54 protein-coding genes, 1 pseudogene and 1 CRISPR repeat array (2 of these 56 only partly in view) are annotated in these 57671 nt (G+C 35.0%); of the genes and pseudogenes, 9 read left to right on the top strand and 46 right to left on the bottom strand.

All coding sequences use genetic code 11. The features are described from left to right. The 12 genes from DKL58_RS01665 to DKL58_RS01610 all read right to left on the bottom strand — a co-directional run. On the bottom strand, positions 1-473 hold the 5' portion of the coding sequence (locus DKL58_RS01665; RefSeq protein ID WP_109585870.1) for a magnesium transporter CorA family protein. It extends 445 nt beyond the left edge of the window; the window shows 473 of its 918 coding nt (coding positions 1-473); it begins with the start codon at positions 471-473; its stop codon lies beyond the left edge, outside the window. 136 nt (positions 474-609) lie between these two features. Further along, positions 610-1911: an extracellular solute-binding protein gene (locus DKL58_RS01660; RefSeq protein WP_109585869.1), complete on the bottom strand. Its 1302-nt coding sequence runs from the start codon at positions 1909-1911 to the stop codon at positions 610-612. Between the two features lie 267 nt (positions 1912-2178). Then, positions 2179-3489, bottom strand: coding sequence for an extracellular solute-binding protein (locus DKL58_RS01655; RefSeq protein WP_109585868.1), 1311 nt, complete (start codon positions 3487-3489; stop codon positions 2179-2181). Positions 3490-3538: 49 nt separating this feature from the next. Further along, on the bottom strand, positions 3539-4834 hold the full coding sequence (locus tag DKL58_RS01650; RefSeq protein WP_109585867.1) for an MBL fold metallo-hydrolase: 1296 nt from the start codon (positions 4832-4834) through the stop codon (positions 3539-3541). Then, positions 4818-5642: a carbohydrate ABC transporter permease gene (locus tag DKL58_RS01645; RefSeq protein ID WP_109585866.1), complete on the bottom strand. Its 825-nt coding sequence runs from the start codon at positions 5640-5642 to the stop codon at positions 4818-4820. The genes DKL58_RS01650 and DKL58_RS01645 overlap by 17 nt, the downstream gene beginning before the upstream one ends. Beyond that, positions 5643-6509, bottom strand: coding sequence for a carbohydrate ABC transporter permease (locus DKL58_RS01640; protein ID WP_109585865.1), 867 nt, complete (start codon positions 6507-6509; stop codon positions 5643-5645). It abuts the gene before it with no gap. Beyond that, complete coding sequence (locus DKL58_RS01635) at positions 6509-7594, bottom strand: ABC transporter ATP-binding protein (RefSeq protein WP_109585864.1); 1086 nt, start codon at positions 7592-7594, stop codon at positions 6509-6511. The genes DKL58_RS01640 and DKL58_RS01635 overlap by 1 nt, the downstream gene beginning before the upstream one ends. A 327-nt stretch (positions 7595-7921) precedes the next feature. Continuing rightward, on the bottom strand, positions 7922-8794 hold the full coding sequence (locus tag DKL58_RS01630; protein WP_109585863.1) for a DNA/RNA non-specific endonuclease: 873 nt from the start codon (positions 8792-8794) through the stop codon (positions 7922-7924). A 102-nt stretch (positions 8795-8896) separates the two neighbouring features. Further along, positions 8897-9850: an exonuclease domain-containing protein gene (locus DKL58_RS01625; RefSeq protein ID WP_109585862.1), complete on the bottom strand. Its 954-nt coding sequence runs from the start codon at positions 9848-9850 to the stop codon at positions 8897-8899. Positions 9851-9859: 9 nt separating this feature from the next. After that, positions 9860-10681: an SIR2 family NAD-dependent protein deacylase gene (locus DKL58_RS01620; RefSeq protein ID WP_109585861.1), complete on the bottom strand. Its 822-nt coding sequence runs from the start codon at positions 10679-10681 to the stop codon at positions 9860-9862. A gap of 13 nt (positions 10682-10694) precedes the next feature. Next, on the bottom strand, positions 10695-11330 hold the full coding sequence (locus tag DKL58_RS01615) for a DUF421 domain-containing protein (protein WP_187160932.1): 636 nt from the start codon (positions 11328-11330) through the stop codon (positions 10695-10697). Positions 11331-11343: 13 nt separating this feature from the next. Then, positions 11344-11793, bottom strand: a complete 450-nt coding sequence (locus DKL58_RS01610; RefSeq protein ID WP_109585859.1) for a DUF3290 domain-containing protein — start codon at positions 11791-11793, stop codon at positions 11344-11346. A 496-nt stretch (positions 11794-12289) separates the two neighbouring features. Between DKL58_RS01610 and DKL58_RS01600 the strand changes: the two genes are divergently transcribed. Both DKL58_RS01600 and DKL58_RS01595 read left to right on the top strand, forming a co-directional pair. Beyond that, positions 12290-13204, top strand: coding sequence for a proline-specific peptidase family protein (locus tag DKL58_RS01600; RefSeq protein WP_109585858.1), 915 nt, complete (start codon positions 12290-12292; stop codon positions 13202-13204). Positions 13205-13638: 434 nt separating this feature from the next. Continuing rightward, positions 13639-14886, top strand: coding sequence for a glycosyltransferase family 2 protein (locus tag DKL58_RS01595; RefSeq protein WP_109585857.1), 1248 nt, complete (start codon positions 13639-13641; stop codon positions 14884-14886). A gap of 136 nt (positions 14887-15022) precedes the next feature. Here DKL58_RS01595 and DKL58_RS01590 read toward each other — a convergent pair whose 3' ends face one another. The 7 genes from DKL58_RS01590 to DKL58_RS01560 all read right to left on the bottom strand — a co-directional run bounded on the left by DKL58_RS01590 (position 15023) and on the right by DKL58_RS01560 (position 26965). Next, a complete protein-coding gene (locus DKL58_RS01590) occupies positions 15023-16180 on the bottom strand; it encodes an FAD-dependent thymidylate synthase (protein WP_162542314.1) in 1158 nt (385 codons plus the stop codon). Positions 16181-16344: 164 nt separating this feature from the next. Next, entirely contained in the window at positions 16345-17586 is a 1242-nt protein-coding gene (locus DKL58_RS01585; RefSeq protein ID WP_109585856.1) for an MFS transporter, read from the bottom strand. A gap of 93 nt (positions 17587-17679) precedes the next feature. Beyond that, a CRISPR array of direct repeats spans positions 17680-19629; the repeat unit is 36 nt; unit sequence GTTCTAATCATCATTGATCTAACAATCATCTAAAAC. A 32-nt stretch (positions 19630-19661) separates the two neighbouring features. Next, entirely contained in the window at positions 19662-20330 is a 669-nt protein-coding gene (gene csn2 / locus DKL58_RS01580) for a type II-A CRISPR-associated protein Csn2 (RefSeq protein WP_109585855.1), read from the bottom strand. Beyond that, entirely contained in the window at positions 20327-20632 is a 306-nt protein-coding gene (gene cas2 / locus DKL58_RS01575; RefSeq protein ID WP_109585854.1) for a CRISPR-associated endonuclease Cas2, read from the bottom strand. The genes csn2 and cas2 overlap by 4 nt, the downstream gene beginning before the upstream one ends. Then, positions 20610-21521: a type II CRISPR-associated endonuclease Cas1 gene (cas1, locus tag DKL58_RS01570; protein ID WP_109585853.1), complete on the bottom strand. Its 912-nt coding sequence runs from the start codon at positions 21519-21521 to the stop codon at positions 20610-20612. The genes cas2 and cas1 overlap by 23 nt, the downstream gene beginning before the upstream one ends. Positions 21522-21744: 223 nt before the next feature. Further along, positions 21745-25926 carry a type II CRISPR RNA-guided endonuclease Cas9 gene (gene cas9, locus DKL58_RS01565; RefSeq protein ID WP_109585852.1) on the bottom strand — a complete coding sequence of 1394 codons (4182 nt, stop codon included), beginning with the start codon at positions 25924-25926 and terminating at the stop codon, positions 21745-21747. A gap of 130 nt (positions 25927-26056) precedes the next feature. Beyond that, positions 26057-26965, bottom strand: a complete 909-nt coding sequence (locus DKL58_RS01560) for an L-lactate dehydrogenase (protein WP_109585851.1) — start codon at positions 26963-26965, stop codon at positions 26057-26059. 185 nt (positions 26966-27150) lie between these two features. Between DKL58_RS01560 and DKL58_RS01555 the strand changes: the two genes are divergently transcribed. Further along, a complete protein-coding gene (locus DKL58_RS01555; protein WP_109585850.1) occupies positions 27151-28092 on the top strand; it encodes an aldo/keto reductase in 942 nt (313 codons plus the stop codon). A gap of 114 nt (positions 28093-28206) precedes the next feature. Here DKL58_RS01555 and rpoN read toward each other — a convergent pair whose 3' ends face one another. From rpoN to DKL58_RS01520, 7 genes are all read right to left on the bottom strand, one after another. After that, positions 28207-29478: an RNA polymerase factor sigma-54 gene (gene rpoN / locus DKL58_RS01550; RefSeq protein WP_109585849.1), complete on the bottom strand. Its 1272-nt coding sequence runs from the start codon at positions 29476-29478 to the stop codon at positions 28207-28209. A 278-nt stretch (positions 29479-29756) separates the two neighbouring features. Continuing rightward, complete coding sequence (locus tag DKL58_RS01545) at positions 29757-30527, bottom strand: class II aldolase/adducin family protein (protein WP_109585848.1); 771 nt, start codon at positions 30525-30527, stop codon at positions 29757-29759. 31 nt (positions 30528-30558) lie between these two features. Next, positions 30559-31392, bottom strand: coding sequence for a PTS system mannose/fructose/sorbose family transporter subunit IID (locus DKL58_RS01540; RefSeq protein ID WP_109585847.1), 834 nt, complete (start codon positions 31390-31392; stop codon positions 30559-30561). After that, positions 31389-32186: a PTS mannose/fructose/sorbose/N-acetylgalactosamine transporter subunit IIC gene (locus tag DKL58_RS01535; RefSeq protein ID WP_109585846.1), complete on the bottom strand. Its 798-nt coding sequence runs from the start codon at positions 32184-32186 to the stop codon at positions 31389-31391. The genes DKL58_RS01540 and DKL58_RS01535 overlap by 4 nt, the downstream gene beginning before the upstream one ends. Next, positions 32183-32659: a PTS sugar transporter subunit IIB gene (locus tag DKL58_RS01530; protein WP_109585845.1), complete on the bottom strand. Its 477-nt coding sequence runs from the start codon at positions 32657-32659 to the stop codon at positions 32183-32185. The genes DKL58_RS01535 and DKL58_RS01530 overlap by 4 nt, the downstream gene beginning before the upstream one ends. Continuing rightward, positions 32640-33089, bottom strand: a complete 450-nt coding sequence (locus DKL58_RS01525; protein WP_162542312.1) for a PTS sugar transporter subunit IIA — start codon at positions 33087-33089, stop codon at positions 32640-32642. Before DKL58_RS01525 ends, DKL58_RS01530 begins: the two co-directional genes overlap by 20 nt. Then, a complete protein-coding gene (locus DKL58_RS01520) occupies positions 33089-34162 on the bottom strand; it encodes a tyrosine-protein phosphatase (protein ID WP_109585843.1) in 1074 nt (357 codons plus the stop codon). Before DKL58_RS01520 ends, DKL58_RS01525 begins: the two co-directional genes overlap by 1 nt. A 198-nt stretch (positions 34163-34360) precedes the next feature. Between DKL58_RS01520 and DKL58_RS01515 the strand changes: the two genes are divergently transcribed. The 6 genes from DKL58_RS01515 to DKL58_RS01490 all read left to right on the top strand — a co-directional run bounded on the left by DKL58_RS01515 (position 34361) and on the right by DKL58_RS01490 (position 40579). Then, positions 34361-35104 carry a DeoR/GlpR family DNA-binding transcription regulator gene (locus DKL58_RS01515; protein ID WP_239386405.1) on the top strand — a complete coding sequence of 248 codons (744 nt, stop codon included), beginning with the start codon at positions 34361-34363 and terminating at the stop codon, positions 35102-35104. 20 nt (positions 35105-35124) lie between these two features. After that, positions 35125-36078, top strand: coding sequence for a 1-phosphofructokinase family hexose kinase (locus DKL58_RS01510; RefSeq protein WP_109585841.1), 954 nt, complete (start codon positions 35125-35127; stop codon positions 36076-36078). 403 nt (positions 36079-36481) lie between these two features. After that, positions 36482-37405, top strand: coding sequence for an ABC transporter substrate binding protein (locus tag DKL58_RS01505; RefSeq protein ID WP_373307169.1), 924 nt, complete (start codon positions 36482-36484; stop codon positions 37403-37405). A gap of 476 nt (positions 37406-37881) precedes the next feature. Further along, on the top strand, positions 37882-38850 hold the full coding sequence (locus DKL58_RS01500; protein ID WP_046331591.1) for an ABC transporter substrate-binding protein: 969 nt from the start codon (positions 37882-37884) through the stop codon (positions 38848-38850). Between the two features lie 33 nt (positions 38851-38883). Beyond that, on the top strand, positions 38884-39798 hold the full coding sequence (locus DKL58_RS01495) for an ABC transporter permease (protein WP_420812275.1): 915 nt from the start codon (positions 38884-38886) through the stop codon (positions 39796-39798). Then, positions 39776-40579, top strand: coding sequence for an ABC transporter ATP-binding protein (locus DKL58_RS01490; protein WP_109585838.1), 804 nt, complete (start codon positions 39776-39778; stop codon positions 40577-40579). Before DKL58_RS01495 ends, DKL58_RS01490 begins: the two co-directional genes overlap by 23 nt. Positions 40580-40600: 21 nt before the next feature. Here the strand turns inward: DKL58_RS01490 and DKL58_RS01485 are convergent, their stop codons facing one another. The 20 genes and pseudogenes from DKL58_RS01485 to DKL58_RS01390 all read right to left on the bottom strand — a co-directional run. Continuing rightward, a complete protein-coding gene (locus tag DKL58_RS01485) occupies positions 40601-41098 on the bottom strand; it encodes a TetR/AcrR family transcriptional regulator (RefSeq protein ID WP_109585837.1) in 498 nt (165 codons plus the stop codon). A 32-nt stretch (positions 41099-41130) separates the two neighbouring features. Then, positions 41131-42489, bottom strand: coding sequence for a DHA2 family efflux MFS transporter permease subunit (locus DKL58_RS01480; RefSeq protein WP_109585836.1), 1359 nt, complete (start codon positions 42487-42489; stop codon positions 41131-41133). Positions 42490-42750: 261 nt separating this feature from the next. After that, positions 42751-43020, bottom strand: a complete 270-nt coding sequence (locus DKL58_RS01475; RefSeq protein WP_045927526.1) for a hypothetical protein — start codon at positions 43018-43020, stop codon at positions 42751-42753. A 25-nt stretch (positions 43021-43045) separates the two neighbouring features. Further along, positions 43046-44341, bottom strand: coding sequence for a PTS sugar transporter subunit IIC (locus DKL58_RS01470; protein WP_109585835.1), 1296 nt, complete (start codon positions 44339-44341; stop codon positions 43046-43048). 39 nt (positions 44342-44380) lie between these two features. Continuing rightward, positions 44381-45465: pseudogene (locus DKL58_RS01465) on the bottom strand (DUF871 domain-containing protein). A 14-nt stretch (positions 45466-45479) separates the two neighbouring features. Further along, positions 45480-46220, bottom strand: coding sequence for a 2-dehydro-3-deoxy-phosphogluconate aldolase (gene dagF / locus DKL58_RS01460; protein ID WP_109585834.1), 741 nt, complete (start codon positions 46218-46220; stop codon positions 45480-45482). After that, positions 46221-47321, bottom strand: coding sequence for a DgaE family pyridoxal phosphate-dependent ammonia lyase (locus DKL58_RS01455; RefSeq protein WP_109585833.1), 1101 nt, complete (start codon positions 47319-47321; stop codon positions 46221-46223). A gap of 1 nt (position 47322) precedes the next feature. Beyond that, positions 47323-48441 carry an amidohydrolase/deacetylase family metallohydrolase gene (locus DKL58_RS01450; protein ID WP_109585832.1) on the bottom strand — a complete coding sequence of 373 codons (1119 nt, stop codon included), beginning with the start codon at positions 48439-48441 and terminating at the stop codon, positions 47323-47325. A gap of 12 nt (positions 48442-48453) precedes the next feature. Beyond that, on the bottom strand, positions 48454-49137 hold the full coding sequence (locus DKL58_RS01445) for a DUF4310 family protein (protein WP_045927520.1): 684 nt from the start codon (positions 49135-49137) through the stop codon (positions 48454-48456). A 25-nt stretch (positions 49138-49162) separates the two neighbouring features. Then, positions 49163-49936 (bottom strand): DUF4311 domain-containing protein, encoded by a 774-nt coding sequence (locus tag DKL58_RS01440; RefSeq protein WP_109585831.1) that lies wholly within the window; start codon positions 49934-49936, stop codon positions 49163-49165. A 2-nt stretch (positions 49937-49938) separates the two neighbouring features. Beyond that, positions 49939-50289 carry a DUF4312 family protein gene (locus DKL58_RS01435; RefSeq protein WP_109585830.1) on the bottom strand — a complete coding sequence of 117 codons (351 nt, stop codon included), beginning with the start codon at positions 50287-50289 and terminating at the stop codon, positions 49939-49941. Between the two features lie 8 nt (positions 50290-50297). Next, entirely contained in the window at positions 50298-50660 is a 363-nt protein-coding gene (locus DKL58_RS01430; protein WP_045927517.1) for an SFCGS family glycine-rich protein, read from the bottom strand. A gap of 13 nt (positions 50661-50673) precedes the next feature. Further along, positions 50674-51024 (bottom strand): PRD domain-containing protein, encoded by a 351-nt coding sequence (locus tag DKL58_RS01425; RefSeq protein ID WP_045927516.1) that lies wholly within the window; start codon positions 51022-51024, stop codon positions 50674-50676. Between the two features lie 16 nt (positions 51025-51040). Further along, complete coding sequence (locus tag DKL58_RS01420) at positions 51041-52900, bottom strand: BglG family transcription antiterminator (RefSeq protein WP_109585829.1); 1860 nt, start codon at positions 52898-52900, stop codon at positions 51041-51043. A gap of 374 nt (positions 52901-53274) precedes the next feature. Next, positions 53275-54033 carry a sugar phosphate isomerase/epimerase family protein gene (locus DKL58_RS01415; protein ID WP_109585828.1) on the bottom strand — a complete coding sequence of 253 codons (759 nt, stop codon included), beginning with the start codon at positions 54031-54033 and terminating at the stop codon, positions 53275-53277. Continuing rightward, complete coding sequence (locus DKL58_RS01410; protein ID WP_109585827.1) at positions 54030-54692, bottom strand: bifunctional 2-keto-4-hydroxyglutarate aldolase/2-keto-3-deoxy-6-phosphogluconate aldolase; 663 nt, start codon at positions 54690-54692, stop codon at positions 54030-54032. The genes DKL58_RS01415 and DKL58_RS01410 overlap by 4 nt, the downstream gene beginning before the upstream one ends. Before the next feature lie 13 nt (positions 54693-54705). Further along, on the bottom strand, positions 54706-55260 hold the full coding sequence (hxlB, locus tag DKL58_RS01405) for a 6-phospho-3-hexuloisomerase (RefSeq protein ID WP_109585826.1): 555 nt from the start codon (positions 55258-55260) through the stop codon (positions 54706-54708). After that, entirely contained in the window at positions 55254-55883 is a 630-nt protein-coding gene (locus DKL58_RS01400) for an orotidine 5'-phosphate decarboxylase / HUMPS family protein (protein ID WP_109585825.1), read from the bottom strand. The genes hxlB and DKL58_RS01400 overlap by 7 nt, the downstream gene beginning before the upstream one ends. Beyond that, positions 55861-56841: a sugar kinase gene (locus tag DKL58_RS01395; protein WP_045927510.1), complete on the bottom strand. Its 981-nt coding sequence runs from the start codon at positions 56839-56841 to the stop codon at positions 55861-55863. Before DKL58_RS01395 ends, DKL58_RS01400 begins: the two co-directional genes overlap by 23 nt. Before the next feature lie 27 nt (positions 56842-56868). Then, positions 56869-57671 carry the 3' portion of a gluconate:proton symporter gene (locus DKL58_RS01390; RefSeq protein WP_109585824.1) on the bottom strand. It continues 487 nt past the right edge of the window, so only the last 803 of its 1290 coding nucleotides appear in the window; its start codon lies beyond the right edge, outside the window — the gene reads right to left on this strand; its stop codon occupies positions 56869-56871.

Below are 57671 nucleotides of genomic sequence, written 5' to 3'. Positions count from 1 at the left end.
TCACCAGAAAGTTTTTGATCTAAACTATTGCGTTCCGCATCAAGCTGAGTAACAGCTCGCTGGAAGTACTGCGATGAATATAGTAAAAACTTCATTAAAAGTTCAGTAACATCCTGTGCCATTGATAGCTCTCTTCTCGTAGCTGCATCATTAAATTCATCAAACACATAACTGGTTGACTGGGTATGAAAAGTAAAGATGTTTTCCCCTGATATTAAAAAAGTTACCGGGTGAGCCGTAAAATGCTTGATAGTTTTAGTTGGCCAAATAGGTACATCATAAACCAGCAAATTGATATGCGTATGCGTATCATAATCATAGTGGGGTCGTTCATGTCTGTCTGAAATATAGGTAATCATGTCAGGAGTAAAATGAAAATCTATTTGCAGCTTATTACTGTCTTCTTCACTCAAATTGCTGATATCATACCATTTATAATTAGTTTCTACTGGAAACTTTTGTTCTTTGATCACGTTTTCACCCCTGGCCACTGTATTTAGCTGGCGTAGCTACCAGCTTTTATATGCCAATATTATCTTACCATTGAAGAGAAAAACGACAAATAAAAAAACAGGTCAAGACCTGTTTTTTAAATTTTTTATCACTTTTCTATTGTTTCCAAGCTGCATCAAATTTATTTTTACCTGTTGTAATGGTTTTTTCAACATTACGGTTCTTTTGTGCAGCCGATAAGATTGATTGCATAATTGGGGTTAATTGACTAAATGTAGCACTAGAGTCCTTGATGACGGGAACACTGTAAAGTGAGTTGGCATTAAGAATGTCTTCTAATTTGGCCGGCAGTTTAAAGTCTTTATTCGACTTATATTCGTCAGATTTTGTGGCACTTTCATTAACCGGAATATAGCCGGTTTCTTTAGCCCACTTAATTTGACTATCTTTAGAAGAAAGATATTTCATAAATTTGAAAGCAGCAGCTTTCTGCATCGCACTGGCGTGGCTGAACATATAAATGTCGGTACCCTGTGACATTGTATATTTGCTTGGCCGAGCTGTAACTTCATAATTGAAGCCTTTCTTAGCTGCCTGTTTGATCCATGTTTCAGTTGATGAAGATGTAACAAACATTGCCAATTTTTTGTTAGTAAACGGAATGTACAAGTATTTATCAGAACCTGGCATTCTAAAGTAACCTGCTTTTTCCCCGTCGATAAAGTAATTGAGCAACTTTCTGGATTTAGCACCAGTAAAGTCAATTTTACTGGAGAAATTTTCACCCTGGTTCTTCATACCCAAAACGTAGTAGTTATCAAGATCATCAAAGCCTGCACCAACTACTTGATGGTTACTCTTTTGATAAATAGTCTGTGCAGCCTTCTTAACCTCAGCCATTGTTGCAGGAACTTTGGTAATGCCATATTCCTTAAACATCTTTGGGTTATAAATTAAAACTTCAATTGACTTGTTAAAAGGAATACCGTATTGGGTGCCCTTAATTTGCGCACCATTTAGCATGTCTTCCTTAATACCAGATGCTGAGGCACTGCCCCAACCTACATTTTTATCATTAATGTATGGTTTAAGGTCAACCAACATCTTATTCTTAGAGGCACTTTCAAGCCAACCTGGATAAGCCTGAGTGATTGTTGGTAAATTTTTAGGTGATTGCAGAGTCGAAGTTATTTTTGACTGCAAGTTATCGTAATCACCTTGTTGTTCAAGCTTGATTTTTATTTTAGGATTTTTATTTTCAAAATCCTGAGCTAAACTTTTCAGTGTTTTTTCCTGAGAACCCTGCATCCCATGCCAAAAAACAACTGTAGTTTTTTGAGTTACTTTTGGTATTTTAGAACTTGAGGATGATGAACTGCCACTTTTTGAACAAGCTGCAGTTCCAATTAATGCCAAGCCGGCTGCCGCAACAGCTGCCAACTTTTTACCGAAATTCATGATATCTTTTTTCCTCCAAAATTTTTTAAGTGCTCAATAGTGATAGTTTGAGCATTAATACTCATTTATTGTATAGCAAATAATGCAAGATTACAATAAATTTAGGCACAAAAATTCGGCTTTATTTGTATATTTTACTTTATTTATCATTATAGTTAGCTACATTCCGAACATTTTCCAGATGACCTTTATTTTGTTCCATTTTGGGCATAAAAAAGAACTTGCCTATTATTGACAAGCTCTTTAATAAAAATTGCTATTTAGTTTTTATTGCTTCCAAGCAGCATCAAATTTTGTTTTGCCCGATTTAATAGCGTCATCAACATTTTGCTTCTTTTGAGCAGCAGCTAAAATATTTTGCATAACTGGATTCAAATTGCCGTATGCAGCACCAGCATTTTTGATAATTGGCACACTGTATAAGTTTGCCATTGCATCTTCAAGTTTAGCTGGCAATTTAAGCTTTTTAGTATCCTTGTATTCAGCTGAATCAGCAGCACTCTGGTTAACAGGAATGTAACCAGTAGCATTTGCCCATTCAAGTTGACTTGCTTTTGAGGTCAAGAACTTAATGTAAGTAAATGCTGCAGACTTTTGGTCAGCTGAAGCATGCTTGAACATGTAAATATCAGTACCTTGTGACATAGTGTATTTACCTGGACGAGGTGCAACATCGTAAGTGAACTTGTTGCCTACACCTTGTTTAACAAAGCCTTCACCAGCAGAAGTACCAATGTACATTGCTACCTTTTGGTTAGCAAATGGTCCAGACAGATAGTGTTCTGAACCAGCTACTCTGAAGTAGCCATCTTTGATTCCATCTGCATAAAAATTAATAACCTTCTTTGAAGTATCGCCGGCAAAGTCAATTTTACTTGAGAAGTCAACGCCTTCGTTCTTCATGCCTAAAGTGTAGTAGTTTGATAATGAGTCAAAACCGGCTCCAACAACTTTATGATTACTCTTTTTGTAGATGATTTGTGAATCTTTCTTCAATTCATCCATTGTTGCAGGAGCTTTTTTAATACCATATTTCTTTAACAAGTCTGCGTTATAAGTCAAAACTTCAATTGATTTGTTAAAAGGAATACCGTATTGTTTGCCATTAATCTTAGCACCATCGAGAAGTGCACTCTTGATATTAGAAGCTTCACTGCTGCCCCAACCAACTTCTTTACTATTAATGTATGGCTTTAAATCAACCAGCATGTTTTTGCTAGCAGCATTAAAGAGCCAGTCAGGATATGCCTGAGTAATAGTTGGCAAGTTATTAGGCGATTGCAAAGTTGAATTAATTTTGGCTTGTAAGTCATTATAAGCACCTTGATTCTCCAACTTGACCTTGATTTTAGGATTTTTGCTTTCAAATTCCTGTGTCAATTTTTTCAAAGTCGATTGTTGCACACCTGTCATACCATGCCAAAAAACAATATTGGTTGTCTTTTTGACTTTGGCAATTTTTTCTGAACTTGAAGATGAGGAAGAATTAGAATTGCTTCCGCCATTTGAACAAGCTGCAGTACCAACAAGAGTTAAACCAACAGCAAACGCAGCGGCTAACTTTTTACTAAACTTCATTTGGTTAAACCTCCCAAATATAAAAACTAAACAACATTTTTTTGATTAATCAAAACGCAATTGTTTGGTTACGTTTTGGTAAAATCCTGTTACCATAAGGGTTTTCCACCAGCTCCGGATGCAATGTGTGCACAGGAATAAGTGTTGGTGGTTGAACCCAAGCAATAATTTGTTTTAGTTCTTGCTCGTCAGCGTGACCAGAACAACGCAACGTCTGAACTTCAATATTTTGCTCAGCGAGATTTTGCATAAAAGGCTTGTATGCTGGGTCAAAATCTCCTAATGGCTCTGCATTAGAGTGAATATACAAACCACCTTTTTGCAAGTGGTCGAAATCAGCAACTGCTTGCCAGAGGAATTCGTGATCATCATTTAGCAGATCATCGTAATGAACAGCTAGTTCCGGTTTCAGATCAACGAATTTCTGCTCCCCTGGCAAGTAATAATAAGGAAAGTCCTTATCTAAACTTTCCTTGAGCAGATGAGCTCTTGCGGCATGCAAAACAACTTTACGCGGTGAATCAGAAATAATGCGCAATAGCCGCTCAACGTTGGTGGGATATGTATTGAAAGTAATTTGCCGTTTGGCATTGTCATTTTGCAACTGTACAAATTTGGCAGTCAATTCATCCTCATTTTTAGGACCAGTAAATTCTTCGCTATTTTCTTCATGCTTTTCTTCTGGCCAAGAAAATCCGGTTGCTTCAGTAATTAAAACATCACAGTCTTTGGCTGCTGCTAAAAATTTTTTAACCCAATCAGGATGATACCCATGCAGTCGAATATCACCAGTATAGGCAATTGCCAAATCCGGTGTTCTAACTATCAGACCAGTAGCGCCATACGCATCATGATCACTGGGCCACACCGTCATCGTTATATCGCCCACTTCTATTGGTTTTTGATAGTCTGCTGCGATAATTGGGCGTGTATAACTTGCTTCATGATCTGCAGCCGGCAGCAGAAAGTCTCCTTTTTCATTTAAAGCAGGCAGCATCTTAGCTGTTATCGGCCCTGCATACAAAGGTATTTCTGGAGCCAAGAAATTCATGGCTTTGCTGTGATCAAGGTGCAGGTGAGACATGTAAGCTGCAGCATGCTCCCACCGGTCATGATCAAGTGGCTGGCCAGTTAATTCGGGATCATAAAAGTTCGGTACATCACCAATCAGTTCATTTTGCACTAAAGTCTGATATTTCTCGTCAGGCAAATTGAGCTCAGGTCGGTAAACTTCACCTAAATCAAATAAAATGTGCGATTTGTGACATGCCACCTCAATCATTGGTCCACCAATAGTATTCAAACCATTGTAAAACGTGATGGTAGTTCTATCCTTTAAGGTCATTGCGAACCACCCCCTTGATAATCTGTTTTCTAAAGATTAAGTACAAGATTAAAATTGGTAAAACAGTCAGGGTAGCAGCAGCTAGTTGCAATTGCGTTTCACTACCGGCATCAGACGCAAAGGCCGATAAACCATTATTCAGCAAGCGCATGGTATCTTCATTTGTAACCAGTAATGGCCAGAGAAATGAATTCCAGCCAGAGATGAAACTTAAAAGACCAACTGTAAACAAGCCACCTTTTGACATCGGTACTAGAATTTTCCAAATATAGTCCCAATCGCTGGCGCCATCAATCATAGCTGCTTTATAAATCGTATCTGAGATTGAACCAAAATAGCTTTGTAAATAATACATGTAGAAAATCGAAGTCAAGAATGGCAAAACCAGTCCTACATAAGTGTTAAGTAAACCCATATGAGCAATTGTGTTGTAGTTAGTAAAAATAATTGCTTCACCAGGTACCATTAATAATGACAAAAGCACCATTTGAATTAAGCCCTTGCCCTTAAAGCGCAAGTTAACCATGGCAAAAGCGCCGAGTAATGAGTTAAACAGACTGACAATCGTGGTGACGCTAGCTGTTAAAACCGTATTGAAGAAGTAGCGGCCAAAAGGCGCACGAGCGAATACTTTGGCGTAGTTAGACCACTCAAAATGGTGGGGAACTAGTGTCGGCGGAATAGAAGTTGTTTCCTGAAAGCTCATCAAACCGCCTAAAATCATGTAAATGAATGGGAAAACAGTAATGATGGCAAAGATAAATAAAATAATGTAACTGAATAAAACTCCTAGCCGAATTCGTTTCATTTAATTCTCTCCTATCTTCTTCATCATTTTCCGTTGCAAGAAGGTTGCAAACAGAATAATCAAGAACAAAATTACCGTTGCCGCCATCGCAACTCCCGGAGTGCCGACAATTTGGAACTTATTGTAAATGTAGAACACGGCAGTTGTTCCCGAATTACCCACTCCGGCTTGCCCGTTAAAGAGTGCGTATACAGAAGTATAGATTTTAAAGGCCCCAATCACATTCATTGTTAGCAGAAAAGCAATAGTAGGAACCAGCTCTGGCATAGTAATGCGCCAAAACTTATCGCGCCCGCTAGCACCGTACATATCAGCAATTGTATAAAAATTCGGATCAATATTACGCAGTGCCCCCATTAATATGACAATGTTAAAAGCCAGTGACGACCAAATACCAAAGACAATAATGGTAGTTAAAGACATTGCTGGGTCATCAATCCAGTCAGGAGCTGGCAGATGCAAACATCTAAGCAAAAAGTTCAGCATCCCGTAATCACCATTAAAGATATAACGGAAAACAATTCCTATGGCAATTGTTGAAGTAACATATGGCATGAAAAACGTTGTTTCAAAGAATGACTTATGCTTTACCTTGTCAAAAATTATCCACGCCAGCATAATTGAAATAATTAAGCCGATTGGTACTGAAATAATTGCATAGAGAACCGTATTCTTGATAGCCAGCCAAAATTCCGGATCATTGAAAATATACTGATAATTGCTTAAACCATTCCAGTGTAAGTCAATTAAGGACCCACCCTGAAAGCTCATGCCAAATGCACGCAAAATAGGATAAATACTAAACAGAGTGACAAAAATAATAGTTGGTGCTAAAAAAAGCCAAGCCTTCTTTTGATTTGTCTTCATTAGTAAACTCGCTCTCCTTCAGGTGTAAAAAGAAATACCCGATTAAATCGCATTTTAAGTTTAACTTGATCGCCTCTCTTAATTGGAGTTTCAAGGTTAATTAGTGAACGAACCTGCTCATTATCAAATGTAAATTTCAGAATACGTTCACGTCCAATTAATTCAATATCATCCACCGTGGTCTCAAAAAGACCATCAGGGTCAGGAACAATATTTTCGGGTCGAATAGACAAGATATACTCACCGTCTGGTAATTCCCGTTTAAAACGAGACTCCTCCAGATCAGCAAGATCTATCGTAAATTGACTTGACTTTAATTCATTTGCAGTTTTAGTTATTTTAAAATTATCAATTACTGGATTGCCGACGAAATTGGCTACAAAATAATTATTAGGTTCTAAATAAAAGTTTTGGCCTAAATCATCTTGTTGTATAACACCATCATTAAAGAGGATGATTTTATCACCAATAGACAATGCTTCTTCCTGGTCATGAGTGACAAAAAGCGTGGTAATGCCAACAGATTTGACTAATGAACGAATTTCCTCACGAATCTTTAAACGCAATCTGGCATCCAAATTGCTCAAAGGTTCATCCATGAGCAGAATCTGCGGTTCTTGCACCAAGGCACGAGCAATTGCCACCCTTTGTTGCTGACCACCAGATAAATTGCCCGGCTTTTGATCAGCCAGTTCAGTAATCTGCGTTAATTCCATATATTTGGTGGCAATCTTTTTGGCTTCTGCTTTAGGCTTTTTGTTAGCCCCTACAATCAGCGGAAACATTACGTTTTGCAAAACAGTCATATGAGGATATAATGCATAGTTTTGAAAAACATAGCCAATATGGCGATCCTTAGGTGCAACTTTTACCACCGACTTGCCATTAAATAAGATGTCTCCTTCTGTGGGATTCAATAGGCCAGCCAGTATATTTAAAATAGTTGTCTTTCCACAGCCAGATGGCCCTAATAAACACACTAAGTCTCCCTTTTTAACAGAAAAGCTGACGTTTTTTATAGCTTCATGACCATTGTCATAAACTTTTCGCAGGTTTTTCACTTCAACAAATTTATTGTTATCCATTAAATCGCACCACTATAATCTTTATTTTTCATTTTTACTCTCTTAATTTTATGATAAAAAAAGTCAGAACACAACCTAATTTGCTTAATTAAAATTCGTAATTATCTTATCATAATCAAGTTTTTAAGTTAATTATTCGTATTTATTGTGTAAATTGCTAATTATTATCCAGAAATTGCTTTTATTGTTCTCTTTTTAAAGTTTTGCCTTAAGAAAAAAGCGGCAGTAAATGTTACTACCACTCTTTTTAATCTCTGTATATATTAACTATTATTTTATCCGAACATTTGGTTATTCTTTAAAGCTGATTTTGTCAGCAACTACTGGTTAATAATTATCTTTCACAAAAATCTCATGATTCACTTTAGCTCGTCCGTTATTATAGTTAAAGGAATAACCAGGCTGAACGTTAAACAGATAAACATTAAAATCAAGTTCTCCGTCAGTTGAGACTGCCTGCAAGTTAATACCACGTGCCATTAATTCCTCTCCTCGAAAAATTGGCGTAGCTTGATAAATCACTTTTTTATTTTGCCTTAAAGCAACACGAATACGGCTTTCAAACATTGTTTGAATTCTTTGATTGGAAAAAGCAGACTGTGTGAACAAATTTTTAGGGTTATTTTGATCACCTGAATGATTGCGGGGATTGAAGTTGCCTTCAAAGTCAATACCGGCAGAAACTGAATACGCAATGAGGTGTCCACGATTATAAATTTGTGTGCCATTGCGCCGGTTATAATGCCAACCAGTCGGTTCAACGAATTGGCGAACCCTCAAACTATCGTTAGCAACATTGCGCTTTTGTAAAAAGGCTGTATTCGAATGAGATGTACGATTTAAACTATCCAAATCAGAATAAATAACCCGATTAACGCGCCAGGCATTTTTAATTAACGTGGAATGGTCATTATTAACAGTAATATAAGAAGAACTTCCACTTTTAAAGTTTAAATTAGCCAGTTTTTGGTAGTCTTCATGCGACAAGCCACCGTATACTTTAGCAGCAGGCTTGGCCTTATCAATTTGATTGCTTTTCTGGCGGTCACTGCGCGTGATCCTGTTCATTGTCTGGTGTCCGCTTGGGTCTGAGCCACCTTTAGTAGAAACAAACCACAACAAGAACAAGATAATAATGACTATTGCCCAAAAATCTCCATTAGTTGTTTTAGTTTTTCGTCTGCTCCTCCTGCGTGCCATTCACATTGCTCCTTTTTAATAATAATTAAGTATAGCTAATCGAACTGTTGTTTGCAACAGGAACAATAAAAAAGCAAGGTCAATGATCCCTTGCCTCTAATTTTAACTTCTGGCCCATTCATCCAGCATATTCAAAAAATAGCTTTCAGACAAGCGCTTAATCTTGCTGCCTGCATGATTAAATTCTCTTGCCTTTAATGTTTCCGGATTATTTTTACTGAAAAAACCATCATCACTCATAATTAAATAATCTGTATCAGCTTTGACACCGTTTTGAGCTATGCCATTCATATTATTAACCATTTGAGAGGCTTCAGTGCCGTTTATTTCCACCTCAGGAGCAAAAGCAATCTTTTTATTATTAACCGGATTACGAAATCCTAATTCCCAGACTTCCAGTTCTTCCTCCAGCAAATCAATGTTTTTCAGTTTGCCTTGTGCTTTTTGCAATAGTTCAGGCGTAAAATGCTGGCGAAAATCATCATAAACTTTTTTAGTATCAAGGGAATCTTCCAGACCATGATGCTGTTCTACTTGTGCAATGCCTGCGCGCTGAATGCAGTCAAGCAAGCGATTGTGCTGCTGCGGATAATATACTCGAGCTAAACGCAACACATCGACATAATCGTTACTAAGCTCCGGCAAATGAAATTTTCGTGCTAAATCATATAAAAAATTGAGATCGAAATTGATGTTATAGCCAATGATAATATCGTAACCAATAAACTTGCGAAAAGCCGTCATTGCCTCTTTTACTGGTTTTCCTTCTTTAAAAAGCAGTTCTTCAGTAATACCATTTAACTTAGTGATAAAACTCGGCACATGATTTGACCGTGGATAAACAACCAGTTGACTAAACTCATCTACCACTTTGTTAGCACGCACTTTAACTGCACCAAGTTCAGTTACATGATCACGATATGGGTTTAAGCCCGTAGTTTCAATATCGAGCATAGTGTAGTCGGAAATGAAGTCAGGCCATTCCTGACCCTTGCCCCGGATCTTATCTTGAACCCCAGAAACATGCAGTACGCCATTTTTTACGTAAATACTCATTGAAATCAGCTACTCCATCACCAAATTATTGATTAAACTTGCTGTATCTGCATTTGTACCGGCGCTGCGTTCCTGAATTTCCGGTAATAAATTTTCCTGCTTGAAGTCAGCAGCCACATAGGACCATTGCGGAAATTCTGCTACCAAATGTTCAATTGGTTCCCGTAATTGCGGGCTCGTTTCGTCAACTCCTAATTCCAAAAAAACAGTATTTTTATCTTCATTACCGGTTAAAAACCAGCGGAAACGAGTGTTAGCTTCAGTATCTGGATAAAAGTGCTCATTAAGTGGCATATGTATTTCCAATGGCTGACCACATACATCACATTTTGGTACCAATTCTTCTATGTTGGTATCAGGCTTTCCCCCAGCAATCTTTTGAACGACAGACTGACAATCCCTAAGCCCATGATTGATGCCGCTGGAACACTGCGCCTTAGTCCAGTCGCCAAACACATTAAAAATGCGTTTTTCATTAAAGCCGGCAGTTTCAAAAAAGTGACCAAATGCTGAGGTAGCAATAAAATACTGCTTGTTATCAATTAACTGCTTCAGTTTTTGCAATGTTTTACTAGGATGATAATCAAGTGAATACCTTTGAATAAGCTTTGACCATAACTGCCATTTTTCAGCCCATGAAAGCTTATGCTCATCAAGAGCATATCCTACTGAGTGAACATCATATTTTTGAACAATAGTGGGAAAATCACGCTCAAAATCTTCCTGACCCAAAAGGTCAAGTCCTTCGGTTTTGGCTAAGCCATTACCGGCTACCACTATCACAGTGTCAGCCTTTTGCACTAACTGTCGTGCCTTATTCAAATTTTCCATTTAATTACCTTTTCTATTTTTGATTGTAACCAGTAAATGAAACTTGGCCATCTTCAAATTCTCCTAAGAAAATGTCACTAGTATCATCATAACCAGCTTGTTTGACCTGCTCTTTTAGCCAATCTTCATCCTTATTAATAGATTCAAGCACATCTTGGTTGATTTGACCATCATTAATTAACGGAAAACGCACATTCTTTTCATCTTTTTTAATTACCGTTAATTGACCGTTCTTTTCAAAAATACAGTTTTTCACTTTATCAACAGAATAAATTCCTTGACTGCGCAATTTAAACATTAATTCATTAGCTGAAAGCCCAGCAGATAAACAATTTCGAGGCAAAACTTGACCATTTTTAATTATTTGAATTGGTTTGCCATCAATCAAACTGCGGATAAAATTGCTGTGCTCCCTGGCAAATTTCAAGATAAACACAACTAAAGTCCAGACAATCAAAACCAGCAGAAACTGTAATACGGAAATATTGGCATTATAAATAACGCCTCCTATAATACCACCCAAAACATAATTTTGCAGTTGATCCAGAGCCGTTGTGGGAGCAATATTGCTCTTGCCAAACACATTTATTTGAAAAATTAAAGTTAACACACCTAATACGAATTTAATAAAAAGCTGCGTATAATTCATTATTATTTTCCTCCTAATTCTTTACGTCGACCGTGTGGTTAATCACGTGAGCCTGCTTTAAAGAATATGAATTGTTATCATCATTTAGTTCCAGTTGATAGTCAATATCTTTGGAATCAATTCTGACAATTAGACCGTTTTGCAAAGTTGTAGAACTGACCATGACGTCCGAAACCGGAACCTTATGATCTTTAGCAACTGATTTAATAAAAGGCGCAATCTGCTCGGATTGGGATTTTACCACATTGGTTTGCACGTATTTTTCGTATTGAGTTCCCATAAATAAAAGCAAAAACAAAAGTGCAATAATACCCAGGTCTCGGTAGCGCGTATCGAATCTATGCCTGAGATAAAGAACTGTAAAAGCAATCATCGTTAAAGCCGCAACCGCAATCAGTACATAGAGAATGGTTTTACTTGTATTTTGATTTTGCTCAATATATTTAAGTGTGTAAAAAGTCATGACATAATTACCTCTATAAAAAACAATTTATTCTATTTTACTGTAGTCAATACTTTTTAAGAAATTTCATATTAACTACCTTAATTATTACCAAATATAGCTAAAACATTTAATTCCTCCCATAAGCTTACTTCAACTGTGTTTATAAGCTCACCTATTATCAGTATAACAAAAAAGTAGTTAGAACCCGTCTAACTACTGCTTATTAATATTCAATTTATTTCTAGTTTTGAGAAGCACCTGTTGCTGCATCAGACTCAGTTTCTGCTTCAGCATCTTCTTTTAAATACTCGCTAGCATCCATGTCTTTTAACCATTTGGGTTCAGCAATTTTTGTTCTCCTTAATCTTCATCTAACATACTAAACTAATTGTAACATGTAATCGCTTAATTTTAGGCATTACCTTAAATTAATTTTCATTTTTGGGATTGGTTTTTCTTTCTATTATAATGAGCTAAAATAGAAACTAGTTGATAACAATTAAAGGAGAAAAATATGAAAACAGGTACCAAAATTATTACGCTGGATAATGGCTATCATTTATGGACAAACACTCAGGGTCAAGGCAAAATTCATTTACTGGCTCTACATGGAGGCCCCGGAGGAAACCATGAATATTGGGAAGATACTGCCGATCAATTAAAAAAGCAGGGCTTGGATGTGCAAGTAACGATGTATGATCAGCTTGGTTCCCTTTATTCCGATCAACCCGATTATTCTGATCCGGAAATTGCTAAAAAGTATCTAACATATGAATACTTCCTGGATGAAGTTGACGAGGTACGTGAAAAACTGGGTTTAGACAATTTTTATTTGATTGGTCAAAGCTGGGGCGGACTTCTGGTACAAGAATATGCCGTTAAATATGGTCAGCACCTGAAAGGAGCAATTATTTCCTCAATGGTGGACGATATTGATGATTATGTTAAAGCCGTGAACCGTCGTCGCCAAGAAGTTTTGCCCCAAACTGAAATTGACTTCATGCATGAATGCGAAGACAATAACGATTATGGCAATGACCGCTATCAAGAAGATGTCAACATTCTCAACATTAACTTTGTTGACCGCAAACAGCCGTCTAAGTTATATCATCTAAAGGATATTGGTGGTTCTGCTGTATACGAAGCCTTTCAGGGTGACAATGAATTTGTGATTACTGGCAAACTAAAAGACTGGCACTTTAGAGACCAACTTAAAAATATTAAAGTACCAACTTTGTTAACCTTTGGTGAAAATGAAACAATGCCAATCGCTACGGCTAAAATTATGCAAAAAGAAATTCCGAATTCCCGCTTAGTTACAACTCCTGATGGTGGCCATCATCATATGGTCGATAACCCTGATGTTTACTACAAGCATTTAGCAGACTTTATCCGTCAAGTTGAAGCAGGGGCTTTTAAAGGAGAATAACAAGTCCAATTGTTTTTATGCAAGTAAAAGCATCTGAAAAACAAGCAGGTAACTGCTTGTTTTTTTGTTCACTTAAAAAAGCTTACCTGCTAATTACTTTTTGCAAACATAATGACATTTTCACTATATTTTGAGACTGTATAAAATAACAGTTTACAATAATATGCCTTTTTTAAAAAATAACAATAAAATATTTTTCTTCACTCATGAATTGGCAACAATAAAAAACTATATGAAAAATAATATAGTATACTTTTTACATATTTAATTTTTAGTTTTAAGTGATTAAAGCAATGCCTATAAGGGTATATATTTTTTATTAAAGTTTAAACTTATAAATTTTAAAAGAATATATTTTTCGTCTAGACCAATTCATGTTATTATAAAGTTGATGTATATTTAGAATATGGAATAAATAACTTGGAGATAATAAAATGAAATTATTAATAGCCATCATTTTATTTTTGGGTGGCTGTTCGTTCATTTTTGATTTAATTTGGACTCTTTATCTGACATTTAGCAATAATGTTAAGCAAGATCATTATGGTGACCGCTGTCGAGACTTCGATACTATGTTCTTGTTAATCCCAGCAATGAATGAATTTCAATCCTTACGAAAAAACATACCTTATTTAATGGAGTTGCAAAAACAATGTGATAGTTTTATCAAACTCAAGCTGGTCTTTATCGATGATGATTCTAGTGATGGAACAACCACTTTATTACAAAAATATGCTTATCATCCTAATGTCATAGTTGTACATCGCGTAAAGCCTAATGCTCAACAAGGTAAGGGGCCAGCATTACAAGAAGCAGCTGAACGCATTGCCAAAATGAACTATTCTGAAGATAAAACTATTATTGGCGTCATAGATGCTGATAGCCACTTTGATGCAAATTACTTACAGCAAGTCGTATATGCTTTTAACCATTCTAATTGTGATTTGCTTCAAACAAGAGTAAATATTTATAATCTGGAACATAATATCGCAGCAATGCAAAATTTTGAATTCACTATTTATAATTCTCTTTTACAAATGGCAAGAACTGATTGGGGTTCATCTTTAGCTTCAGGCAATGGTCAATTCATGACCTTAAAAATGACCAATAAAGTTGGCTGGTCATCATCATTATTGGAAGATTGCGAATTCTCCTTAAAAGGCTTATTAAAGGGTTACCGTGGTACATTCTTAAATACCGTTAGCATTGGACAAGAGGGAGTTACAAAATATAAAAAGCTGATCAAGCAACGTACTCGCTGGTGCCAAGGCGGTTTTCAATGTTTAGGCAAATATAGCAAAAAGATTGTTAAATCTAAATCTATTCCTTCAATAGTTAAAACTTTTGTACTGCTCTTCCTGCTTATTCCAGTATTTTCAATGGTCACAACACCAGCATCCGCAATTTCATTTATAGTTTTATTGCTTTATATGAAAACGAATGCCTGGATTAGCATTTCAATTATTGCAATTTTGCTAATAATAGAATATTTGACAAATACATTGTTAATTCTAAAGCAATGGCGCGAAGCTAAGCTTGATGAACCGCTAAAATTTTCATATTTGCTAAAAATATTGTTTTTGATTGATTTTTACAGATGGTCGTTAGCCATAGTTCCATATAAAGCTTTAGGACGAATTTTAGTTGGCAATCAGTCCTGGTCAAAAACTTCTCATACTTAACAAGGCAGAAAAAGGAATTAACTTCTATTTTTAAATATTTACATTCAAAAAGACTAATAAATTTGAGTATTGATAACCCAATCTATTAGTCTTTTGCTTTCTGCAAATTTTATGTAATTAGACACAGTTAATTGTCTTACTGTTCTCTATTTTCAATGACTCTTCTAAATTGCAGCCAGCTCTCACTAAGATTTGAAGTCAGTGAGCCAGTTATCTTGTCGGGTGGGCAATCAGGATGCTTTTCAAGTAAATCCGTCATCCTTTCTTTTAATGCGGGAACTTTTTTCCAGTCACCGCTTTTAGCTGACCATGCTATATGTTCAAACGGGCTCATATGTTTTTCAGCAAGCAACCTTTTACCCAAATTTGAGCCGTTTCTATTTTTCATTGTAGAGCGGTCATGATACGAAATTCTGGCACATTCTGAAGCCGATTGCAGAAGCACTGGCTCAAGGCTTTCCCACGATAACAGATCATTCTCTTCAACCTCGATAAAAGGAACATGCAATACTCTCTTTTTCAGCGTTCCATACTTGGGACTTGCTTCAAGAACCGCTTTTATCAAAATTGCTGTAGCTTCCATTTCCGGCTGGACGCCAGCAGCAATTCTCAAATCCAGAAAATTTTGCCAATAAGTTGATGTTACCAGAGTTTCATGCCACATCCATGGTTCAATCAATCTGTTGCAGTCTTGTTTATGAGCATCATTCCACGAAGCTGGAACTACATCATTTTTATATGCTTCATCATACTTGTCAGCAAATTTTTCCCAGTCACTAGCTTCAGCATCGTAAGGGACTGTTTCTTCATTCATTAGCTGTCGAAACATACCCAGAACGGCTTCATCTCGGGAGTGCAACCAATTTGCAGTAGATCTCTTCGCCCTTTCCGAATCGGCAAATGGCCCTGTCATGCCCTTGTGATTAATAGTCCAGAGTGGAATCACTGGTTGCTTCATTACTGGCTTGACGGTAGTCTTTATACTTCTGGCTCTAGAAGAGGCACTGTTTCTGCTGAAAACCCGATGAGTATTCCACTCAGGAAGAATAAATCTGGGAAACCTGACAATCATAGTTGTGACTCTGTCTGGTGTAATTAAGTTTTCATTCTCAGAAAACTCTCTGTTAATTGAATCTTTTACAATTACAGCAGAATAGCCTCTAAGAACTGGATCCTTATACCTTGCGCAGATGGTCTTGGCACCATTTTGGGACCAGGGCATTTGCTCTTCTTCCACAATCACTGAAGACCAATCTGGTTTAACTTCACGACTATTATTATGCACTGTAGTCATTTATATATCTCCTCATTAATTTATTAAGTCACAGACTATAATCATTATTAATCTATCTGCGACTTTAAACAAATGACCTGCATATATAAACAAAAAATAATTTATAGTTTCCCAACCTGCCTATAAATTCTTGCTTTTTACTATTTTTGCCCAAATTTTTGATGCTAAGACTCGTTATCATGCTTTGTTTTAGGTGCCAGTAAAAAAATACTAATTGCTGTAACTAGCAAAAGTTCAATAGCTGAAACTCCAATGCCAGATCTTGAACCTATTTTTTTAGCAACAAGACCGCCTAAAAGATAGCCCAAAGAGTTTACTCCAATTAGCACTGTTTTATAGATACTCGTAACCCGCCCAAGATATTTTTGTCCAACTTGCTGTTGCCTATTCGTGATGATACTAATATTAATAATTGATTCAATTATAGAAACAAACGCAATGGCCAGAACCATTGTTGGTACATTTTGGTACAGCGCAAAAAGGGCACGAAAAAGAGCACCTGCAAAAATTAGTAGAATAAGCAATAGATTAAACTTAATGTGCCTATTCAACCAATTGACCACCAAAGTACCAATTAAGGCACTGACAGCTGCAATCGCTGAAATTATTCCAATGTTTTGAGAGGAAAGTTTTAATTGCGTACGTAATATTATGAGGCTGTCATTATCAAAATTAGCTGACACAATATTAACTAGTGCAGCTAATATTAACGGATACAAAACAGAACGAAGATTAAGGGTATATTCCAGACCTTCCTTTATATCTGTTTTTACCGTTTTAAGTCCAGATTTAAGAGCTGTAAAGCCGGTAAAAGCAGTAGATTTAGTTTTCAGGCTGATACTTTTTTCCAGTAAAAGGCTAATTAGGTAGAAAATTGCACAAATAACAATTAAAAGACTATGCGAAATATATTGATATAATATTCCGCCTACAATAGGCAATGCAAAATTAGCTGCATATTGTATGCCATAAACCAGACTGTTTAATTCTGAAAAATCCTTCTTTTCTACTAAAAAAGAAACAAAAGTAATTTCTGACACCGTATTAATTGTGTTTGTCACGCTGACGACAAGTGATACCGCATAAATAATTAAAATCATGCAATTCACCGTTAGCTGGAATGCAAATGATACCGAAAGAACCAAGTAGCTGATTAATCTAATCAAATCACCAAAAATGAGAATCTTTTTAACATCTAATTTATCCGTTAAAGCACCTGCCGGAAGACCTAAAACCAAAATTGGCAATGTTTCAATTATGGAAATTATTGATAAGTGAATACCATTTTTAGTAATATCAAGAACCATCAACGGCAATGCAAATGACATTAAAGAGCTGCCCAAGTTATCGGTGATCACTGACAAAAGGTATAGTTTGTTGTTCTTACTTTTTAGTATGTTTTTCATATGAACAAATTGCAGCCCTAGAGTTGCCCCATTTCTTTAATTTGACTGATTTTTTTCATTTTAAATTGCGCTTTCTTTAGCCCAATTAATTATGCTTTAATTATCGTTGATCCAACAATCATCTAAAACGTCTTTCTGGCAAAGTCTGTTGCATATCCTGTTCTAATCATCATTGATCTAACAATCATCTAAAACTAGCCCATTTTTTAGCTTGCATTTTTGTTGGTTCTAATCATCATTGATCTAACAAACATCTAAAACGCGCTTGACTGTGGGTCAAGAGATTCATCAGTTCTAATCATCATTGATCTAACAATCATCTAAAACCAACACCCTTTACTAATACTATGTGTTCTTGTTCTAATCATCATTGATCTAACAATCATCTAAAACTACGCTTCATATCGTTCTCCTAACTTAATTGTTCTAATCATCATTGATCTAACAATCATCTAAAACATATACCCCACTGTAAAAAATCAAATAACGGTTCTAATCATCATTGATCTAACAATCATCTAAAACAACTTAACATTTTATTTTTAAACACTTTCTGTTCTAATCATCATTGATCTAACAATCATCTAAAACTATATTTGTCCCTTTTGTGTCCCTTTTACAGTTCTAATCATCATTGATCTAACAATCATCTAAAACAACTCTTATCTTTTAACAAGTCTATTATATGTTCTAATCATCATTGATCTAACAATCATCTAAAACGCCGTTACAGCTGGCTCTGCCAGCTTCCATGTTCTAATCATCATTGATCTAACAATCATCTAAAACATATACCCCACTGTAAAAAATCAAATAACGGTTCTAATCATCATTGATCTAACAATCATCTAAAACTACGGCTATATTAAAAATAAAAAGCTAATTGTTCTAATCATCATTGATCTAACAATCATCTAAAACAGCTGATCTAACAGCCGACTGACAACCTTGGTTCTAATCATCATTGATCTAACAATCATCTAAAACCTAGGGCTAATTTCAAAATACGTAACGCCAGTTCTAATCATCATTGATCTAACAATCATCTAAAACACACAGCCAAGTATTATTGGGTGCATGAATGTTCTAATCATCATTGATCTAACAATCATCTAAAACTTAACTTGCATTTTAAAGCCTCCTAAAAATGTTCTAATCATCATTGATCTAACAATCATCTAAAACAAAACTTAATCCACGCCTTTGCGTTTTCTAGTTCTAATCATCATTGATCTAACAATCATCTAAAACAACTTAACATTTTATTTTTAAACACTTTCTGTTCTAATCATCATTGATCTAACAATCATCTAAAACTAGGTGTGAGGTATTCACACTTGCTAATATGTTCTAATCATCATTGATCTAACAATCATCTAAAACAGGACTAAGTTCTCACAAAGCAAAACAGCAGTTCTAATCATCATTGATCTAACAATCATCTAAAACTTTTAGAATATCCATTCAAAAAATCTTTTAGTTCTAATCATCATTGATCTAACAATCATCTAAAACCCCACTTTCTAGCGCTATAATACAAGCCTCGTTCTAATCATCATTGATCTAACAATCATCTAAAACAATACCTGTATACGCAGTTTGCAGAGGCTAGTTCTAATCATCATTGATCTAACAATCATCTAAAACTCTAACTTTTCCTTAGCCTCAATTGAGCCAGTTCTAATCATCATTGATCTAACAATCATCTAAAACGCTGATTATAATTCTTGGAAGACTACCACGGTTCTAATCATCATTGATCTAACAATCATCTAAAACTGAGTTCATCGTTAAAAAATATCATTGGTGGTTCTAATCATCATTGATCTAACAATCATCTAAAACTATTTGTGTATCCAAAGCAGCATCATTTTGGTTCTAATCATCATTGATCTAACAATCATCTAAAACAGTTTCTAAAGCCAATTTTGAATTTAACAGGTTCTAATCATCATTGATCTAACAATCATCTAAAACGATTGCCTATTTCGTCTGGGTCGTTGACAGGTTCTAATCATCATTGATCTAACAATCATCTAAAACCGATATTTTATAATCTGATTTTAATATTGTTGCTAGTACCAATCGATTAGATCCTTATCAATATAGTAAAAAGGTATGTCTTTAGAAATTGCCAAATTTTCTTTTGTCGTGAATTCAATTACAACCAAAATTAAATTCATTTCTGTGACAAGACTAGCTAACTCTTGCCACTCCCGTTCTTCCAAGTAATGAGCTACATTACAAATAACAGGAACTGATTTTAAATTACACGTTTGGTGAATTTTTAAAACTGTTTCTATTATACCATATGGAGTGAGCAACATTGATTTATCTAAATGAATTTCTGTAAATTTAAGTAATTTCTTTAAATCTTCGTCAAAATTAATTGCTAAAGGTAAGTCTTCAAGTAAAAGTGAATCTTGCAAGGTTGATTCTAAATTATAAAAAGACTTAATCACTTTATTGCGATTTTCTTCATCTAAATTTTTCAGATAACTACTTACAATATGGGGCATATACTTTTTAGTAATATCTCCACTAAGCATTGGATCACCAATAAAATCAAAAGTTTTACTTACATCAAGGGGACTATAATCATCCTCTGAACAAATTAACAGCTTATTTTTTCCTTGAAAGCCTTGAATTATATCACGGTAAGCAATTGAACTTTGTAAACCAATTACTTTTATTCCAGGATCCTTAAATACCCATTTTTTATGAGTCGCATAAGTTAAAATCATAAGATAATCGTCCTATCTGATGTATTACGCACATCGTCAATTGGCTTACCGACTAAAAAATGCATGTCATTATATTGCTTTTCAGTAACCATTAATGACTGTACTAATCCCCCGTGAGGTAAAAACTTTCTAATACGATTTTCCAAAAACTTAGCCGTTTGTCTAGTAACACAGACCCTCACATATACTGAAAATTGGATCATCAGAAAACCTTCATTAATCAACTTTTTATGAAATTGGCGATATTCTTTTCGTTCTTCAGCTGTTTCTGTTGGTAAATCAAACATTATCATTAAGCGCATTATTCGGTACCTCATTGTTCAAACTCATCTCCATTTCAGGTAATTCCTTACTATCCCCACTTAGAAATTTTAGACATTCTCGTACATAAACTGTAATAGCATTTGTCAAAAGCGTCTTTTTATCATTAAACTTTATTTCTAAACTTAAAAGTTCAACTAGCCCATACTTAATATCAGGCGTTAATTCCTTAATCTTTTCGTGGGCCTTAACCCAATAATCTACAAACGGACGAAATGGTTCCATTAGATCCGAAGCTAAATTAAACTGATTTTCCTGTGAACAGTGGTGAATGCCAAAATAGGTCAGATAGCCATTCATTGCAATTTCACGGTTAAAACTAGAAAGCAAAATGGCATAGCCATAATCTAATGCTGCATTAATGGCATTGGTATCACGTCTGACAAAGTCCTTATCGAATAAAAGCATAAAGTATTTACGGGCTGCAATTGCCTCTCGGTTACTTTCATCATTAATTTCCAGCTGGTCCAGTTCACTTTGAACTTCATCTTTATTCAAATGATAATTATCTAAAACTGCAATCTGATTTTTGATCTTTTGACTAACTATCTTTGTCCACAGTACTTCTTTTAAATGTTCATCCCAATTAAACTGCTTTTTTAACTTAGCCATATTTCTGGCTCCCGGATAATAAACAGCTGTTTCAACTACCGGATTGTCCTTTTCATCAACAAATATAACTTTGGTTTGATTTTGCGCCAATTTACTAATGAGTGCGCTGGTAATCACTGCCTGTGTAGTTGAAACAAGCAATAGATTAATATCCTCAATTGGAATTTGGTTTACACCATCACGTGTTTGTACAATCATCATTTGCATCGAATATGTTAATTTCGCATGTTGCGTGATGATTACTGATCTCCATCCCATATTTCCTCCTTGTATTTTTGAAAATAAATGTTATACTTTAGTTGTTGGTTAGCTACCAACGATCTAATCATTATTGATCTAACAATCAGATTTAAAATCAAACAATGTATCCTTGAGATACTAAGTTTCAACGCGGTTATTACCGTCCTGCCTCAGCTCTATAGCGGAGGCTTTTTTATGCACAAAAATAGGGAATCGGATTATTGCGCTTCCCTATTTTAGCTTACAAATTAGCTATCCTAACTCGCTTTTCAAAAAGTCCTGTTGGTGACTGAGAAATTAATACTGCATTGGGTGAAAGAATAATATTAGGAAGTACTTGAATCTTACCAAACGGTGTTTTAATTCCAATATTCTTTAAGCTAGGAGTAACTAAATTATCATGTAATCCATTCAATATATTACTCAAAGTGATCTTTTTATCTTTTGCTGTTAATTTAAAGAATTTTTCTTTTCCCTCATGTAATCCATTACGAAAATTATTTTTTTCAAACAAAGGCAAATACTGATCAACCTTTTGCAAAATCTCGTCATAAGCTTTTACTAATAATTCATCTTGATCCTCGCCCTTTTTCAAGTTATCTGTCACTATTCGCATAGTTTCCTTCGTAAGTGTTAATTGTTTAGCATTAATTTCATAAGTTGAAGAATTTAACATAAATTTTTTGTTGCCATCCAAGATGACTTGCTTAAATGGTACATGATCTTTCACTACTCTATAGCCTTTAACACCCCGCTTAGGTTTACCATTTTTATCAAACATAATTTGGGGGGCAAGCACTTTGTGAAGTTCTTTCTTATAATTGCCTTGCTTTTTGGCCTGTTTCAAGCCTGCAAGAGCGCGCATTGGAATCCCAATAACTTTATAGATAGATTCTTTGCCCTTATCAATCTTGACAATTACCATATATGCATCAGTGTTGCCGCTGTAGCCACCATAAATTTTCGGATCAAGTCCATTGGCCTTAGGTATCAACTTTCTAGTCTTCGCAAGCTCACGTTCTCCCCGAGGGTAAATAGTCACTTTGAACATATTACTATTTTCAGTTGACGTTTCCCTTGAGACTAGCATGTATTTATAATTATATGCTTTACGTAATTTATCAAAAATGTCTGGATGCTTGTAAAAGACTATTCGATCACTATTATTTTCTTTGATTTCTTCTAAAGCTTTACGCTCAGAATTATCTTTTTGCAGTAAAGGCCACATAAATGTGAAGCCCTTGAAACGCTTAATCAAATCTTTTTGTAAGTCTGGATCTTGGCTAAACTTTTTAAACTGACCATATACAAAGTATGGCCGATACTTAGGATAAACCTGGTACAGAAAGTTGCCACAAATAATTGAAAGGTAGGCATCAATGGCATGGTGATAGTCATTTACGTCACGACTCTTATACAAGTTTAGTCTTTGACGCAAAGCCGAGTTATCTCCAGCTTTAACAGTAATAATTTCTGCATCTGGGTATTTATTTTGCAAAATAACTGAGACTAATTTAACTATTTGACTCGTTTCTACCAATTGTCTGTTAATAAAACCAGATTTTTGAAATTTATTTAATCTATCTGGATCAAGCAGCAAATTACCTAACTTATGTTTATTAATGATGCCAGCCTTCTGCCAGTGCTTCCACATTTCACCTACCGTCATCTTCAAGTCTGAAACGTAATTATTGGCAAAGCGCTTATAAGGTACATCATCCGATTTTTCTGCATTTAATGGAGTAGCAGTTAATACTCTGTTATCAAAAGAATCATCTTTAATAAATGACTGTGGCAAAATATGATCAATCTGATAATTTGTCGATACTTCATCAATATTAATTTTCTTACCAGTGTAAGCATCACGACCTGTCTGCATAAAGTACAAGAAGTACTTATCTTTAAGCAATTTACGGCTGGTCATTGCTTCCTTTAAGCTATCAGTCAGTTTCTGATCTACCAATTCGCCTGCAGTTTCTTGATATGCCTTGAGCAATTTAGTACCACGAATATGCGACAACTGGGGATTTTTATCAGGATCACGTGTAAATTCAATCGCAAATTGTGCTGGAGCTTTACCACCAGCTGCTTTTACAACGTCAGCTACTACTTTGACAACCTGCCTAATAGCTTTTTTGTTAGCAGGAGAGGTATAAGCATCAGCCAGAATCTCCTCAACACCATTTACTTGAGTAACATTTTGGTTTTCCTTAGCAATTGCATCTTTAAAATCTGGTTCAGTCACAATTTGCATGAAGTTCTTTTGGCTATCCCACAGTTGTTCCATAATGTTTTGGCCATTTGTATCATGTAATTCAACAAGGAGCTTGCGTGATAATCTACCCCAACCTTGCAGGCGCCAAGTTGAAACAGCTTTAAACTGTTCAGGTGTTAACCATTTAAATTCAGCATGTAACTTATCTTGGTATATCTTTTTATCTTCAAAAATAGACGAATACTCAATTATTTTTTCAAAGTCTTTTTGATATTGTGGATCTGCTAATTCCTTATCAAATACGTGTAAGCTTTTGAGGTGATAATAACTCGCCAGACTTGAATTAAATTTAGTTGGATCAGCCAGTCCCTTAATTTCTACAGTTGGCAAATGGAGGTTTTGCTTCAAATAACTTGTCAAGGATTTTTCCGTGACAGTTTTCTTTTCTTCAAAAAGTTCATTGAAAATTTGTTGCTTGAGGTCAACACTGATCCTGCTACCATTGATTCTAATATTATTAAGCTCATTTAAAACTTCAAATCTTTGATAAAGCAAACTATTAGCAGGCAAAACATCTTCACCTAATAGGTAGGTATCCTTAATAGTCATGCGTTTAATAAACTTGTTGGCGGATTCTTGCCGGTCTACTTTTTGTTCAAAATTCCACGGCGTGATTTGACCATCTTCTTTTCTGACCATCCAGGCAAAGTTCTTACCAGAAGTTTTTTCCTGTTCATCAGCTGTAATCATCGGTCCCACATAATAAGGCACTCTGAATCTGACCAGTTCATCTAATTTATAGGGTGCTTGTTTACGGTGATCTTCTACCGGATTTTCTATAGCTAAGAAGGGGTAATACTTACTTTGATTAGCTATAATCTTATCCAGTTCAATTTGATGCAGCTGAAACGGAATTACACCATTACTATTCGTCCGCTGTTTAGGCATAAAGTTATCTGCAGCTATTTCTTGCGCAATCTTGCGCGCTAGCTCAGAATCATCAAGGTTATCCTTAACTGTTTTATAAAAATCTTCTTTGGTTAAAGCGCCATCCTGCTTAAATTCTGTTTTGGCTTCCAGCAAACGACCATGACGATTATTAACGTATAAATCATAAGCTAAAAGCAACTTTTTAGCTATACTGCGGTCTTGCAAAGTGTCGATATAAGCTTTTAACAACTTATAGTCTTGATGATGCTTATTATATTTTTCTACCATAGATTGTGATAAACTCTTATTTTCATCAACAATAGTACTTAAGGTAATCGCGCTAAACAATTTTTCGATTTCAGCGACAACAGTCTGATCACTTTCATCAAGATCCGGTAATAAGGCATCCAGCTTATCATCTGCATCTGCATCCGAAAGTTTGAATTCCCACTGCGCCTTGTCACTTTTATCGATTTCTTTGCCTAAAATAGTTTCAAATTGCGTTTTGTAACCCATGACGGCGTTAGCAATTTGCTTGGCCACATTTTTTTCTTCCTTGGCAGTTGAATCTGTTAATAACTTGGCAATTTTCTTGACCTTGTCCATCTTATAAAGGGTTTTATCCGCATCTTTACCGCGTATAACAGCCTCAATCTCAGCAGCGTTTGCGACATTTAGTTCAATAGGGTCTTGATCTTCAACTATCTTTTCCGCAAAAGCGTTGTTGATATTTGTTAATATAGGACCTACTTCAATTTTGGAAGCTTCAAAGTCTTTAACAGGTGTATCTTGTAAAAAATTACCGCGATATTTAACAATGTGGTGGATGGCTAAAAATATTTCCCGTAAATCAAATTGACGGTCTTCCTTCATTAATGCATCACGCAAATGATAGATTGTAGGATATTTTTGATAAAATGCCTGATCTTCCTTAGCTGTTGGAAACACAATCGCATGATACTTTTTACGATCTTTATCTAGCGGTGACACCCATGATTGGTGCAGGCGCACAAAAAATCCCGGTTCTACCTTAGCCATCGGTTCCGCAAAAATCTCTTCCAAAAGTCTTAAGCGCCATTTTCTCCGTTTAAGACGTCTTCTGGTAGTTCTAAAGCCGCGCCGATCAGCAGCAGTATGACCTTCTTCAAATAAATGTGAGCCAATTGCTGTTTTTCCTCTGAGCTTTAATAAATTATTTTTCTTATCAGTCACGGCCCAGCCGCAAGAGTTGGTCCCGATATCGAGACCTAAAATATAATCTTCATTAACTCTTTTCATCTATTTTCTCCTTTATACGCTTTCATTACTATAAGAATACCCTTTATAAGAAAATAATTCACTATCTTTTTTTATATAATAAAAAAAATGATGATCTTTGTGACCATCATTTTTACTAAACAAACTAGAACTACTTATTAGCTTTTTCTTTAATTGTTTCTGCAGATGCCTGTAATTTCTTTTCTTCTTCATCTGTCAGTGTCAATTCAACGGTTTGGACAATACCATCACGACCAACAATAGCTGGGTAAGATAAGTAGGTACCATATTTTTCTTGGTAATTTGAAACTGGCATTTCAGTGTGAGCATCGCTTTGAATGGTTTCTACCAAACGAGTCACAGCAGCTGAAATACCGTAGTTAGTATATTGCTTACCCTTATAAACTGTTTGACCACCAAACTTAATTTCATCGTTTAAGTCTTCAAGCTTAAGGTGTTTTGCTTCAGCTACTTCAGTAATTGGTTTTTCCAAAACTTTAACAGTTGACCAAGCAGTAAATTGTGAATTACCGTGTTCACCCAAGTTAAAGCCTTCAACTGAACGAGGATCAACATTCATCCGTTCACCAACAGCACGCTTCATACGAGCCGTATCTAAAAGGGTACCGGTACCAATGACATGTTTGCGCGGTAAACCAGTTAGTTCTTGATACATATTAGTAATTGCGTCAACTGGATTGGTAATAGCAACCAAAATACCATTGAAGCCGCTCTTCTTGATTGACTCCGCAATGTCTCCAATTCGCTCACGATTATAGTTCAATTCTGCGAAACGCTCGCCGCCTGCTTCCAACTCAATATTTCCAAAAGCACTAATGACAATGTCTGCATCCTTGAGGGTGGAATAATCATTGATTGTAATAGTAGTGTGATGCTTCAAATTTGCCATCGCGTCTTGAAAATCAAGCTGATCTGCTCTAACCTTTGCTTCATTAACATCAATCATAACGAGGTCATCTACTAAACCTGTTAATATTAACTGTTGCGCTACCGTACTGCCAACGTGACCGTCACCGATAACTCCTATTTTATTACTCATAATTTTCCCTCCTACTTGTTTTTTCAAAATTATGTAATATCTATTATATACAAAATAATGATAAAAATAAAATTATTTTTAAAAAAATATTAGGTTTTTGCAATTATTGCTAAATGTAAATTAAAACTCCCTGTTTTTAAATTTTTGCCTCTAAGAAAGCGTATACTAAAGAAAGGAGGTACATTATGAGACAAATTAAAATTGGTAACACTAACTTTACTGGTTCAGCCATTGCACTGGGAATTATGCGCATGAATAAATTGACCGTAGAAGAAGCTGTCAGGGCATTAGAAACTGCCAATGAAACTGGGATTAATTATATTGATTCAGCTGATATCTATGGTCACGGTAAATCTGAAGAAATTTTTGGAAAAGCATTACAAAAATCATCTTTAAAACGCGACGATTTTTACATTCAATCAAAGACTGGAATTTATGAAAATCCTGAGTTAGATTATAAAACTACCAGGTATGATTTTTCTAAGAAATACCTAATTAATGCTGTGGATGGTATTCTCTCTCGTATGAAAATTGATTATTTAGACAGTTTGCTGCTGCACAGACCTGATGCCTTAATGGATCCTGCAGAAATCGCTGCTGCCTTTGATGAGTTACAAAGAGACGGTAAAGTGCGTCATTTTGGCGTTTCCAACTTCAACCCGATGCAAGTCGATTTACTGCAGAGTGGAGTTAGTCAAAGACTGTTAATTAATCAACTGCAATTAAGCGTTATGCACACTGGTCCAATTGATTTCAATATTCACACTAATATGACCGATGAGCGCAGCATTGACCACGATCGGGGCGTTTTGGATTACTCACGCTTGCACAACATGACCGTTCAGGCATGGTCGCCTTTCCAATACGGTCAAATTGAAGGCAATTTCATTGGCAATCCTAAGTTTCCAGAAGTCAACGAAGCTTTACAAAAAGTAGCGGATCAAAAAGGTGTTTCTAAAAATGCTGTGGCTGCTGCCTGGATTTTGCGGCACCCGGCAAATACACAAGTTATTATCGGTACGATGACACCAGCTCATATCATTGACAGTGCCAAGGGAGCAGATATCTCACTTACTGCACAGGAATGGTATGATATTTATTTAGCTACCGGCAATGACTTACCTTAAAAATTAGCTGATAACACAAAAATCCTAACGATTCTGAATTGCAACTAAAATGTTAGACATTAATCTAACTTTTATGAAACATTTCATTCCACGTTAGGATTTTTTTTGCCAATATTAATCAATTGACTTGGATTTTCTACTGTAACTATTAGGTATATTGAGTTTTTTACGGTATTTAGCAATCACTCGTCGACTTAAAGTCACATCATGCGCTGCAAAAATTTCTACTAATTGCTGATCACTTAAGGGAGCACGGACATCTTCTTTTTTTATGATCTTTTGCAGGTCGTATTCTATGCGTGCTTGGGATAAATCAGTAGTTACTTTACGCGGAAAAAGAATTTTCAAACTGAAAACCTTATTCTGACACTGGACGTATTTATCTTTAATCGCCCTGCTAATTGTACTTGGTGCCAGACCCAAAGCCTGAGCGGTTTCTTTTAAACCAAGTGGCTTTAATTTCTGCTTTTGCATTGTAGTTAAAAAACCATGTTGAAACTGGCCCACATATTTACCCAATCTCATGATAGTTTTCTGACGCTCTGCAATCGCATTTTTCATTTCAAGAAAACGCTGCTTTTGCTCCGAAAAATACTTACTTTCATTAGACTGATCTTTTAATTCACGATATGATTTTTCATCAAAAACCATCTCTGGTATTTGCGCTTGAAAGTTTTCTACCGTTATACGTCCATCTGTTACCTTGTAAATCAAATCGGGTAACAAATATTGAACATTACTGTCGACTATATAATCGCTGGCTGGAGTCGGGTTCAGTGTTTGTATGCTGGCCAATGCATCATTTAATTCAGATATTGAAAACCTAGAGTTAGACCATTTTTTAGGATCTGCCAGCATTTCCAACTGATTATTAAGCAAAATTTCAAGTGCTACAGGATTAAAATTGTCTTTTTGTGTTGCCTGAAGTGCTAAACATTCTGCCAGATTCGCAGCTCCGATCCCACAAGGGTCAAGACTTTGAAGCAGGCTTTTTGCCCGTAATAATTTTTCAAGCGTAAACTCAGTTTGTTCCGCAATTTTAGCCAAATCAATTCTCAAATAGCCATCTTCATCAAGATGGTAAATCAATGCCTTGACTGCGCCTTTTTCCCAAGTGTGCCAGTCACTTAAATCCACTTGCAATAATAAATGGTCTATTAAATTTTCTCCTTCAGGCGAGCGCAGCCACTCCAAATTCTGCATCTCGCCCTTAGGCTCTTTCAAAGTCACAAAGGGATTACTAGCACTCATTTCCTTCATAGCATTTATTAAGTCATGAGTACTGTATGAAAGAACGGTTAAATTCTGCTTTAATTTTGGTGACAAAAAAAGCCGTGTCACTAACTGCTCTTTTGGCTTTAATACCATTTTTTGCAATCGTGTCATCGGCTTTTCCTCCTCTTATTTAAGAATGACTGTCTATTTAATTATACTACACCTATCAGTCCTAAAAAGATTGATAATACAAATATGCCTAACATTATTAAATTAATGTTTACCCTTTTGCTATCGCTATTTATGACCTTCTTCTACAATGTTACATTAACCAAAAAACCTGATCAAAATGATCAGGCTTACACAAAAATCTTGAATAATAGTTGCATTCAACGCAAAAGTATTATATTGTCAAAGTGGTCAAACTTTGTAAGAAGGGTACTATTTATTTAGTCACCCTTTTTATTTTGCGCTGTTTTTTTATTATAGAGTGCTTTACCAGCTTTAACATCTTCCCAAGTCCCAATTTTGGTTCCTTCTGAGTAATAACCGTCTAGCACACCTATTTGTTGGAAAACAGTCTGCTTATAAGCAACTTTAGCATTATATTCGGTAATATCGACATCTGCTAAAGATTTATGCAGAGCAGTCAATGGATCCATGTCCTTACCACCGGAGGTAAATAAAGTACCGTGAGAATTTAAAATGAATCCATTTCTTAAAGCTTTAGCACCTAATTTCTTTATTTCAGCGGAAACATATTCTGCCAGTTCTTCAGTACACATTGGATGCCAATTTAAAGTGCGAATTTCTTTTAATTTCTGAGTTGCTTCGGTTACATTTGGCATATTTAAGCCACTAGTACCCCAGAACATACATTGATCGGCATGTGAGTGAAAAACACACTTAATTTCAGGATTAGCATCATATATTGCTTCATGCATATTAATTTCTCTGGTAACCTTACCAGTGCCAGAAATCACCTTACGTGTATGAGGTTCAATGACAAGAATTTGATCCGCATTCAAGTAACCCATATAAGCTTCTGACATCATCGTTGGTGTCATCACATAAAAGAATTTTCCAGCTTCATCTTGGACTTTAATACTGATATTGCCACCAACAATGTTAGTGTCTCTACGTTCCATTACTTCACGGACAACTTTTGCTAAATCATTTCGTTCATATTCAAATGGAATTCTTCCTGCAGGATATTTCATAAATTAGTCTCTCCTTGCGCAAAATTTTAATCTATAAAATTTTAAAATAAGAAAGAACAACAACTAAGGCCATCATAATTACTATTAACAATGCGGCATGTTTTCCATTAGTCTTTTTCAATATCAAATATGATACAACTGTAACTGCCAAACTCAATAATCCGGGCATTATTTTATCAAACATTGATTGTAGACTTATTGTACCTGTTGAAATTTTATTGGAAATAGTAGAATGAACTGCAAATTTAATAGGTGTTGAAACTTTTACAACTGTTGCAATTAATGCCCCTACCACCATTAAACCAACTACATTGGCCATAGTTGAAATTCTTTTAATTGCGTCACTATGTTGGTTATTTTTCAGAAAGTCCATACCCTTATGATAGCCAAAAAATACAGCATACAAACGTCCACCAATATTTACAATGTTATAAAGAATGAACATTAGAATTGGTCCGAAAACATTACCTGCAAATGCCAACGAAGCGCCTATACTACCCACTATTGGTGTCCAAGTCATTTTCACTAAACTATCACCTAATCCAGCAAATGGACCCATTAATCCAGTTTTTAGAGCATTAATACTATCTTTTTCATCTGGACCTGTAGTTTCTTCCATTGCCGCTGCAAGAGTTAAAATTCCCCCATCAAAGTTAATATGTGAATTATAAAAAACTCGATGACGATTCATTGCTTCTGAAAGATCACGTTTATTTGGATATATTTTAGCTAATGCTGGTGCAATAGTTCTCATAAAACCCACACCATTTAAAGTCTCATAATTAAGAGTGAGTCGCATAAAATTTATGCGCCATGCTATTTTCCATAAATCTTTGTTGTTTAATTTGTGTTTTGATTCGCTCATAAATCATAATCCTCCTGTGATTCTGTAGAACTACTATCGGGTTTTGTATTATTAACAACTGTTTTACGCGTTGCACGTTCATATAAGAAGGCAAACACTAAAGCTATTAAGGTAATCGGCAAAACAGCTAACTTCATATATGCTGCTAAAACAAATCCTAAAATAACAAACATCCACATTTCTGGCTTTTTTAACATAGTCATCATTAACAAGGCTATTCCTACCGCTGGAATAATAGAGCCTGACGTACTTAAACCATTTATTATAAATTTTGGTAGTGCGTTAACTACAGACTGAATTGCACCAGCACCGAATTTTAAAGCCAAAAAGGTCGGAAAAGCCCTTGCAAGACCATTCAATATTGCAGGAGGCCAAACTAGCCAGTTAGTGCCTTTAACATCCGCATTGTCAGCCAGTCTTTTAGCCCATCCATTTAAAGATGTATTAACAGTTTCAATTAACACTAAAAGTTGCTGAGCCAAGATTGATGTCGGAACTGCTAAAGTTATTGCCGTAGCTACCATATTGGCAATAGAACCATTAGTATTACCCATGATTGCTAAAGATGTACTGATTAAAGTACCAGTAATAATATCTGGTGCTTGATAAGCACCGATATTTGTTGTACCCATCCACATAACTTCCAAAGTTGCTCCTATAACTAATCCTGCCTGTAAATTACCTAACATTAGTCCAATAATTGGAGCAATAAGTAGTGGTCTCCTAAACAATTTAAAACTAACATCATCTATACTTATAAAAAAAGCTAATACAGTTATTGCAATTATTTTCATTTATTTAAAACCTCACTAAATTTTTCTATTCCATCTGTGGGGACCATTTGAATTTCGATGTCTACTCCTTGCCTCAGCAAATTTTGTAGAGCATTCTTCTCATCTTCTGTTAAAAAAACAGCTTTTGCATACTGCTTACGCTTTCCGTTACTACGAACACCTCCAATATTTAACTTATCTATTTTGAACCCTGAACTTACAATTTTATCAACAGCTATTGGAGATGCGAATAACAGCATCGTACGTCTTGTAATTGTAGAATTTGGAACTATCTTTAAAAACTTGTTTACTGAAAAAATATGTAATTTTATATTTGAGTCTACACTCATCTGTAAAACATTAGACTGAATTTTATCGTTTGCTACATTATCATCTACGATTATTACCTGCTCAATTTGCTTAACATTCAACCATGTAGTAACAACTTGACCATGAAGCAATCTATCATCAATCCTACAAAAAACTACTCCCATTATTGTCCTGCCTCTTTTCCGTTAATGTATCTGAAATATTCTTAAAACCTAATTGATAGGCGTTTTTAAGCAACTTAGCTATACTTTTTAAACTGCGAGTCCTATTGGTAAACAGATCTAATAACATGGGCATATTTAAGCCGCTTAAAACCACTGTATTATCAGTCTGTAAACACAATGCTCCACTAACATTTGATGGCGTACCACCTAAAATGTCTACTAAAATCACTGTTCCTTTTTTTGTTTCCAGTGAATTGTAAATATTGAACAGTTGATTTCTTGCCTCTTTCAAGCTCATCTCTTCGGTAACAGAAAAAGTAGCACAATTTTTCTGCTTTCCTACTATCATTTCTGCACTTTTTAAAGCTTCTTGAGCGAAATAACCATGACTAGCTAAAATAACTGCTACTTCATTTTCGCTTTCACTCATCATTTTCCCTCCTCAAGATAAAAGTTCCGAGCTGTTTCTATTTGCTCCATACTTAGTCCAAAATGTTGCTGAAAATAATTATCAGAGGTGCCAAATATCTCCCTGATTTTTTTAATAGCTGACATTATATATATTTCGCGTGTATCAATCATTGCCATTAAATAATCTAGATAGTCTTTTCTTTCTACTAATTCATGATATAAATCGTATTTCATTTTGTTACGTTTTTGTCGAACGGTTTTGGTTATCATATAGTCACGTACAATTTCTTCATCTTTTATATTCAAAAGAAGCATAAACAGCATTGAACTAAAACCTGTTCTATCTTTCCCTCCACGACAGTGATGTAAAATTGGCAGACTTTCGCATCTCACCATTGCCCTTAAAGCTCTACCATAAGCAATTTGAGCTTTTGAAGACGTTACCATATCTTCATAACTTTCAATAACGTTCCTGCCCTTATCATTAATATATCTTTTAGGAATAGCACCACTTTCCAACGCATTGACTAGCTTTTCATTCTCACCTTTCAAATCAACTACATCGGCTGAAACTTCGGAAAAGCTTGATTGAGGATCACAATAATATTGTTGAACCACTGTTGGTATTAATTTATTTGGATGGTATTGCCTCTCATGAGCTGAACGATAATCGATAATTGTACTGATATTATAATTTGCTAAAAGATCGCAATCATTTTCAGATAAATTGGTTAACTGATCTCCTCTATACAAGAGTCCCCACTTAAGTGTTCTACCATCATTAGACTCATACCCTCCCATATCGCGAACATTAATAGCATTTTCCAGAGGTAACACTCTCTCCGCAAATACATTGCTGGTATATTTTTTAGACCTAATGACAAAATATTTAGGTAGCTTCGATTTAGGCAAAATTAATTTGAAATTTCCTGAATTACTCTCTCCTACTTTTATGTTTATATTACTTTTAATTGGTACATCTCCCATAAACAACTCGGACTTTTCAGAAAAAACATTATCTGATTTTATCAATATCGTATCGTTATCCCTTTCAACGACTACATTTGACAAAGTATACGGTTGTCTTTTCATTAACTGATATTCCCCCTTCTATTGTAACTATTAGTAAATTTGCTAAATGTTATATTTGTATACGGTTTCAATATAATACGCATCTTTAACAATGTCAACCTAAATATAACAAACTTAAACATAGTTAAACTTAATATGTTAATATGTGTTTGATATATTACTAAAATGGTGATAAAATTATTTAAAAGAAGTGATTTTTTGAGTTTACAAGAAAAAAGATTAACAGAGATAAACATCCTGTTACGTAAAACTGGTTTTATGACGACTGTTGATATTGCCAAAAGCCTAGATGTTTCTTCAATGACTATAAGACGTGATTTAAAAAGGCTAGAAGAGCAAGGCAAAATCACTAGAATATATGGTGGTGCTCAGAGCAATTACCAACCCGAGTCAACTACAAATGAAAAGTTACAAAAAAATATTATTGAAAAAAAAGAAATTGCTAAATTATTAGCAAATAAGATTACTAATAATTCAACAATTTTTTTAGGTGCCGGAACGACATTACTAATGTCTGTGCCTTTACTGTTATCTAAAAATCTTACTTTTGTAACCAATAGTTTGCCTGCATTTAACGAAATTAATAAAAGTAAATGCCGCTTATTTTTGACAGGTGGAGAACTACATAGGAACACAGAAGAATTTTTAGGCGAAAAAGCTGAAAACATCTTTGAAGGCTTAAATTTTGATTATGCATTATGCTCAACTAACGGGATCAGTGATAATAGTGTAACTACCAGCACAATACCTGAAGGAAATATTCAAAACATAGCAATTGCTCACGCAAAAAAATCTTTCATAGTAGCCGATCATACCAAACTAAATCATTCTGATATCATCACGTTTCGTGATCTCGATAAGTTTGATCTTCTGGTTACGGATCCAAAAGTTTCTCCAGATGATGTTAAAAAATACTCAAAATATATTAAAATCATACATTAACTTATAGATTAGGAATAAAAATGGAAATTACAGTTACAGTTAATCCCTCAGTAGATCGTTTATACGAATTAAAACAATTGGAAGTAGGACAATTAAATAGAGTTCAACTGATCAAAAAAATGGTTGGAGGCAAAGGCATTAATGCTGCAAGAGTCTCTGCCAACCTTGGAGCCAAAACTGTAGCTACAGGATTTTTAGCCGGTTCAAATGGTAAATATATTTTAGAACAAGCTAAAAATGACCAGTATAAATGTAACTTTATTGAAACTAACGGTAACACAAGAAATTGCTACACTATAATTCAAAATGACGGTGAAAAAACGGAAATAAATGAATACGGAGATCATATTCCACTCGAATATTTCAACCAGTTGCAAGAAACTATCAAACAATTAATTACTAAAAATAAAGTTGCGGCAATTTCTCTAAATGGTAGCCTTCCTCCTAGTGAGATTCATAATTTTTATCCCCAAATAATTGCCAAAGTTCATGACCTTAACCCAGACATTAAAATTGTGCTAGATACTTCCGGAGAGGCCTTAGCTGAGGTATTAAACAGTCACTATTTACCAGACTTCATAAAACCTAATGAAACAGAAGTAGCAGAGTTATTATCTTTTCCTGTTACTAAGGATTACAGCTTAATCAAAGAAGAGATATTAAAAAGTAAACTGAAAAAAATTCCAAACATAATTGTTTCTTTAGGAGAAAAGGGGGCGCTTTTCAAGCATGAACATGATTTTTACAGTATTAAATTAAAACCAGTAAAAGTAGTTAATACCGAAGGATCAGGAGATTCACTTGTTGGTGGCCTTTTATATGCCTTAGGCAAAAACTATGATTTTAAAGAAGCCATCAAGTGGGCGATTGCATCTGGAACTGCTAACGCAATGGAAACCAAAACTGGTTTTGTTCAGCTCAGCAAAGTTCTGGAAGTTATCAAAACTATTAAAATTGAGCGAATTGTTGATTAACACACTTTTTCTCACCCCACTTAATTAGCACTAACAATAAAATTAAGTCTTGACTTTAATTTCTTATTTTTTTATAATTCGGTTATTGAAGTTGGAGGTAAGGATAATGACTCAATTTAGTCAAAAAGAAAATCAACTAAATAATCGTTATTATCTTAGCTACTATAGATAGGAGTTTGGGTTCATCTAGGTGAATTCAAACCAAACACAAGTTTGAATTTATCTATGATGGCTAAGGCTCTTTTAGTTTGGTTAGCCACATAGCTTTCTAAGTGGCTGACCACATCCAATCGTTTTTGGCAATTTAATTTTTGTGCACCCACTTAGAAGTAAGTGGGTATTTTTATGGAGGCAGAAAATGCGTTTTAAGAAATTGATCACAGGAATTAGTATTGTCGGATTAATGGCATTGGGAGGGTGCAGCAGCAAAAAAGCCAGCAAGGCGCCCGAGGTTAAACATGTTGGTGTTTTACAAGTAGTGCAGCACCCTTCTTTAGATAAGGCATACAAAGGTTTTAAAAAGGGACTAAAAGAAAGTGGTTTTGTTGAAGGTAAAAATCTTAAAATTGACTACCAGAATGCGCAAAACAATCAAGACAATCTGAAAAGTATGAGTGAAAAATTGGTTAATGAAAAATCTGATTTGATTTTGGGCATTGCCACTCCGGCAGCACAGAGCGTTGCCAATGCGACCCAAAAAATACCAACTGTTGTTACTGCTGTAACTGACTTAAAAGCAGCCAAGTTAGTTGATTCAGATGCTAAACCTGGCAGAAACATTACGGGAACAACAGACATGGTTTCTATTAAAAGACAAATTAAATTATTGCTATCAATCGTACCCAAGGCAAAAACTGTGGGCATTATGTACAATGCCGGTGAATCAAACTCTAAAATACAGGCCGATTTAGCTACGGCGGCACTGAAAAAAGCAGGAGTGAAAGTTTTGATTAAAACTGCAAACACAACTAATGATGTCCAGCAAGTAACTGAAACGCTTGCCTCTAAAGTTGACGGTATATTCGTTCCTACTGACAATACTTTCGATTCAGCTGCTTCTGTAGTTGGAAAAGTAGTCAAAGAAAAGAAAGTTCCCCTGGTAGCAAGTTCCGTCGATCAAGTTAGAACAGGTGGTTTGGCCTCAATCGGAATTGATTACGAATTATTAGGAGAACAAACTGGCAAAATGGCTGCTAAAATCTTATCTGGAAAAGCAAAGCCAGCTAACATGCCGGTTGAAAGAGCACATGATATGAAATTAGTTGTTAACAAGAGTATGGCTAAAGCACTGGGAATTGATCCTAAATCAATTAAAGCACCCAAATAATTTTAAGTTGATATAAAAAGGCCACTGAACAGTGAAATAAAAAGCAAAAGTGAAAAGCTTTGTTGCTTATTTCAAATGGGTGACCTTTTTATTTAGCCTTTGCTTTAAGTGATCATAATTATTATTATTTTTACAAGCTAAATTTATTATTTCTTGACTTTTTCTTCTTTATTTTTTATAATCTTCTCATTAAGGTTGGAGGTAAAGTTTTATGAAATATAATTTAATACGAGTCTCACAACTGAATAACCGTTATTACTTTAGCTATTTTAGATAAGGTTTGGGTTCATCTAGATGAATTCAAACCAGACTCAAGTTTTGAATTTATCTATGATGGCTAAAGTCCTTTAATTGCGGTTAGCCACATAACTTTCTAAGTGGCTAATCACAAATGATTATTACTAATAATTCTTGTATATCCACTTAGAAATAAGTGGATATTTTTTTACGGTCAGCAGTATTACGGAGGAACGAAAATGCGAATCAAGAAAATTATTATGGGAATGGCTTTAACTAGTCTGTTGCTGCTTAGTGGCTGCAGCAACAAGAAATCAGGAAGTACAGCAACTGTCAAGCATGTGGGTATATTGCAAGTAGTACAGCATCCCTCATTAGATGAGGCTAACAAAGGTTTCAAAGAAGGCTTGAAAGAGAATGGCTACGTTGAAGGCAAGAATCTAAAAATTGATTATCAAAATGCCCAAAATAGCCAAGACAATCTGAAAAGTATGAGTGAAAAACTAGTCAATGAAAAATCAGATTTAATTTTAGGAATTGCCACACCAGCAGCGCAAAGCGTAGCTAATGCAACCCAAGATATTCCTATTGTAGTAACTGCAGTGACTGATCTAAAAGCTGCTAAATTAGTAAATTCAGATGCAAAACCTGGCAGAAATGTTACTGGAACTACTGACATGGTTTCAATTGATAAACAAATAAAATTGTTATTATCAATAGTGCCTAAAGCTAAAACAATTGGCATCATGTACAATGCCGGTGAGGCCAATTCTAAAATTCAAGCGGATCTAGCTGTCAAAGCACTTAAAAAAGCCGGCGTTAAAGTTTTAATTAAGACGGCCAATACTACTAATGATGTCCAGCAAGTAACTGAAACTTTAGCCGGAAAAGTACAAGGAATTTACGTACCAACAGACAACACATTTGCTTCTGCTTCTTCAATTATTGGTAAAGTTGTTAAGGAAAAGAAAATCCCACTGGTAGCCGGTTCAACTGACCAGGTTAAAACTGGTGGCTTGGCTTCAATTGGAATAGATTATGAGGCGCTTGGTAAACAAACCGGTAAAATGGCTGCTAAAATTTTAGACGGTAAAGCTAAACCTAAAGATATGCCTGTTGAAAGGGCAACTGATTTGAAATTGGTGGTTAACAAGAAAATGGCAAAGGCACTTGGAATTGATCCTGCTTCAATTAAAGCACCTAAGTAAATTAAAGAAAGGCAGCGTGAATCAATAGTTATGTTGAATACATTTTGGGAGTTATTACTTTCATCTACTTCTCAAGGATTACTTTGGTCATTAATGGCAATCGGTGTTTACTTAACTTTTCGGATATTAGATCTAGCCGACATGACAGCTGAAGGCAGCTTTCCGTTAGGGGGAGCCGTTGCAACGATGTGTATTATTAAGGGAATTAATCCTGTTTTAGCAACAATTGCCGCATTTGTTGGCGGTTTGATTGCTGGCTTAGTTACTGGTATTTTGAACACCAAATTGCGTATTCCTTCCTTACTAGCAGGAATTATTACAATGACTGGACTGTACTCCATTACTTCCAGAGTAATGCAAAACGCTGCTAATGTTTCATTGTTGGGCAAAGATACAGTTTTTACAATTGCGCAAAATTGGGGATTAAGTCGTAACAATGCAGTAATTGCGATGGGATTGATAATTGCACTTTTGGTTATACTATTATTAGTTGTTTTTTTCAAAACTGAAATTGGCCTAGCTATGAGAGCTACGGGCGACAATCCTCAAATGAGTGCCGCAAATGGTATCAAAACTCAAGGAATGAAAATTTTAGGCTATATGATTTCTAACGGATGCATTGCCCTGTCAGGTGGACTTTTAGCACAAAATAACGGCTTTGCCGATCTTAACTCTGGTGTTGGTACTCTGGTTATTGGATTAGCTTCAATTATTATTGCAGAAGTACTTATCAGGAATTTGCCAATTGGTGGTCGTTTACTTACTTTAGTAGTAGGTGCCATCATTTACAGACTGATTTTAGCTTTGGTATTCCAGATGAATGTCGAACCGTCTGATGCTAAATTAACCTCAGCTTTAGTCTTAGTTGTGTGCTTAACTTTGCCGAATTTCCACTTACCACGCAATCTTAAAGGAGGAAAACCAAATGCCAGAAGTACTAAAGATTAAAAATTTACATCAAACTTTTGAACAAGGAACTGTTAATGAAAACCGTGTTTTACGTGGAATTGACCTTAGTTTAGAAGCCGGCGATTTTGTGACTATCATTGGTAGTAACGGAGCCGGTAAGTCTACCCTGCTCAATAGTATTGCTGGTACGTTGCCTATTCAAGAGGGTCAGATTATTTTAAAAGGTACCGATATTACAAAAATGCCTGTTACTAAACGAGCAAAAAATATTAGTCGCGTATTTCAAGATCCTAAAATGGGAACAGCGGTCAGATTAACAGTTGAAGAAAATTTGGCTTTAGCGATGAAACGAGGCCAACGACGCGGTTTTCGTCCCGGCGTTAAAAAACAGGATAGAAAATTTTTCAAAAAGCAGCTGGCACAACTTAACTTAAATTTGGAAAACCGTTTGGAAACTGAAATTGGACTTCTTTCCGGTGGTCAAAGACAAGCCATTACGCTTCTAATGGCGACTTTGCAGAGACCAGACTTGATTTTACTGGATGAACATACTGCTGCTCTTGATCCGCAAACCTCGATTACAGTCATGCAATTAACTGAAAAGTTAATATCTGAACAGCATTTAACGGCTTTTATGGTTACCCACAACATGGAAGATGCTATACGATACGGTAATCGATTGATTATGTTGCATCAAGGTCGTGTGGCAATTGATTTGGCCGGTGAAGATAAACAAAACTTGACGGTGCCTAAACTAATGGAACTATTCCAAAAGCACGTTGGTTCGGGGCTTGAAGACGATGCTATTTTACTGGCTTAAAACAGAAAAACAATCTGAAATTCAGATTGTTTTTTTATTCTTCAAACAATTTTGATGAGCATCAATTACTTTGACAATGTTATCTATTGACTCAGAACAATTATTTTTTAGCCACTCTGTAATTATAGCCACTATACCATTGCGAAAAAATACTTCATCATAATGATCTTTTTCTTCATGACTATCTATAAACTTTTCAGCAACACCATCTTGTAAATTTAGTTTAAAAAATAAACGATATAAATCTTGGTTATCTTTAACATGTTGTAATAATTTTGAAAAACATGGTTTTTTAGAATTATTTTGCGTTAGTGCGTATTCATCAACAAGATATTTTCTTAATTTGTCTGCCATATCATAAATATCTGTGTAATTATCATAAAAAGTTGACCTGTTAATTTGTGCCTTTTGACAAATTTTAGTGACTTTTAAATTTTCTAAATTACTATTCTTTAAAAGTTCAACGACGGCATTTTGAATTTTTTTACGTGATACGGTACGATTTCTTTTTTTATTCATAGAAATGATTATGGCATATAAAAATCTATTTGTTAAAGCTTTTTAACTTTATATACGCTTATCAATAATTGAACTAAAGCCAAAAATGTCATCATACCGAATGTGAATTGAATTCCTATATAATTTGCCGTCACCTTGGTATCAATAAAGTGGGTTGCGCTAGTCATAGCTTCCATAAATAAAGAAGTTCCTATAGCACCGCTTAATGTTCTTAAACAAGTTAGAAGAGCTGTACCATTTGCTGCTTCATTTTTGGGCAAACTTTGCATTCCCCAAGTTACAATTGGCATCATCAAACAGCCAACCCCTAATAAACGGAGAAGATAAAGAGCTCCTAACAAAATTATTTCTTTTGGAGAATTGATAAATGTTACTCCCAAGCAACTAATTACTAATAACAAGCTTCCTGAAATTGCCAATTTAGTTATTCCAAATCTGTCATAAAACATCCCTGTAAAAGGATTAATTATAGCCATAGTTAACGATCCGGGTAACATTATAAATGCTGAAATAAGGGCTGATTTTTTCATTACAGTTTGAATTAAAATAGGGTAAATAGTTGAACTACCCATCATTATTGCATAAAGAAGCATACTGATTAATACAGCCAAACGAAATTTTGAATTCTTAAAAATTCTTAGATTTAGTAATGGTTCATCATCTTGTAACTGTCTTTTACAAAAAATAATTATTAATACTGTTCCAATAACCATCAAGATTAAGCTTGTAAATAATCTAGTAGTAATATTGCTTAGTCCTATCAACATACTGCTCAAGCCACCAGTACTTAATAATAGAGAAAAGTAATCTAGATGATTTTTTGCAACTGGTGAAACATTTTCAACGCTAAAGATTGCTAAAATTATAATAAAAAGTGATGCAACAGCTGAAATAAAGAAAACACTACGCCAACCCCATATTTCAATAAGGAAGCCTGTTAAAGTTGGTGCTATCACAGGTGCTGCTCCTGATGCCAATCCCAATATTCCCATGACCATTCCCTGTTTATTAACCGGATAAAGAATCATAATTACTACTTGAGTTAATGGTAAAATAATGCCGCTACCCAAAGCTTGAAATATACGACCTATTAGTATAATTAGAAAATTGCTTCCCCAACAACAAAGCAATGTGCCGAATGTAAATAATAGCATTGACGATAAAAATATTTGCCTAGTAGTAAAGCGTTTAATCAAATATGCTGATATTGGAATCATAACTGCCATAGCTAAACTAAAAGCACTAGTTAACCACTGGGCAGTTAGTGCGGTCAAGGATAACTCATGCATAATTTGTGGCAAGGCCGTTGTTAAAGAAGTTTGAAGAAACGATGTGACAATTGTTCCAGTCAAAAGAGTTCCAAAAATCAAATTAGCTTTTTTTCCAGTCATGAATTTCTCTTCTTTCAATTTAAGTTGTTTTAATTATATTGATGTAGAAAAGATAAACAACCAACAATTTATATTGAAATGTTGGGAAAAAAACTGTCTGTGACAAAATTTTTGTAAGAAGCTGTAATTTATAACCTTAAATGTCGCTACTTTATTAACATAAGGTAACATTATTAATTTAATAAAAAGGACTAATTATCTAAAGCATTAGATATTAGTCCTTAAATTATTTATTTTGATATAATGTATAGTTTTATTATTCTATATTTTTCTCCCCTTTTCCATGTCTTTGAAAACAAGTCGATATTTTTCTGAAATAATTGAACATTCAAAAACAGTAATTAAAGCAATTAATATCCAGCTTACTTTTAAAGTCATGCATAAAATTGTCCCCAGGCCGATAGCAATTATGCCATATAAAACTATCTTTCCTGCGCTATATTCGTTAATGAATTTTCTGACGCGATCAACCTTAAAAACTACTACCTGACAAGCTATAAAATATACAGCTAATAAAATTATATATATCATTATTATTTCACTTAACCTTAGTTAATTAGCTTTGCAAAGCATCATTCTCTTTTTCCAATTGCTGTTTTTCAAACACTTTGAAAAATGGATAGTAGATGATGATGTAGATAATAAAGTTAACCACTGACAGTATCAAAGCATTCCAACTCCAATTTGTACTCATGATTGCTGCAATTGGTGCGGGAATAGTAAATGGTAATCTGACCATCATCATTGGTACCAAGTGAGAAGTAGTTGCAAAATAAGAAATGGTAGTTGTTACGAGTGGAGCCAAAATAAATGGAATACCAAGAATCGGATTTAACACAATTGGGGCACCAAATATAATTGGCTCGTTAATATTGAATAAACCAGGTAAAATAGATAACTTACCTAAATCTTTTAAGTACTTCGATTTAGAAAACATAAAAAGTACTACTAAGGCAAGTGTCCCACCAGCTCCACCAATCCAAACAAACCACTGTAAAAATTGTTCAGTAAAAATTGTGGATAAGTGAGTTGCTGCTACACCAGCATGAAATTGATTCATATTGGTAGCAATTGACATTTCCCAAAATGGTCTGACAATTGGATCCATAATAGCTGCCCCATGAATACCAAGTGTCCAGAAGCCACATATAAAGAATACAGTAGTCAGGCCACCGGCCAAGCTGTTGCCAACTAAAAATCCTTTTAACGGCATTAAAATATTAGAAATAAAAGTAGCGATATTGAAATTAAATATATCTCTTACAACCCAAAATAATATTAAAATGACCGCTGCTGGAAAAAGAGCTACAAAAGAATTGGAAACCTCAGGTGGGACACCCTGGGGCATTTTAATTGTAATGTTTTTCTTTTCTAAAAAGTGGTAAATTTCGACAGAAATCAAGGCTGTTGCAATCGCTGCAAATAACGAAGATGCACTTAAATTGGCTATATTAATGTAGCGTCCTGCCGTAATCACGTTTTTAACATCTGCATTCACTTTAACCGGCTGCACTGTCGCCACTAAAAAGGCAAGCACAGCTAATATGCCACTAGACAAAGTATCCATCTTATAACTTTCAGCAAGAGCAGAAGCTATACCAAAAGTAGCATACAATGACAGAATTCCTACCGTAAAGCGAAAGGGAATATCTAGAATTGCCTGATAAGGTGCTAAGAAATTAGCGACTGCCGGTATGGGCATATTACTCAGAATGGTAAAGAAAGAGCCAACAATAGTTAGTGGTAAGGTAGCAATAATACCTTTACGAATAGCTGTCATATGTCTTTGCTGACCCATTTTATTAGCTACAGGCAGAATTTTTGCTTCCAAAAAATTGACAAAATTATTCATTTATTTTCACCTCATATTTATTTTTTAGTTATAGAATTTTTAACAGACAAACTTAAATTTTGACCAAGACTTAATAAATGGTAATAGTAAAAGTTCATCGGTATTGATATGTCCAACGAGATTTTTACGATTATCTTTATGTGGCTTTAATACAATCTGTAGCTCATTCTTATACTTTCCAAACCCATTATTGCCTATGACTACATCCCCTTTTTGAAACTCAATTTCATTGTCATGGGGCGAATTGGAAAAACTATGATACTTTTTTCTAACTTCTGTTGACCTGATTACCTGTTCATTAATATCCCCTCGTCTAACATGTTGATTTTTAAGAACGATGTCATGTTCAACCTTATTTATATCTGAAACAAAATCAATTTTTAATTCCACTTGATAGCGATCTATTAAACTAAGTTTTTTTAATTCTTCGTCACTAGCATAGGAATTACCGATAATTACATCGTCAATGAGTCCGGTTGCAAACATTTTTTAGCTTGCACTTCAATAGGCAAATTACGATCTTCTTCCAAAGTTGGCAAACCATCATTTACGCTCCAGGGGCCAATTTTTCCTGATTGAGAACTGATAAAAGCAGCTGTATGGAGATTATTTCTTTTAAAACGCTGACTACATTTCACAAAGAAATCATAAGGTAGACCTGTTCCTTTTTGAGGATAAAAATTGTGACAGCCATAAATAAAAGGTTTATTAGCTTGATAAGTCAGAATATTATCCACATAAGCAACATCATTACTCATGTTTAATTCAATGATTAAACCTTGCGGATTATAACTAAGTAATGCCTCTTTTTTGCCATCAAATCCGTCATCTAGACGTAAACCATCTACACCAAGTTCTACAAAAAATGAAAGGTCATCATATGAGATTCCCAAAAGGTTAAATATTGTTGGCGAAACATCCAAAATCACTTCATAATTAAGTTCCTTTGCCAACTTAGTTAACTTTTGATATTTAGCAATTACTTCTTTCTTCTCGCCGGTAATTTCAAGCAAACTCATAAAAATTCTGGAAAATCCAAATTCACTTGCTTTTTTGATATAGGCCTTATCACTGGCGAAATCGCTATGATCTGGGTATATCGATATTCCTAGTTTTCGCTTCATCTTAGTGCCTACTTTTATGCAAGTTTTCTTTTAACAATTTCAAACAATTTTGCTACATCATCTGGCTTAGTAAGTCCGGTATCTTTGTCAATAATTGATGAGTATACATGTGGCAATATTCTAGTTACTCCGGCTTCTAAAGCAATATCTAAAATAGCCTCAAAGTTTTCCAAATCTATGCCACCTGTTGGCTCAAGGCTAAAATCATTTGCGGCACAAGCTTTAGCAATATATTTGTATTCCGCCTTGTGTGCTAAACCTTTCATTGGAAAGAACTTAAATGAACTGCCACCCATATCCTTCAGCAATGCAATAGCAGTAGTAACAGGAACTTCTGTTGCCATTTCTTTAGAACTTAGAGGACCTGTTGCAATATTGACATAACCAACCTTACCTGTTGGTGAAACTAAACCATTAATAATAGTTTGGTCTTGTCCTAATAAGGCCCGAGAATAGCCAACCCCTGTAAAAACTTGATTGACATGTTGCGGTTGGATTACTTGCGATACTTCACTAACCATCTTACTTTGATTAGGATCACCTGCACCTAATCCAACTGAAATAGCATTATTGACGGCACTTTGATACTTTTTCAAATCAGCAATACAGCTGTCATTATCAGGATAGTTTTTAGTTAAGACGCCGCAAACAACATGACCATCAGCAGCTTCATATATCTCCTTAGCATTGTCAACACTTCCGGCTAAAACATTTAACGCTACTCTTCCTTTATAATAATTTGGTACTAATTCCATTTATTTCATAATCTCCTTTAATCTTTCAACTATTAAATTCATTTCTTCTGCATCGAGTGCTCTGATATCAAACTCAATTATTCCTTCATTAGCACGATATTCTCGAGTATAGATAGCAGGATCATTGTTTTTTAATTCCTTAATTACTTGAAATGCACTCTTCGATGCATCAGCATTCATTTTAATATCGGCACGATAGATTTCTCGTCCTGCTTGATCTTGTGCTTCTTTGACTGTAAGCCCAGGAATTGTGTTCAGATTTTGTAAAAATGGTGCGAGTCGCTTACGCATGTGTGTGCCATCCTCTGGACCTGCGCTGACATATTCTTCAATTGCTCCTACCAAACCCAAAAGATTATCTTTACCAATTTTCATCGCTCTACCGATTCCTGAACTTTGCATACGAATCCAATCGATGTATTTTGCTTTATTACCAAATACCAAGCCTGAAGCTGGACCTTCAATTGCTTTTGCACCACTAAAAAGAATAATATCTACGTTTAAAGCCAGATATTTTTTTAGATCTTCTTCTGCTGCAGCATCTAAAATTAAAGGCAAGTTATGTTTATGAGCAATTTCAACTGCCTGTTTAACTGTAAGCATGCTCTTTTGTACTGCGTGATGACTTTTCACATAGAAAATAGCTGCAGTATCTTCATCAATCATCATTTCCACATGTTCTGGTGAGCACATATTAGCGTAGCCAGCTTCAACTACATTGCCTCCACCCAAAGTAATCATTTCTTCTTCTGGAGCACCATAATCTACATTTTGTCCTTTGGGTATGACAATATTCCTGGCTTTAAACCTAGTTGAATACGGATGATAAACATGATATTGACTTCCCTGACCAATAACTCCTGCAACTGCTAAAGCAATCCCGGCAGACGCTGAGTTCACAATGACTGCATCTTCAGCTCCTATTAATTCAGCCACATACTTCCCGCTTTTTTTGACTAAATCTGACATTTCAAAAAAATGTTTGTCGCCAAATTCTTGGGCTTCAATTCCTGCATTACTTGTTTTTGAAACACCCAAAATTGTCATCTTACCGCTGGCATTTATTACATGCTTTAAGTTCAATTTCTGATAATAATCCATTTTATTCTCCAATCTGATAAGCTTTACCCATAACGACAACCATTTTAGGACAAATATGTTCATTAAATTGACGCTGATTATGATTTGAATCTGTAAGTGTAACCTCTTTATTTTCTTCTAATTCAAAAATAGTCAGATCAGCGTCATATCCCGGCTTCAAATGACCTTTGTTAATCAAGTTAAAATTATCTGCCGGAGCTACAGTTACCTTACTAATCACATCGCTAAGCGAATAGCCATACATTAAAAACTTGTCCAAAGTTGTAGCCATGTTATACACAGGACCATTTACACGATTGCGGTTATATATATCAGTACTAATAGAATATGGAATTAAACCGGCAGCATTTGCAATATCAAAAGTATGGAAGTTAAAGCTGTCTGTACCATGTCCAACATCAAAAGTTACACCTCTGCGATAGGCTTCCCAGACAAATTGACGAATGTTGTCTGATTCATCAAGCATGCCATTTGGTTTACCGTTATATCCATGGGTCAAAATATCGTTATCATCCATTAAGTCTAAAACATCTTTTAATTGTGGTGGGTTTGCGCCAACATGTACCATAATCGGGAAATTGCCACCTAAGCTTTTTTGAAATGCTTTAGCTTTCTGCAAAGGCACTACACCATTATCGATAACTACAGAATGACTTTCTCTAACTTTGATACCGACAATGAAATCACGATATTTTTGAATAGATTCCATCAGAGGATCTTTTTGAACAGTATTAATGTCGCCCAACTCATTTTGTGCCAGTATTCCTGTTTGACCAACGTTAATCATTGCATAAACATTGGTAATTTTATTTCTGGTTATATCATAAAAATCACCAATGTTCTCTGCTCCAGTAGAACCGGCATCAATTACGGTAGTAACACCAGATTTATAACCGTCTTCATCAGGATCATCATAATAAAGGGTCAATTTTTCGTAACAATGAACATGATCATCAATCCATCCAGCCGAAACATACTTTCCTTGAAGATCAATTACTTTACCAGCTTCGATTCCATCCAGACAATGACCGACAGCAACAATTTTTTTACCTAAAACGCCAATTTCGATTGGAGAACCGTCTGTAACCCTTTTACCATTTTTCAAATATAAATCTATCATCTTTTACCTCAACTAAACTTTCACAGGGAAGAACAAACCAGCAATCATAGCTCCAATAATTGCGCCACCAGTGATCGGTTTCTTCCAAGCATAAAATATTACCGCACCAATAATTGCACCTAAGCCAATAGGAATTGATGCTTGACAGGCAGAAATTATGATTAATGGGCCTAAAAATCTGCCTGTATCGTTACCTGCGCCCATCATAATATCAGCACCAAAAGTTGAGTTAGATTGTTTTAAAGTAAAATGTCTAATAGCATAAATAACAAGACCGATCAAAATTCCGATGATAGCACCGGTCAATAGAGCCAGCGGAAAGCTCTTAATTGGTTCTTTAATGTTCATGCTGAGTAATATAGCAGGAATACCTAAACCAACACCAGTTAAAATTGAGCCACCTAAATCTAAGATTCCATCTAACGATCCTTCTAAAACTCTGGCAAAAAGAAAGCTAGCTCCAAACGCTGCACAAGCACCATACGAGCCACCAGTCATACCTGCCTTCAACATGGCAACAAATGCAACTTCATTAAATGCACCAGTACCATAGTTAAAATACATTGAAGTTCCAGCAAATACCCCAGCCGACATCAAGCCAACAATAATTGGGAAACTCCAATCGGCATACCAAAAACTTTTAGTATTCTTTAAATCTAATTCTTTTTCTTCTAAAGTTTCATCACTTTTATCCATGTCTTTGCCTCTTTTCAACTAGGTTTTAGCCACCAAAAACTGAGTGAATTTGTTTTAACCAAGCAGGAACTCCCATATTCAGTTGCTTAAACAGTGTCAGATCTATTCCTCTGAAAAATGCACTCAAAATAAATAAGACAATTGTAGTAATTAGAATAATTTTAGTAATCTTATTCCAACCACTTTCATCCACTCCTTTACCGACTAAAATTCCCAAAACTACTCCTGGAACAGCATTGCCCATAATCAGCTGAGCAATGCCACCAAAGACTGTTCCGAAAATTCCAGATCTTTTTCCGCCATCAATTGCTGCCAGCCAAAAGATAACAGGCATAACAGTGTTAATTAATAATGTAGCAGCCGGAACTAAAACTTTTACCGCTGTAATTTGAAGGGATTGTGGCAAAGCAGAACTCGTTAAGTTAAGAAAAGCAACAATTAAAGCTCCCACTATTGCACCGGCTATACCCATTTTTTTGGCATCATGCATCTCTTTTTCATCGTGGTTTTTCAACATTAAAAGTGCAGCGGCCCAATTTGGTATTACCCTGTGAGTAACATCCTGTGTAAAAGATCCTGCTGCCACAGTGGAAGCCCAGGCATTAAAGAAGAAACCCAATCCAAACGAAAAGTGTGATGCAGGATCTCCTTCACTGGCATTCATTTCGCCTAATGTTCTGAATGCTCCTAAAGCCTGGACAGTTGGAGCATTAAACATTCTAGCTGCTCCTATTCCAACCGCTAAACCAACAAGAGTACCAATAATTAAGGATTCAATTAAAATTATCAAAATATGCATTTTTATACTCCTTTAGTTGCTCTGTTAAAAAGTGGGTTGTCAGTAGTTGCTACTTTCTGACAATCTATTTCATTAACGCAAACGTACTCTACATGAACCAAAACTCTAAGTTGAACCTCATAAGACTTGCGTATTCTTGGGAAAAAGAAAAATAAAAAATGTTCTTTTTCATCTATTTCCTTAAGTTCTTCCACTTCAAAAGATTTTGGTTCTATCTTAAAAATCAAATTATCTTCTTTTGCGCCTAAATTTCTTGCTACTTGGTTTATTGCATTGGCAAATGCCTCTTTCTTATTCTTTGCTTTTCCTTTCACTAAAATGTTTCTATCTTCTGCTTGAATTACATTTTTCATCTGAACACCTAAAACTTGTTGGGATACTTTTTATTGATTGCTTCAACAAGTTTTTCTCCTAACTCTTCTTTATCCATAAAGCCAAAACCCAGAACTTTTTTACCATCATTAATAGCAGTAACCCCTTGAGTAATTGATCTCATGCCATGTCTTTCTGGATAGCCGTATTTATTATTGGCAATCAAAGCACCAGCTCCACCACTACCACAAAAAGAAATACCGAAATCAGCTTTTTCTTTATTCATTACATCCCCTAATTTCATGTCTGCACCAATCCCAGGAATTAAAATAGCCTTGGCGCCCGCTTTTTCAATGCCTTTAGCAACATTACTTCCTTTTCCCATTCGGTCAGCAACTACAATTTTCAACATATTAATTTCTCCTTTAATCTAACTTCATATTCTCAAAGTGAATTGACAAAACATACTTTTCTGATTCAGCTATTTTGCCGATGTTATTATCAATAAAATCCACAACTTGCTGAGACATTTCTAACGATTGCTGTGAAACCTTAGCAAAAATTTTCTTATCTACTTTTTCTAATTTTTTTCCATTCTTTGCTCTATTAACCATTTCAGATAAATGATTACCTAAAATTTGAGTTTCTATGTCGCTCGGATGCAGCTTATTTTGATGTATTAAAGAAACTACATATACCATTACCCGCCTTAATTCATCTTTATAATTACTTTTTGCAATATATTTTTGGAATTCTTTATATAACTCTACTTTCATCTAAATTACCGTTTCTTTATCTCAACAACGTATAACGTAAAATTGCTATTATTTCATTAATATTAATGTGTAAGCCCAAATCTAAGTAAATTGTGCGCAGTCGGCTAATGTCAGTTTTGGGAAATTTATTTAATTGTTTATCAGTTGGTTTAGAATCATACTGCTTATCAAAGTAAATCCGTTCCGTTGCTAATTGCACATGAATCATAAATGCTTTTTCATATTTTTTACTGATGCGATCTCCTAAATATTCACTGACATTGATATAGGCTTCTATACTTAAAGAAAGTATTTTCTCTACATTATTAATACTTTGTTCTTCCTTAATAACATTCCTCAAATCATTGTCATTTTTAACAGCATTTTGTTTGAGTAAGAAAGAAACTTCCCGTTCAACTTTCAACATATCCTGCTCATTAGGGATCGGATTAACCTGTATGATTTTAGTTGACGCTATTTTTTTCAAAGGGAAAATACTAATTACGAGATCAGGCTTTGTTTCATATATTTTTGTGCGGTAATTAATCGCTGAAGCAAAGCCGGCACTTGTAATGTACGGAATTCTGCTTTGAATTACTTTTTTTAAAAGTTTCGTTGCTCCTAGACCGGTTGAACAAACATAAAGTGCACTGACTTGTGGTACTTTTTGCAAATCACTAATTGAAACCAAGAAATGAAGAGAAACTAAAGTCACAAAAGTATCACTATTAATTAGTGGGCTTTTAGAAATATATTTGTCCAATGCAGCTTTAACAGTTTCAAACAAAGTGCCAAACCGACTTTTAACCTCTGCTGTAAAAGGAGTATAGTCATTAAAATGCTGAAAATTACTATTCAATTCACTTATCAAATGCTGAGTTAATGAGTCTTGTAACTGTAAATCATTCTCCAAAGGCAAAACCATTTTTTGTGAAACATAGGAAATAATCTCCTTGACAGCCTTATTAGTTTCCACATCTTTTTCCAACACTTTTACTCCAAAAATAAAGTACTTTTCTTCATCTTTTGTTGGTCTAATATCAAAAATTTCACTTACAAATTTGTAGATCTGGGCATAATGCTTTTGAGTCTGATTAAGTCTTTTACCATAACCAGAAAGATTTAAAAATCGATGACGATGATTTTCTAAAATAATTATCGTTAACCGATTAATCATTGACTTAGCAATGCTCAAATCCATGCCAGTATTAAAAGCCTTTTTTAGATTTAAAATGTCACATAATATTAAAGAAACATAATTGATTAACTTATTTATGTTTTTAGGTAAATTCGTGTTACCAGCTGAACTTGTACTTATTTTAGAAATCAAATCAATCAAATTGTTGGCACCAAATGAATATCTATCTATTTGCTTTTGCAAGATATATTCCATTAGCGCACGAATATTAATTTCATCTCCAGTTAAGTAGTAGCCATAATAATTTTTCCCTTCTAAAAGCAAATTGAATCTTTTAGCTTCTGACTTGGCATTATTTATGTCTGCTAAAAAAGTATTTGCAGAAACGTCAAGCATTTTAGTCATTTTTTTGCCGGTTATAAATCCATCAGCAAAAATCAAACTGGTCAAAATTTTCCATTTTCTTTGAGTTGGACTTAAATACTGCGAAATTACTTCTTCGCTTGAAAAAGATTGTAATGAGTTAATTGCATTTTTTTGATCAAAATCACTAGCAAAACTTATCCATATTCCCTTACCAGGCTTTGAATTATACTTACAACCAGGTTGCTTATTTATCCATTCTGCTATTTTTTTGAGATCACTTCTTAAAGTTCTAATTGAAACTTTATATCTAGCAGATAAATCCTTAACTTTATAAGTCTGCGGGTTATTTAATAAGTTTGTTGCAATGTTAATTTGCCTAGAAATTAGAGTCATTTTGCTTGCTCCTTTCTATATTTAAATTATATGAAAGCGGTATTATAAAAAGAACTCCAAATTAATTCAACACTGTTGGTGCAAAGAATTGAACAACAAAAATGCTCATAGAATTTTATTCTTTGAGCATCATTAAAAATATAAAGATTATTAGGTTTTTTATTTAAACCTGTAAAGATGCATATAAAACTAATTTACCTTTTTTTATTAGCCAAATAAAAAGGGTAAATCTTGTTTCACATTAAAACGACGATTTACCAATTAAATTTTTTTGTTTTTTTCAAGTTTCTAACTAACGATTATTTAAGCGCTTAAAGTCTGTATAAGTTTTTTGTGAGGAAATCAGCTAAATTAATATCCAAAATTCTTAAAAGTTATCTTTTACCATTGAAATAGTCATGAAACTTTTCCATTTCCTTGCCAATAACTTCATCATCTGGCATTGCAAATTCAAATGCAAATTGTGCATCTTTAGGCAGGTATCTTACTACTGCTTTCCAATTGAACATCCCAAGGTCTAATGACTCAGTGTTTTGCATTTTGCCCTTTGCATTAAGCATAGGATTCTTCAAGTGAATGTACGCTACAAAAGGTGCAAGCTTCTTTGCGGCTAAATTTGGATCAAAACCTGTAAAAGCAAGATTTCCTAAGTCAAATGTAGCAAAAATTGAATTGAAACCGGCTTTTCTGACGGCTGTCAGAAAATCAAATACTGTATCTGGGTTACCACTTATTGGAGTTTGATCGTTCTCAATAGTTGTTTGAATAGTTGCTAAAGGTAAATTTGAAAGATCTTCTGCTAAATCACCATGGTATTTATAGAAATTACCGGTACTAAACTTGATTTTCTGTGCACCAAGCTCTTGGGCTTCTTTATAATACTTATTTAAATTCTGATTAAAATTACCGTTTTCATCAAAAATATTATCAGGCACACTATAGTTTAGCAATAAACCCTTTTCTCTAACAGCTGGTGCCAGCTCTTTGATTTCTGCATCTACATCTTTGAAATACTCACGTCTAATTTCAATTCCATCTGCAGCTAAATCAGCAATTCTATCCACTAAATCCAGTTGGCTAATACCACTTTGAATTTCTTTTTCATAAACCAATGTATTTATTATTAAAGTCATGATTTGCTCCTATTTGTTCTAAAATTGATATATTTCTCATTAAATTTTCTAGCATTTTCAGTAACAGCTTCGTAATCATTCTTTTTACCCGGTCCGACTAAACTACCGCCTACTCCAATAACGAAAGCTCCCTTTTCAAACCATTCGTTCATGTTTTCTAATGAAACACCACCTGTTGGCATAACATTTACGTTTGGAAACGGTCCATGAATTTCATTGATCATTGTTTTGCCAGCAACTGAACCAGGGAAAACTTTAATTACATCGGCACCATACGTTAGCGCATCTTGAATTTCAGTCGAAGTAAAACACCCTGGAATATAAGGAATCTGGTATAAATTACAAAGCTTGGCCGTATCTTTATTAAAAGATGGACTAACTACAAATTTAGCTCCCGCTATAATAGCCAGCCTTGCTGTTGCTGGATCCAGCACCGTACCTGCACCAATAATCACATCTTTGTCACTGCCGTATTCTTCTGTTAATCTTTTGATAGTTATATCTGCACTGGGTGAAGTAAATGCTAATTCGATAGCAGTGACATGTCCTTTTATACATGCTTTGGCAGTTTGGTAGGAATTTTCTTCATTATTCCCTCTAACTACTGCTACAACTCCAGCTTTCTGAATTCTCTTTATCGATTCATATTTTAAAAGCATATTAACTCTCCTATCATTCCATATTACTGTGCTGCTTTTTAGCAGCACCATTAGAAACTTCATCCCTGATGCTCAACTTGAAACAAAGAATATCTAGCACAATGTGCACACTTTGATCAAACAGAGAACTTAAAAGTTGAATAGATTTAACTCCATCCCCATTTTTCGTTGCCCCAGGTACTATTATCACGCGGTTCGCCAATTTGACCAAAGGTGAATTGGAGTTGCTCGATACTGCAATTACTTCAACTCCAGATTCAGCAGCTTTTTCTGTCAATTCCAGCACACTGCTGGTTTTACCAGAACCTGACACAGAAACTAAAACATCGTTTGGCTGAATTGAAGGTGTAATTGTCTCTCCAATAACATAAACCTGGTAGCCAATATGCATTAACCTCATAGCAAAACTTTTAGCCATAAACCCAGAGCGGCCTGAGCCTAAAACAAATATTCTTTTATCCTTAGTAATTAACGTTGCAGCCTGATCAATTTCTGCTTCGCTTACTTTATCTAAAACTGTATTTATTTCTGCTAAAACAGGTTTAATTAAATGTTTAGAATCTAACATAAATTAATAATCTCCTTAAACTTGCTGGCCTCATTAACAGGGTCATTAGAATGAACAATTTTACTTCCTACAATAACCTCTTGTACCTCGTTTTGCACAGCTAATTTTTTTGCCTGCTCTAAATCAATACTACCAGCAACTGCTATATTTTTAATTGCGGGAAAATTCTTCCTGAAATCAGAGACTAGATTAGTCAAATCCGTGTTTTTGCCAGCATCATGAGAATTATGCAAGTTATAAATTGCATTCGGAAATTTGGCAATCTCTAAAATGGCTTTATTGCTCATTCCCATTAAGTCAATAAGTACTTTCTTGTTTTTTTGCTCTGCAATTTGATAAACGCCGGCAAGAGTTTCCTGACCAGCCGTTCCCATTACTGTTAGAATATCTGCACCGGTTTTAAATCCTTGTTCAAATTCGTATTGGCCCTCATCATTAGTTTTAGTATCCAATAAAAGCAAACTGTGTTTTAAATTGACATTTGCAGCTTGAATTTCATAAAAGCCATAATCTTTTATTATTGAAGTACCAAATTCTACAATATCAGCAATACCATCAAGTTTTCGTGCCAGTTGAACTGCATCGGCTAAAGAGACCCGATCAATTGCGACTTGCAGCTTCATCTTCAGAAACACCCTGTTTTTGATAAAATTCTTTTAATTCTTCTTTTGTAGGATACCCGTCATTATCACCTAAGGTTTGCACCTGCAGACAACCTACAGCATTACCGCGAATAGCTCCGGCCTTCAAACTTTTTCCTTCAAGCAAAGCAGTAATCAGACCTAAAGCAAATCCATCTCCAGCACCGACAGTATCAAGGACCTTATCTGGTTTAAAACTAGGAACAGTGTATTCTTCACCTTTAGCATTTTTGACGAAAACTCCTTTATCTCCTAGTTTAACCATTACTGTTGTAGTTCTTTCACCTTTCAAGTAAAAGTCAGCTATTTCTTCTGGATCTTCCGAACCCATTAATGTCTTGCCTTCACTGATACCCGGCAAGACAATATCAGCCATGCCCGCCAGTTCATTGATTGTCTTAATCATATAATCTTTACTCTTCCATAAAGGTGGCCGCAAATTAGGATCAAACGTGATTAGTTTTTTTGCAGCAATTAGCTTTTTGTAAAAAGCACGGAAAGTTTTTTCTGCAGTATCAGAAATTGCAGGAAAAATTCCAGACATATGGGCAATTTTAACATCACTTAAATCAATATTATCAATCTGACTGGCTTCTAGGTGACAAGCAGCAGAATCACGCCGGTAGTTAAAAGTCGCAGGATCACCATGTGTTACTAACTGCTTTAATTGATGACCTGTAAAATACTTGTCATCATAACTAACATACTTAGTACCTACATTGTGAGAAGCAATAGTTTTTTGAACATACTTGCCAAAAGGATCTTCGCCAACTCGTGTAACATACTCAACAGAGTGTCCCAGCCTTCTCACGCCAATAGCAACATTTAGTTCAGCACCACCCATCACCTTGTGAAATTCTTCAGCGTCTACTAAAGAAACATCTGGATCTTTTGAACACAATATAACAAGTGGTTCACCAATAGTAATTACTTCAGACATAATCTTTCCTCTCTTTGTCTTTCATACTCACCCAAAAAAGTGATAAACAAGTATTTCATTTATAATTGAAACTACCCACATTACAGGTACACCATATTTTAAGAAGTCCTTTGACTTTACCTTCATATAGTCTAAACCCCAGACATTCCAAGATTGGGTAATATCTACAGATACAGCCATCAAAGTTGGAACATATAAGAGTGGTAATAAGAAGGCATCACTGAATAATCCAGTACTATACAAAACTGCAGCGGTGGCTGCTCCGGCACCCCAAACGTGTAAAGGACCACGGAATAAAGCGAGTGGAGCCAAAATACCCAAAGCAAGACAAAGGATTAAGTGTTCATGAGGCAAAACAGCTGCCAATATCGGACGAAATCTTTCAGCATTAATAGTTGCAGCGCCAGTAAAACTTTCCAGAGCCATTAAAAACATGATCAATCCTGCAATATCACTGATTGCATGAGAAATTGAATCATTTAAAAACTTAAGTCCCTTCTTGTAATCTTTAAATTGACCAGTTAAGAAAATAGCAATAATACTTGCTAAAGTTAATGCAGGTACCGCATCCCATTTAAATGCCATATTCATTGCAACTGGAATAACAGGAACAATGTACGCTATTTTAGGAACTTTAGTAACACTATTTTCATTATTTTCGGCTCCAATTAATTTAAGATTATTATCTGCCATCGCCGGATCAATCTTTTTACGATTAAAGAATAAAAAGATAATAATTGCCAGCAGCTGTACTATTGCAGCACATATACCAAAAGTAAGGTACTTACTGTCATAAGCAGCTTTTGGCACAAAGGCCTTCATCTGGTTAT

It is taken from the genome of Lactobacillus kullabergensis, assembly GCF_003151025.1.
Taxonomy (GTDB): domain Bacteria; phylum Bacillota; class Bacilli; order Lactobacillales; family Lactobacillaceae; genus Lactobacillus; species Lactobacillus kullabergensis.
The sequence above is the reverse complement of the archived record's forward strand: the minus strand, read 5'-3'. Positions and strand labels throughout refer to the sequence as shown.

What these genes read in the sequence shown, in the direction of transcription:
- DKL58_RS01660 (WP_109585869.1), bottom strand. Translation starts at nt 1,911, where the DNA reads ATGAATTTCGGTAAAAAGTTGGCAGCTGTTGCGGCAGCCGGCTTGGCA.
- DKL58_RS01655 (WP_109585868.1), bottom strand. Translation starts at nt 3,489, where the DNA reads ATGAAGTTTAGTAAAAAGTTAGCCGCTGCGTTTGCTGTTGGTTTAACT.
- DKL58_RS01650 (WP_109585867.1), bottom strand. Translation starts at nt 4,834, where the DNA reads ATGACCTTAAAGGATAGAACTACCATCACGTTTTACAATGGTTTGAAT.
- DKL58_RS01645 (WP_109585866.1), bottom strand. Translation starts at nt 5,642, where the DNA reads ATGAAACGAATTCGGCTAGGAGTTTTATTCAGTTACATTATTTTATTT.
- DKL58_RS01640 (WP_109585865.1), bottom strand. Translation starts at nt 6,509, where the DNA reads ATGAAGACAAATCAAAAGAAGGCTTGGCTTTTTTTAGCACCAACTATT.
- DKL58_RS01635 (WP_109585864.1), bottom strand. Translation starts at nt 7,594, where the DNA reads ATGGATAACAATAAATTTGTTGAAGTGAAAAACCTGCGAAAAGTTTAT.
- DKL58_RS01630 (WP_109585863.1), bottom strand. Translation starts at nt 8,794, where the DNA reads ATGGCACGCAGGAGGAGCAGACGAAAAACTAAAACAACTAATGGAGAT.
- DKL58_RS01625 (WP_109585862.1), bottom strand. Translation starts at nt 9,850, where the DNA reads ATGAGTATTTACGTAAAAAATGGCGTACTGCATGTTTCTGGGGTTCAA.
- DKL58_RS01620 (WP_109585861.1), bottom strand. Translation starts at nt 10,681, where the DNA reads ATGGAAAATTTGAATAAGGCACGACAGTTAGTGCAAAAGGCTGACACT.
- DKL58_RS01615 (WP_187160932.1), bottom strand. Translation starts at nt 11,330, where the DNA reads ATGAATTATACGCAGCTTTTTATTAAATTCGTATTAGGTGTGTTAACT.
- DKL58_RS01610 (WP_109585859.1), bottom strand. Translation starts at nt 11,793, where the DNA reads ATGACTTTTTACACACTTAAATATATTGAGCAAAATCAAAATACAAGT.
- DKL58_RS01600 (WP_109585858.1), top strand. Translation starts at nt 12,290, where the DNA reads ATGAAAACAGGTACCAAAATTATTACGCTGGATAATGGCTATCATTTA.
- DKL58_RS01595 (WP_109585857.1), top strand. Translation starts at nt 13,639, where the DNA reads ATGAAATTATTAATAGCCATCATTTTATTTTTGGGTGGCTGTTCGTTC.
- DKL58_RS01590 (WP_162542314.1), bottom strand. Translation starts at nt 16,180, where the DNA reads ATGACTACAGTGCATAATAATAGTCGTGAAGTTAAACCAGATTGGTCT.
- DKL58_RS01585 (WP_109585856.1), bottom strand. Translation starts at nt 17,586, where the DNA reads ATGAAAAACATACTAAAAAGTAAGAACAACAAACTATACCTTTTGTCA.
- csn2 (WP_109585855.1), bottom strand. Translation starts at nt 20,330, where the DNA reads ATGATTTTAACTTATGCGACTCATAAAAAATGGGTATTTAAGGATCCT.
- cas2 (WP_109585854.1), bottom strand. Translation starts at nt 20,632, where the DNA reads ATGCGCTTAATGATAATGTTTGATTTACCAACAGAAACAGCTGAAGAA.
- cas1 (WP_109585853.1), bottom strand. Translation starts at nt 21,521, where the DNA reads ATGGGATGGAGATCAGTAATCATCACGCAACATGCGAAATTAACATAT.
- cas9 (WP_109585852.1), bottom strand. Translation starts at nt 25,926, where the DNA reads ATGAAAAGAGTTAATGAAGATTATATTTTAGGTCTCGATATCGGGACC.
- DKL58_RS01560 (WP_109585851.1), bottom strand. Translation starts at nt 26,965, where the DNA reads ATGAGTAATAAAATAGGAGTTATCGGTGACGGTCACGTTGGCAGTACG.
- DKL58_RS01555 (WP_109585850.1), top strand. Translation starts at nt 27,151, where the DNA reads ATGAGACAAATTAAAATTGGTAACACTAACTTTACTGGTTCAGCCATT.
- rpoN (WP_109585849.1), bottom strand. Translation starts at nt 29,478, where the DNA reads ATGACACGATTGCAAAAAATGGTATTAAAGCCAAAAGAGCAGTTAGTG.
- DKL58_RS01545 (WP_109585848.1), bottom strand. Translation starts at nt 30,527, where the DNA reads ATGAAATATCCTGCAGGAAGAATTCCATTTGAATATGAACGAAATGAT.
- DKL58_RS01540 (WP_109585847.1), bottom strand. Translation starts at nt 31,392, where the DNA reads ATGAGCGAATCAAAACACAAATTAAACAACAAAGATTTATGGAAAATA.
- DKL58_RS01535 (WP_109585846.1), bottom strand. Translation starts at nt 32,186, where the DNA reads ATGAAAATAATTGCAATAACTGTATTAGCTTTTTTTATAAGTATAGAT.
- DKL58_RS01530 (WP_109585845.1), bottom strand. Translation starts at nt 32,659, where the DNA reads ATGGGAGTAGTTTTTTGTAGGATTGATGATAGATTGCTTCATGGTCAA.
- DKL58_RS01525 (WP_162542312.1), bottom strand. Translation starts at nt 33,089, where the DNA reads ATGAGTGAAAGCGAAAATGAAGTAGCAGTTATTTTAGCTAGTCATGGT.
- DKL58_RS01520 (WP_109585843.1), bottom strand. Translation starts at nt 34,162, where the DNA reads ATGAAAAGACAACCGTATACTTTGTCAAATGTAGTCGTTGAAAGGGAT.
- DKL58_RS01510 (WP_109585841.1), top strand. Translation starts at nt 35,125, where the DNA reads ATGGAAATTACAGTTACAGTTAATCCCTCAGTAGATCGTTTATACGAA.
- DKL58_RS01505 (WP_373307169.1), top strand. Translation starts at nt 36,482, where the DNA reads ATGGCATTGGGAGGGTGCAGCAGCAAAAAAGCCAGCAAGGCGCCCGAG.
- DKL58_RS01500 (WP_046331591.1), top strand. Translation starts at nt 37,882, where the DNA reads ATGCGAATCAAGAAAATTATTATGGGAATGGCTTTAACTAGTCTGTTG.
- DKL58_RS01490 (WP_109585838.1), top strand. Translation starts at nt 39,776, where the DNA reads ATGCCAGAAGTACTAAAGATTAAAAATTTACATCAAACTTTTGAACAA.
- DKL58_RS01485 (WP_109585837.1), bottom strand. Translation starts at nt 41,098, where the DNA reads ATGAATAAAAAAAGAAATCGTACCGTATCACGTAAAAAAATTCAAAAT.
- DKL58_RS01480 (WP_109585836.1), bottom strand. Translation starts at nt 42,489, where the DNA reads ATGACTGGAAAAAAAGCTAATTTGATTTTTGGAACTCTTTTGACTGGA.
- DKL58_RS01475 (WP_045927526.1), bottom strand. Translation starts at nt 43,020, where the DNA reads ATGATATATATAATTTTATTAGCTGTATATTTTATAGCTTGTCAGGTA.
- DKL58_RS01470 (WP_109585835.1), bottom strand. Translation starts at nt 44,341, where the DNA reads ATGAATAATTTTGTCAATTTTTTGGAAGCAAAAATTCTGCCTGTAGCT.
- dagF (WP_109585834.1), bottom strand. Translation starts at nt 46,220, where the DNA reads ATGGAATTAGTACCAAATTATTATAAAGGAAGAGTAGCGTTAAATGTT.
- DKL58_RS01455 (WP_109585833.1), bottom strand. Translation starts at nt 47,321, where the DNA reads ATGGATTATTATCAGAAATTGAACTTAAAGCATGTAATAAATGCCAGC.
- DKL58_RS01450 (WP_109585832.1), bottom strand. Translation starts at nt 48,441, where the DNA reads ATGATAGATTTATATTTGAAAAATGGTAAAAGGGTTACAGACGGTTCT.
- DKL58_RS01445 (WP_045927520.1), bottom strand. Translation starts at nt 49,137, where the DNA reads ATGGATAAAAGTGATGAAACTTTAGAAGAAAAAGAATTAGATTTAAAG.
- DKL58_RS01440 (WP_109585831.1), bottom strand. Translation starts at nt 49,936, where the DNA reads ATGCATATTTTGATAATTTTAATTGAATCCTTAATTATTGGTACTCTT.
- DKL58_RS01435 (WP_109585830.1), bottom strand. Translation starts at nt 50,289, where the DNA reads ATGAAAAATGTAATTCAAGCAGAAGATAGAAACATTTTAGTGAAAGGA.
- DKL58_RS01430 (WP_045927517.1), bottom strand. Translation starts at nt 50,660, where the DNA reads ATGTTGAAAATTGTAGTTGCTGACCGAATGGGAAAAGGAAGTAATGTT.
- DKL58_RS01425 (WP_045927516.1), bottom strand. Translation starts at nt 51,024, where the DNA reads ATGAAAGTAGAGTTATATAAAGAATTCCAAAAATATATTGCAAAAAGT.
- DKL58_RS01420 (WP_109585829.1), bottom strand. Translation starts at nt 52,900, where the DNA reads ATGACTCTAATTTCTAGGCAAATTAACATTGCAACAAACTTATTAAAT.
- DKL58_RS01415 (WP_109585828.1), bottom strand. Translation starts at nt 54,033, where the DNA reads ATGACTTTAATAATAAATACATTGGTTTATGAAAAAGAAATTCAAAGT.
- DKL58_RS01410 (WP_109585827.1), bottom strand. Translation starts at nt 54,692, where the DNA reads ATGCTTTTAAAATATGAATCGATAAAGAGAATTCAGAAAGCTGGAGTT.
- hxlB (WP_109585826.1), bottom strand. Translation starts at nt 55,260, where the DNA reads ATGTTAGATTCTAAACATTTAATTAAACCTGTTTTAGCAGAAATAAAT.
- DKL58_RS01400 (WP_109585825.1), bottom strand. Translation starts at nt 55,883, where the DNA reads ATGAAGCTGCAAGTCGCAATTGATCGGGTCTCTTTAGCCGATGCAGTT.
- DKL58_RS01395 (WP_045927510.1), bottom strand. Translation starts at nt 56,841, where the DNA reads ATGTCTGAAGTAATTACTATTGGTGAACCACTTGTTATATTGTGTTCA.